Here is a 56,630-nt window from a genome sequence, read left to right as displayed (position 1 = left end):
TGCGGACCGGCGGGGGCGCCGTCCTGCCCTCGTAAGGCGCCCTCCCGCTGGTCTGTGCAGAACCAGGTTAGACGCAAACCAACCAGCGCCACTGACGCCGACACCCCTAGCGAGCCCTCCTCATGTTGAAACTCCCGATCACAACTCTCGCAGCCTTAGCGATGTGCGCGGCCGCCGGCCGGCTCGACGCCGCCGACCACCTCGACGCACCATCGCTGTCGGGCGCCGGCCAGGTCGACATTAATGACCTGTACGCCTTCCAGTCGCCCGCCAACCCGTCGAACTCCGTGCTGGTGATGACGGTGAACCCGCTGTCCGGCGTGCTGAGCCCGAGGACGTTCGACCCGTCGGTCGCGTACGAGTTCGCCATCGACTACGACGGCGACGCCGTCGAAGACCTGACCTACTCCGCGTCGTTCGCCCCGGCGGCCGGCGGCGTGCAGGCCTACACCGTCACCCGCTCGGCGGGCGGCGCGTACGCCGGCGTCACCGGCGGCAGCACCACGGTCGGCGGCGTGCAGGTTTCGGCCGGCCAGTACGACGACCCGTTCTTCTTCGACCTCAACGGGTTTAACGAAACGCTCGACGGAACCGGCGGCTTCACGGGCGAAGACTTCTTCGCCGGCGCCGACGTGTCCGCCATCGTGCTGGAGGTCCCCAGCGCCGACCTGATCAACCCAACCACGATGGACTCGAACATCGCCGTCTGGGCCCGCACGGTCGACAGCGGGGGGATGCAGCTCGACCGCATCGGCCGGCCTGCCATCAACACCGTGCTGATCTCTGGCGACGCCCGCAAGGAGGCGTTCAACGCCGGTGCGCCGATGGACGACCCCAGCGAGTTCGGCGCCGAGGTCCAGGCCCGCATCGAGGCCCTCAACGGCGGCGACACGGCCACCGCGATGAGCCTGACCGGCGTGCTGCTGCCGGACGTGCTGACGTTCGACACCGCCAGCGCCGACGGGTTCCTCAACGGCCGCGGCCTGGCCGACGACGTCATCGACGCCGAGCTGGGCCTGCTGACCAACAACGCCATCACCACCGACATGGTCGACGGCAACGATGCGGCCTTCCTGAACGTGTTCCCCTACCTGGCGCCGGCCAACGTGCCGGAGCCAGCGGCCGCGACGCTGCTGCTGATGGCCACGCTGGGAATGCTGCAGCGCCGCCGCAGGTAGGACCGCAGATAGGGTGTCAGGAACCTATATAGTAATGGTTCCTGGCGCCTTCTTCGGGACTGATGCTCTTAGTTCACCCTGACACCCTACGCGACACGGGCAGCAACAAACTCACGCCGGCAAACTGGAATGAGTTAACCCACGTTCGGTAGCCGACGGCGCCGTCACTATTGCGTGCTGGAAACAAGGTCAAAACAAGAAACCCGGCAAGCAAGAAGACACCGCAACTAACACGTACAGGACGCCTTACGTTGCGATGCCTGGCTGACCAGCTCGCTGCTGCCAGCAGCAGCGCTAGGTTAAGAAGCGTTCCCAGAAAGCTGTAGGCCCAAAGCTCGGCGGAGGGTGCAGCGCCGAAAACGCCAAGAACGCCTAGCAGGAGCATCGCCAAACCGATCATGCCATCGCTTGAGGCTGGCAGGAAGAGAGAAGCGGCGAACGTCCCGAGACCCGCTAAAAGCGCTAGCAGAGCGACGTATTCTGTGAGTGAGTACTGAAACCGCATGTTTGCGCTCAACGATGGGCGTACGCTTCGCTACCGCCCCCCTACTATCTCCATAGAAACGCCACGATGTCTTCGAACTCTTGATACTCATCGACTTCCCAGCCGCTTTCCACCCACTTCCACACACCGTCCGACTCACGGAGGTCAAGCCGGATCACGCTGCCTGAATCAGAGGCCACGCGTTTCCCACTCACAAAGACCAGAACGTGGGCACAGCAGTTGATCCCCCGGGCGCCATCGTCTTGATCATAGCCGTCCAGACTCAGCAGCGCCTGCCATTGGTATTGAAACGGCGGCATCGGCGACTGACACGCCAACTTGCAGAACCATCCGGGGAATGCGCCCGAAACATCGATTCGCGATTTAATCACCTCCACCTCGTCCACACGGATCGCGCGCTTCAGCGCCTCGATGAGCTGCCCGGCCAGTTCCTCCAACTGCTCTCGAGTGACTTCCTCGCCGGCAGCTAACGCGTTGAGAGTGCTATGCATGACAGTGTGAACGAGGGCCGCCCCGTTTCACCCTCCAACCTTTACCACCCGTTCCATCCGCTCCCTCAGGTCCTCCTCAGGGAACAAACAAAACGCGTACTCACGCGACTCCAGCAACGCGGCGGCGCGGATTTGGGCGGCGACTTGAGAGCGTTCGGCGGTGAGTGCGGCCCGCTGCTCTTCGACGTAGGGCTGCAGCGCAGCGTTGGCCGACGTGATCGCGCGGTGCCGCTCGGCGGCGTTGGCCGGCGTTTTGTCAGTCTGGACCCAGCGGCGTTTGCTTTCGATTGCCGCCTGCGCGGCCGCGTCGGGCGAAGTAGTGTGCCGCTCGGGGTGGAACTCCAGCGAGCGTAGATCCGCGGCAATCTCAACCGGCCGGCCGCGGTCGACACGGTCGTGCGGGATTGGCAGCCGAAGCGTGGCGGTCGCCGTGGCGTGCGGCGGCGGGGCGAAGCCGTAGTACAGCTCGGCCGCGCGCTCGGCGACCTGGTCGTACTTGGCGCCGCCAATGCCGTGGATGAACACATCGGCCAGCAGCAGACGGGCAAACAGCGTGGTGATCAGCGCGCGGGAGCGGATCTTGACGCCTTGTTCGAATCGAAGCCCGGCCAGGGCGGCGGAGCCGGCGTTGAAACTGGATATATCGGGCAGCCGCCACTCGCCGCCCGCGAGGTTGGAGAGCAGGAGTCCACCGCCAGACTGCCGGGCGAAGAGCGGCCGCCGCGTGGGGTCGCGGTCGGTCCAGACCCAGAACGGCGCCTCGAGCCAGCCGTCCTGGCGGTGCAGGTCGGGGATCGGCTGGGCGGGGGTGCGGATCTTGTGGGCGGCGCGGTACTCGGCCAGCGCTTGGTTGTGGGCGGCGTGGAAGTCGTCGAGCCGCAGCAGCAGGTCAAGCGCGAACCAGCGGAACGGCGAGCTGTCGCACACGGCGCTGATGGGTGCCTCGGCGGTGTCGAGGCCCCACTCGCGTTCCAGCGTGTGGCGGGCGGAGCAGAACGCCGCGCCGAGGTTGGCGCCCGCCGCAACGGCGGACAACACCTGCGGCCATAGCTCGGCGACCAGCGGGCCTTCGACCAGCCCGCCGAGCGCCTCTTCAACGCGTTGGGGGAACGATCGCAGCAGCGCCGGGTCGGCAACACCCCGCTCTTCGTAAGGCAGGGGCGCCGCGGCGGCGTCGAACGGGACCGCCTCGACCCGGGGCCCGTTGGCGTCGCCGGTCGGTGCGTTGACGCTAGGCGCGCGGCAGAGGTCGGAGTCGATGATCAGGTTGACCGCGCGGCCACCCACCTCGCGGCTCAGCCGGTCGAGCAGGAAGTTCTTGAACCAGACGCCGGGGTGGTACAGCTCCGGCTGGTGGCCGGTCATCACGAGCGGCAGGTCGGCGGCACTCTCGGTTAGCGCGCCCGCGGCATGCAGTAAGGTGAACCGGGCCGCCTGGCGGAGCTCGGCGAGCGACTGCCCGCCGAAGTCGTAGGGCAGGGCAGCGGACTGGCGGCGGTTGGACTCGACCAACTCAGGCAGGTCGGACCAGCCTGGGTCGACCAGCGACTGGCCGTCACCCCGCGGCGCGCGGAACTGGCGATACGCAGAGCGGTCGGCCCGGGACACGCTACTTGTCCTGCGAGAGGCACGGGTCCATGCTCAGCGGGACCGGGTCCTGCGACACGCCCGGCACTAGTGGCGAAGGGAGGGCGGCGACCGCGCGATCGACGACCTCGCGGTAATAGGCAAGGCGTTTGGCGGACTCGTCGAGGGCGCCGCCGAAGCTGCGTTCCTCGTCGAGGTAGATGAGCGGCACCGGGACCTCGGTAATCCGCAGCCGGCGGTGGACGGCCTGGACCCACAATTCCAGCGGCATGGCGTACCCGTCCTCCGTGAGGTCGAGCCGCTTGAGCGCTTCAACGCGGTAGGCCTTGAAGCCGCAGAAGGCGTCGGTGATGGACAGCCCGAGGCGGTCGTTCAGCTCCTGGGTGATCTGCCGGTTGATGCGGCGGCGGTCGGCGGGGGCGGCGCCGGCGGTGGCCTCGTCGAGCCCGAGGTAGCGGCTGCCGGAGGCGATGTCGGCGTTGCTGCAGGCGTCGAACAGCTCGGAGATCCGCTGCGGCTCGTGCTGGCCATCGCAGTCGATGGTCACCACCACCAGGTAGTCGTGCTTGATGGCGTAGTCGAACGCGGTCCGCAGCGCGGCGCCGTAACCCCTGTTCTGTGCGTGGGTTTCGACGTAGATGTCGGTCCGCTTGTCGAGGCACTCCCCGACGCCGTCGGTGGAGCCGTCGTCAACAACCAGGACATCCTTGGCGTGCCGTCGGACCTCATCCAGCACCGAGGTCAGGTGGGCGCGCTCGTTGTAGACGGGCAGGGCGGTAAGGCAGCGGGAACGCGGTTTCATAGGCAATCGGCTTCGCCCGGCGAGGGGCTCGAGACTCGGTGGGATGCGGGCGGCGGTGTGTGGATCCCTCAGGCCGGCCCCCGCAGGCTAGAGTCGCGTCTGGCGACTAGTCATCATAGACAACCACCCCCCGGGAGGCGAACCGCAGAGCGGCGGCCAGCGTGAACTTGGTCACGCTGGCGGGGGCGGATCGGGCCGGTTCCGCAAGCGTGCTAAGGGGCTGCGGCAATAATGACAAATTCCGCGTCAAAAGCGTCTCTTTTGCGGTTCAAACTGGGATGGGTGGATGTTAAACTCCGGCGTGAGAGCGTGTTGTAGCGGCTACGCACGTCGGGCAACCGACGCGGCGCAGGCCGATGCCGGCCCCGCGCCCGCGCTCTCGCATGCCAAAGCGTCTTGCCGGGCGTGTTGCCCGACGCGCGTGACGCCCATCTCCGGTTCGCTAGCACGGCGGCATCCGAGTGCCCCGACTGCTCAGGTCCTTCTGCCGTGGACTTCCAGCTCAGTCTTTCGAGTGAGAGCGTCGGCGCTACTCAGCCCGACACCCCCCTAGCAACCGCACCCGACGAGCCACTCGCGAACGTGCTGGGGCTGTTACGCGCCCAGAAGCAGGCCGCGGTGATGGTCTGCGACGGCGCCAAGCTGGTTGGCATCTTCACCGAGCGCGACGCGCTGCGGCTGCTTGCGGAGGGCGCGGACCTTGCGGCCCCGGTCTCCTCCGCGATGTCGACCGACCTGATGACCATCCGGCCGGAGACCACGGTCGGGCAGGCGATCCGCCTGATGTCCGAGGGGGGCTACCGCCACTTGCCGGTGGTCGACCCGGACGACTCGCCCACGGGCGTGGTGGCGGTGCGGGGGATTGTCCACTACCTGGTGGAGCACTTCCCGGACGCCGTGTACACGCAATCGCCGACCGGCGACCGCCCCACCGCCGAGCGCGAAGGCGCCTGATCCCGCGGACCCCACGCCATGCCGCCTTCCCCAGGGCTTGCCACCACCGACCCGCCCGCCAGCACACACCTAACCTCCCACTGAGCGCCGACGCCCGTCTGTGCTCGCCTCTTTCGCCAGGCCGCCCAACGCCCGGCGACACAAGGAACCAACGCTTAAGATGTCGACCGCAATAGAGAAGCAGGTAGAGAACCTAGACGAAGCCACCGTCCGATTCTGCGGCGACTCGGGCGACGGCATGCAGCTGGCCGGCACGCAGTTCACCAACACGTCGGCCCTGGCGGGCAACGACGTCGCGACCTTCCCGGACTTCCCGGCGGAGATCCGCGCCCCGCGCGGCACCAAGGCGGGCGTGAGCGGGTTCCAGATCCACTTCTCCAGCCAGGACATCTACACCCCCGGCGACACCGTCGACGCGCTGGTGGCGATGAACCCCGCGGCGCTCATCACCAACCTGCCCGACCTGCGGCAGGGCGGCATCCTGATCGTCAACACGGACAACTTCGACAAGAAGGGGCTGGAGCAGGCCGGCTACGAGAGCAACCCGCTGGAAGGCGGCGACCTCGAAGAGAAGTTCAAGGTCCACCAGATGGACATGACCAAGCTCACCCGCCAGGCGGTGGACGGGCTCGGTCTGAGCGTCAAGGAGGCCGACCGCTGCAAGAACTTCTTCGCGATGGGCCTGGTGTTCTGGCTGTACGACCGGTCGCTCGAGCCGACGCTGCGGTTCATCGACGCCAAGTTCGGCAAGAAGCCGGAAATCGCCCAGGCGAACGTCGCGGCCCTGAAGGCCGGCTACCACTACGGCGACACCGTCGAGGGCTGGAACACCCAGTACCTGGTCGCCAAGGCGAAGCTGCCGGCCGGCAAGTACCGCAACATGATGGGCAACCAGGCCCTGGCCTGGGGCCTGGTCGCGGCCGCCAAGCTGTCGCACAAGCGGCTGTTCCTGGGCGCCTACCCGATCACGCCTGCCAGCGACATCCTGCACGAGCTGGCTAAGCACAAGCACTTCGACGTGCTCACCTTCCAGGCCGAGGACGAGATCGCCGCGGTCACGTCCACCATCGGCGCCGCCTTCGCGGGCGAGATGGCCGTCACCGCCAGCAGCGGGCCCGGCATCGCGCTCAAGGGCGAGGGCCTGGGCCTGGCGGTCATCACCGAGCTGCCGATGATCTGCATCAACGTGCAGCGTGGCGGGCCCTCCACCGGCCTGCCCACCAAGACCGAGCAGTCCGACCTGCTGCAGGTGATGTTCGGCCGCAACGGCGAGTGCCCGATGCCGGTGATCGCCGCGAGCAGCCCCTCGGACTGCTTCGACGCCATCCAGGAGGCCTGGCGGATCGCGGTCGAGTACATGACCCCCGTCTTCTTCCTGACCGACGGCTACATCGCCAACGGCAGCGAGCCGTGGCGGATCCCCGAGGTGTCGGACCTGCCCCGCGTCCGGGTGAAGCACCCCGAGCCGATGCCGGACTCCAACGACGAGGGCGCCCCGAAGTTCATGCCCTACGCCCGCGACGAGAAGCTCGCCCGCCCGTGGGCCGTGCCGGGCACGCCGACCCTGGAGCACCGCATCGGCGGCCTGGAGAAGCAGGACCTGACCGGCAACGTCAGCTACGACCCGGCCAACCACGAGCACATGATCAAGACCCGCGCCGCCAAGGTCGCCGGGATCGCCAACGGCATCCCCGAGCAGGCCGTGGACGGGCCCGACAGCGGCGACCTGTTGGTCATCAGCTGGGGCGGCCCCTACGGCGCCTGCGCCACCGCGGTGCACCGCGCACAGGCGATGGGCCACAAGGTCAGCCACGCCCACCTGAGGTACCTCAACCCGTTCCCCAAGAACCTCGGCGAGCTGATGGGCCGGTTCAAGAAGGTGCTGGTGCCCGAGATCAACTGCGGCCAGCTGCGTCTGCTCCTGCGTTCCGAGTACCTGGTGGACGCCATCGGATTCAACAAGGTGCAGGGCAAGCCGTTCGCCGTCGGCGAGATCGTCGAGAAGATCGAAGAAGTGCTGGCCAGCTAGGCCCGTCACCAAGCAAACCACCCCACACAGACCACACCAACCAGCCGCCGCCCGACAAGGCACGCTGGACTTGATGCCCTAAGGTTCCCCATGTCCGTCGACCTCCCGCTCCCCGTCCTCACCCCCAACGACTTCGCCAGCGACCAGGATGTCCGCTGGTGCCCCGGCTGCGGGGACTACTCCATCCTGGCGCAGATGAAGAAGGTCATGCCGACCCTCGGCCTGCCCAAGGAGAAGATCGTGTTCATCAGCGGCATCGGCTGCAGCAGCCGGTTCCCGTACTACATGAACACGTACGGCATGCACAGCATCCACGGCCGCGCGCCGGCCGTGGCGACCGGCCTCAAGACCTGCCGGCCCGACCTGCAGGTGTGGGTCATCACCGGCGACGGCGACGGCCTGTCCATCGGCGGCAACCACCTGATGCACGCCATCCGCCGCAACATGGACCTGAACATCGTGCTGTTCAACAACCGGATCTACGGGCTCACCAAGGGGCAGTACTCGCCCACCTCGCCCGCCGGCAAGAAGACCAAGAGCACGCCAATGGGCTCCATCGACAACCCGCTGCACCCGCTGTCGATCGCCATCGGCGCCGAGGCGACCTTCGTCGCCCGCAGCATCGACACCAACATCAAGCACCTGGCCGAGACCCTCAAGCGCGCCGCCGACCACCGCGGCACCGCGTTTGTCGAGGTCTACCAGAACTGCAACGTGTTCAACGACGGCGCCTGGAACTACGCCAAGGACCGCAACACCAAGGCCGACACCACGCTCGAGCTCGAGCACGGCAAGCCGCTCATCTTCGGCAAGGACCGCGACAAGGGCATCCGCCTCAACGGCCTGGAGCCGGAGGTCGTGCAGCTCGGCAGCGGCATCGCCGAAGACGACCTGCTCTTCCACGACGAGCGCTCCCACGAGCCCAGCCTGGCCTACCTGCTCAGCCGCATGCGGTACGAGGACGGCTACCCCGAGCCGATCGGCGTGTTCCGCGCGGTCGAGAAGCCCAAGTACGACGACATGATCAACGACCAGATCGAGGAGGCCACCAAGGCCCACGGCATCGGCGACCTGGAGAAGCTGTTCAACGCCGGCGAGACCTGGGAAGTGGAGTAGGGGGCAAGAAGCCAGAGGTCGGGGGTCAGGGACTTTTGGCGCGCTCTCCACACGGATCCTGACCTCTGACAACTGGCCTCCGACCTCTCCCTCTGCCATGCTTATCCCCTGCCCAGCCTGCGGCGCCGAGAACATCGAGGGCGCAGACATCTGCGAGTCCTGCGGCGCGCCCCTGGCCGAGCTATCCGTCCGGGCGCCGCAGTCGTCGGCCGAGGCCTCGCTGATGGAGGACACCGTCGACCGGCTCGACGTGCGGATGCACGCCAGCGTGTCGCCCGAGGCGACCGTCGGCGAGGTGCTGAAGAAGATGGTCGACATGGCGGTCGGCTGCGTGACGATCGTCGACAACAAGGGCCGGCTGGCCGGCATCTTCAGCGAGCGCGACGCGGTGACGCGGCTCGGCGCCGACACCACCGACCGCCGCGACCAGCCGATCATGAAGTACATGACGCCCAACCCGGTCACGGTCGACCAGCACTGCCGCATCGCGCTGGCGCTGCAGCAGATGGACATCGGCGGCTACCGCCACCTGCCGGTGCTGGACCGCGAAGGCCGGCCGGTGATGCTCGTTTCGATCCGCGACATCCTGCGGTACCTGGCCGACCGCGTCGGCGTGGCGGGCTAAGACGACTCTCACGACTTGCTGCTCTTCTTGTCGCCTAGGGTGAATGCCGCGCCCGCGCGCTCCAAGCGACAACCGGTAGGCGCTACACCGTGCGGTTCCGCACGACACACAAACCGTCTCTCGCGATCGTCAATTCCTTGTTGCCGGCAAACACGCGGGCCGCTGATGAAAGTCGCGCAAGGTGGCCATTGGCACGGGTGTTGCATCTCCCAATTAGTGCGTGGCGTTCGCCCCCCGGGGACCGAGCGGCTGGCTCCTGAAGGAGCACGCCAAATACGAAACGGCCGCAAGAAACGTCACGCCCGTTTACCAACAACGCCCCCGTAGCGCGGGCCCATGAATTCAGCGGCGACGTATCTTCTCCGCACGATCGCCGCTTGGCTCGGGTTGTTAGCGTGACGCAACCCGGCCATGCGTGATGGCGGCCTCCTGAGGTGAGGCTCGAGGCCGCCGCTGGGCCCGCGTGGGGGCGCTTCTATGCGCACGGTTGTGTGACGACGGCCTCAAGGCGGAACTCGTAGACCGGATCAAGCGGCGCGGCAGCCTCTGCCTTCTGCACGACTCAACCGCCGCGCTGCTCCGGCAAGCCTGGGTACCGCCGATGCAGCGCGGCAGTTCAGAGCCCACGAGCGTCTTCTCGACTGCGCTGCCTGATCTGATCGACGCCTTGCGCGCTCAACGCACATCCTGTTGGACAAACTGCCGCAGGTAGTTGTGCGACTGCCGCAGCGCGGCCTTCCGGTTCTCGAGCGTCCCCTCGTAGGCGCGGTCCTCCACCTCGACGCACACCGGCCCCTGGTAGCCAACATCGCCCAGCGTGCTGAAGAAGGCGCCCCAGTCCACCTCGCCCAGGCCGGGCAGCTTCGGCGTGTGGTAGTCGTTCGGGTGGGCCAGCACGCCCACCTCGTCCAGCAGGTGCCGCTGCACACGCACATCCTTAGCGTGCAGGTGGAACAACTTCCCGGAGAACTCACGCAGCGGCTTCAGGTAGTCCATCTGCTGAAAGACCATGTGCGACGGGTCGTAGTTCAGGCCGAACGAGTCGCTCGCGATGTCGGCGAACATCCGCCGCCACACGCGTGGGGAGTGGGCCAGGTTCTTGCCGCCGGGCCACTCGTCGGCCGTGAACAGCATCGGGCAGTTCTCGATGCCCACCCGCACGCCCGCCGCCTCGGCGTGCGCAATGACCGGCCGCCAGACGTCGAGGAACCGTGGCCAGTTGTCGTCGACCGAGCGGGTCCAGTCGCGGCCCACAAACGTGTTGACGTTCTCCAGTCCCAACGAATTGGCGGCGTCGATCACCCGCTTGAGGTGAGCCACGCTCGCCCCGCTGACCGCCGGGTCCGGGTCCAACGGGTTGGGGTAATAGCCCAGCGCGCTGATCGTGAGCCCGCGGGCGGCGAACATGTCGAGCACCTGCTGGCCGCCGCGCTGGATCAGGTCGATGTCCAGGTGCGACACGCCCGCGTACCGGCGTTCCGCGCGGCCGGTCGGCCAGCACATCACCTCCACGCATGTGTAGCCGATCTCCGCCGCCACGTCCGCGACCTGCTGGAGCGTTAGCTCGGGCAGGATGGCGCTCATGAACCCCAGCCGCATCCGATGCTCCTCGGTGTAAATAGTTTTGTCCGCTTACAGCACATGCAATCTTAGGGACAAAAGTCGGCTGGTTCTGTCCCCGTCCGCTTGCGTTTGGATCTTGTATAGCAGTCTTAACCAGTCGACAGGGCGGACAAGACGCTTGGAGTTTTGTCCCTTACAGCAGCGTCCAGTGGGACAAAACCCTGCTCGCTCCGGACCGACGCGCCGCAAACTCCTCTCACTCCATCGCCGAATGCCATGCCTTGGGCACGCACCGGTGCCCAAGGCAGCCCACTGCATCTCCTCCATTGGACCGCGCTGGGTGGCCGGTTTCTACGAGAAAAATAGAGAGTCGCCGGAATAAACGAGTGGCATATGCTGCGATCAGGCAAAGTGGCGCGCCAGCTGCCAATTCCGTTGCCAATCCCGTTCCGGGCTCGGTGAGCGAGTCGTGGCGGCAGTTCTTTTCTGAGAATCATTGGCAGAAACGGCGGGCTCCTCGTATTACCTGCATGAGCACTGTCCGTACGCCCAGGTCGGGTCCAGCGGTCGCTCCGCCCCCTACTCCGAAAGGCCGTGCAGGCGTCGCCGACCCGGTCCCGGCGGTCGCCCGCAGCCATCTCCTCCCTAGCCGTCAACCACCGCAGAGTCGGCGTCGAGCGGCGTTCCACCTACCTCCGGTGAAACCCAATCCGCGAAGCTCTGGCTGAAGTAGTCCTGAAGAAGGAAACGAATCGATGACACGAACGACTCTGACGTCGGTCGCCCTGCTCGCCTGCCTCGCGGCATCGTGCGCCACGCAGCCCGCGGCCATGGGGCTAACCATCTACTCCGACGCCAACGACGGGTTCCTCGAGGTGCGCGACATCCTGCCGCCCGCCGGTGAATGGCCCCAGGTCCACCCCGAGACCTTCGGCACCTACAACGCGAATGTCGGCGAGTGGTTCGGCCAGGGGCTGACGGCGATTGTGCTGCCGTTCCAGATCCCGAACCTGGGCGCCGTCTCCAACCCGTTTACGGACGCCAACCTGGGCGTGATGGTCCACGAGGTGGGAACCGGCCCGACAACCACCGACATCGACCTGTACGCCGTGCGGACGGACCCGAACCCCGCGATCCTCACGGACGACTACTACAACGGATCGGCGCCCGATCCGACGCCCGGCGTTGCGCTGATCCAGGAGGGTTTCCTCAACGCCTCGAGCCCGGTCGGTTTCGTCGGCGCGCCCAACAACTTCACCGACGCCGCCGGTGACGCCGCGCTGCTCACCTACCTGAACAACGCGTACGACGGGGGTTCGGGCGCGGGCGACTACGTGTTCCTGCGGCTGAGCTACGGCGCCGACGACTTCGCGACCGTGTGGGACGCCTACAAGGTGACCATGCGTGAGGCGGGCCAACAGGGCGAGTGGCCCGTGCTCACGCTCGGCATTGTCGCGATCCCCGGCGACACGGACGGCAACGGCCTGGTCGAGTACCCCCAGGACTTCGACCCGATCCTCAACAACTGGCGCGAGACCAACGACACCTTCGGCATGACGCTCGCCCGCACCGACGGCGACCTCAACGTCGACGGGGTAATCAACGTGAGCGACTTCCGCGAGTGGAAAGACGCCTACCTCGCCGCGGGCGGGAGCCCCGAGCAGGTGCTGGCGGCGTTCGCTTCGCTGGGCGTACCGGAGCCCACCTCCGCGGCGCTGGCCGCTCTGGTCCTGACGGCCGTGGCCGGCGCCGGCCGCCGCCGCGCCTGACCACGGCTTCGGTATGCGTCCCACACTCCAAGCGCAGCGGGCCCCGGCTCCGGCGCCTCATCATCAAGGCGATATCACCATGATGCCCACTTTGCGAACCACGGCCCTGGTCGCGGCGTTTCTCGCGGCGCCGCTTGCGGGCGTCGCGACGGCGCAAGAGAACATATGGATCGGCTCGGACGGCGGGTTCGGCGGCGACGGCGTCTCGTTCTCTGACGACAACAACTGGAGCTTCCTCGTCGCGCCGGACGGCACCTTCAGCCGCGCGGTGATCGGCGCCGACCCGGGGTTTGCAGTCGGCACCAACCCGGTAGCCGACGTTGACGGCGACCTCTCGTCTACGCCGACCCCGCAGCTGGTGCTCGGCCGCGGCGGAGCCTACAGCGGCACATTGAATATCGCCGCGGGAGACCACCTGGTCGTCGGCACGGGCACGGAGAACACGGCCGGCGACGTTCCCGCCAATCTGGTAGTGGGACTCGATGGCGGGCTAGGAACCCTGAACGCCTCCGGCGGTGTGCTGACAATCGGGAACGAGCTTGCCACGCCCACCAACGCCAACGCGGCCAGCTCCGTTAACCTGTCCGGCTCGGCGAGCGTCACCGCGGGCGCGGCGTTCCTGGACCGGAACCTCACGATCACGGGCAACGGCGTGACGCTGGCGATCTCGGGCAACGCGATCCTCGGCCAGGCGGGCACACACACGTGGAGCTTTGGCGCCGGCGGCCCCTCGGCAATCTCGGTTGGCGGGCAGCTCGACCTCGGCGGCACGCTGAAGATCGACACCCAGGGCGCGGCGCCGGCGGTCGGAGACTCCTACCTGCTGGCCGATTCCGGATCGGTGATCAATGGCTTTTCCGCCGTCGACACGTCCGACGTCCCCAGCCTGGGACTCGGGGTCACGCTGCGAGCGGTATCGACCGCCGGGGGGACCAACGGCGTACAAACCAGCGTCGTGGTCGAGCAGCAGCCGGTGCTGGTAGTGAACCGCCGGTCGGGCGAGGCCTGGATACGCAACCCCGGGGCGGCCGCCGCGATCCCGATCGACTCGTACGATGTGCTGTCCGCTGCCGGCTCGCTTGATCAGTCCAACTGGACCAGCATGGCGAGCACGATCGGCAGCAGCGGGTGGCGGGAGGCCAACCCGGAGGCGACCGGACTGTCGGAGCTCAACCCACTCTCCTCGCAGGCGTTCGCGACGGGCACGACCATCGCGCTTGGCGCTGTCTTCCAGCCAGACGACCGCCCCTTCGGCGAGGATACGGACGATGTCGCGTTTACCTTCTCGCCGGCCGGCGAGGGATCGGTGGGAGGGCTTGTCGTTTACGAGGGCGTAGCGACCGACACCCTCACACTCAACGTCGACCGCACGACCGGGGCCGCCCAGATCATCAACGGCTTTCGGGAGGCGGTCTCGATCGACACCTACGCGATTACGTCCGAGTCGGGCTCACTCTCGCCCTCCTCGGGCGGCTGGACGCCCATCGGTGGTGGGTGGCGGGTAGCGGACGACGGGTCGGGCGCCGTCTCGGAACTCAACCCGCTGGGTATGCTCAACCTGGCGAGCGGCGCCGCCCAAGGCCTCGGCGCGCTCTACGACTTCGCCGCCTCCGGCGCGGAGGAAGACCTGGTGTTCGAGTTCTCGCTGCCGACCGAGGACTTCTCGCGGTTCGGGAAGGTCGTCTTCGACGATGAGCTGACCGTTCTCCCGCAAGGGCTGCCCGGCGACTTCAACAACGATGGGTCCGTCGACGCGGCGGACTACACCGTCTGGCGGGACAACCTGGGCCAGAGCGACTCCGCCCTTAACGGGAACGGCACCGGCGCCGGGACGGTTGTGCAGGCGGACTACGCGTTGTGGCGGTCGCAGTACGGAGCGTCCGCCGGCGCATCGGCCGGCTCAGTAGCAGCGCCCGAGCCGGGGGCCGGGTGTCTCGCGTTGCTGCCACTAGTGTTCTCGGCCTGCAGGCGGCGGGCTCGCTAGCGTTCGGATCGTTGCCCCGCAGTTCTCCACGGAAGTCAGGAAGAATCTATGAGAGGTCGTACCGCATTTACGCTGGTGGAGCTGCTGGTGGTGATCGCCATCATCGGGGTGCTGATCGCGCTGCTGCTGCCGGCGGTGCAGGCGGCCCGCGAGGCGGCCCGCCGCACGCAGTGCAAGAACAACCTGAAGCAGCTGTCGTTGGGATGCCTGAACCATGAGAGCACCCACGGCTTCCTGCCCACCTCCGGCTTCGGCTGGCGCTGGCAGCCCGACCCCGACAAGGGCTACGGCAAGGACCAACGCGGCGGCTGGCCCTACGGCCTGCTGGCCTACGTCGAGGAGCAGGGGCTCCGCGACGTCGCCTCGGGCATCAGCAGCGCCGCCGACAAGGAGGCCCAGATGCTGCGCCTGGTGCAGACCCCCATCGACATGTTCACCTGCCCCTCGCGACGCGAGGCCCAGCTCTACCCGATCCTGCGCAACAACTTCCTGGCGTTCAACCTCCGCAGCTGCCGCGTGGGCGACTGCTTTGTCGCCCGGTCCGACTACGCCGGCAACGCGGGCAACATCAACCCCACCGGGCAGGGCGGGCCGGAGAACCCCGCCGCGGTCAACTCCTTCACCGCCTGGATCACCAAGACCCAGAACGGCGCCATGTACCAGCGCAGCACCGTGCGGCTCGCCAAGATCACCGACGGCACCAGCAAGACCGCGCTGATCGGCGAGAAGTACATGGACCCGGCCCAGTACCTCGACGGCTCCGACCCGGCCGACGACCAGAACATCTTCGTCGGCCACGACCAGGACAACCTCCGCTACACCGGCTGGAAGCCGACCAGCAACAACGCCTCGGTGGCGTGGACGCCCGCCCAGGACGGCGCCGGCTTTGACACCGCCAACGGCAACGACATCCCCCCCTTCGGCGCGCCCCACGCCGGCGCCATGAACATGGCCTTCTGCGACGGCTCCATCCGCACCGTCGAGTTCGGCGTCGACGAGGAGGTCTTCTACAAGTTCGGCGGACGCGACGACGACGCCGACCTCTACCCGGGGCCCTAAACGCCGCGGCGCCTATTACAATTGCCATTCGCCCGTTGGACGGCACGCGGCTTCCACCACCCCGAATCGCGACCATGGACACCCCCAACAGAAGCGGCCCGGCGTCGCCCTCGAAGCAGGACCGGACGGCCGAGTTTGTCGCGCTCTACTCGGAGAACTACCAGCGGCTGCAGTACTTCCTGCTCGCCCTGCTCCCCACCTCCAACGACGCATCCGACGTGCTGCAGGAGACCAGCCTCGTGCTGTGGGACAAGTTCGAGACCTTCCAAACCGGCACCAATTTCTTCGCCTGGGCCTGCAAGATCGCCAGGCTGCAAAGCCTTAAGCACTACGAGCGAAACAAGCACCGCGCCCGACCCTTCGACGACGAAACGCTCGAACGGCTCGCTGAGGACGCCGCCGAGTACGCTGCGCAAACGGAGCCACGGATTGAGGTGCTGGAGTCGTGCCTGAAGGACCTGCCGGAATCCGATCGGACCCTGATCCGAAGACGCTACGAAACGGGCGCGTCGGTCAACAAGATTGCCGAAGAGATCGGCGTCACGGCGAACCGCCTCTCGAAGTCGCTGGGAAGGATCCGGCGGGCGCTGATGGCCTGCCTGGAGCGCAAGCTCGCCCTCGACCACTAGCAATTGATAATCCGCCGGACGCGTCGCCCGGCCCACGGAGCCCCACGACCGCCACGACACGATGCCCCCCGCACCCGATCACACAACGCCCGACTCCCTGACCGCAGCCGAGGCCCACGAGGTCCATGTGCTGTGCGACAGGCTGCACGACGGACTGCTGTCGGCGGACGAGTCGGCGCGGTTGAACGAGTGGCTAGGACAACGCCCCGCCGCGAGAAGCTATTACCTGCGGTTCGTGGCGTTACACCGCGACCTGCTTGCCAGCGACGGGAAACGTCGATTCGGCGAGGCCGAGTTGCTGCGGGACCTCGTGGCGAGCGACGGCGCCCCCAACGACACGTGCGAGGCCTCGGCCTCGATGCTCGCGTTGCTCAATCCAGAAACGCCCGCTAGCGTGCGTGCGAGCCGGCGCGTGGTCGGCGTTTGGCAGCTCGCCGCGGCGGTACTCCTGGCCATGACGCTCTCCTTATTCTGGGTGAACGGATCGCCGGATGAGAACACCGTCGCGACGGCGCCGGAGCCGACGCCCGCACCTGCCGAGTCGGTCGCGAGGGAGGTAACCCTATCGCACGTGTCGCCGGGCGTCGTTTGGCGGAGCGCACTGGAGACGCACCACACAGGGGCGACCCTCGACGCCGGCCGTTCCATCGGGATCGCCGCTGGCGAGGTCGAACTGACCTACAGCAGCGGAACGAAGATTATGCTCGTCGGTCCGGCCGAGTTCCTCGTCGAGCCAGCAGGGGGCAAGTTGGCTCGCGGCGGGCTGGTCGCCTCAGTCACGGAGGCGGGGCACGGGTTCACGATCGAGACCCCAAACGGCAAGGTTGTCGATCTGGGCACAGAGTTTGGCGTCGCCGTCGATGATTTTGGCGTCTCCGAGGTGAATGTGTTCAAGGGCAAGGTCGAGGCGTTCCCAGGCGGCGGGGTGAGCCAACGCGGAAAGATCGAACTAAACCGTGGCGACGGGCTGCAGTGGAGCGACCGTGACCTGGTCAAGCTGTCGGCCGACCTGCACCGCTTCACCAGCGCCGTGCTAGGTCGTGACCTGCCGCACAGCGGTGCTGGCGACGGCCGTTCGCTAGTCGACCGGTTCCGTGAGGGAGCACTCGACACCCGAAAATGGCGGGCGTTGGGCGATGCCACCACCTCTCCTGTCGGGCTTCGTCTGGGCAGTGGCAATTCCGATGGCCGCGCTTATCTGCTCTCCGCTAGTGAGTTCGACCCTGCGCTCGGGGCAGTGACGGTGAGTTGCGATTTGCGGTTCGAGTCGCCACAGTTGGTCGGTCCGGCGTCGTTCTCGATCCTGACCAGGAGCGTCGACGAGCGCGGTGTCGCTGCGGCGCCGTGGGGCGACGTGCTCGCTTCATGCACGCGTTGCAGCTTCGAGTCTGATCCCGATTCCGCCGGGGGTTTGTTGCGTACGGGTGTGAAGCTCGAGAGCAACCGAGAGGTCAACAGCATCTCGTGGAGCGGGTTCTCCCCCCCGGTCCCGGGCGTCTGGTACCGCGTCCGGGTGCGTGACGATGGGGTCAACGTCACGTTTACCGTGTCGCCGCGCGACGCCCCCGCCGATGGCGAGACCGTCACCTTCCGCTCGCTCTTCCGAGGCAAGGCAAACCACGTCGCTGTTGAGGGCCCGTCGACCGGCGCGGTGCTAGTAGACCGGGTCGAGATCTCCCAAGAACCCGCAACCGCCCCAATCGCCACCTACGGCGACCTTATCTCTTTGGTGCTGAGCGAACCCAGACTACGCCGCCAGGAGACTCTGCTGCTCGATCGCCTCGCCCCACCGGACGCCGAGCTCATAGTTCGCGATGGCTTCGACGACGGGGCGATCAACCAGAGCCGATGGGCGACCCTGGAGGCAGCAACCGCGGTCGAAGGGGGCGTGCGACTTGGGCGCCCGAACGAGGATGGACACATCGACACCTGGAAGCAACGGCCCTACCTCCTTACCCGCCGAGCACTCGACCCTCGTGACGGCGCCCTAACCATCCTGGGCAGGATCCGGTTCGCTGACAACTTCCTGTCCGGCTACGGCGCGTCGTTCGCCGTCATGACACGCGCGGACCGTCAGCGGGGGCAGGGGCCGGGGTGGGAGCACTCCGTGCTGCAACGCGGCGTCCGGATGAACTTCTGGCCGGCGGCGGTCAACCTGGAACACACGCTTGAGGTTCACGAGAAGCCAACCGTCAACTCGGTCTCGCTCCTTGCGACGCACGGCGTCGAGGTGGATCCGAACGCCCGCTCCTACGTGTTCCGCGTCGAGGACGACGGCCGCAGGGTGGCTCTTACCGTTGTTGACCCGCTGCGCCCCGGCGAGGCGATGACCGTCGCCAGTGACTCCGCATACGAATCACACGAGGGGGCGGTCGCGTTCGAGAGCTGCTGGGGGTCGCCTGTCTTGCTCGACGACGTCCGCATCTACCAGAGCCGTCCCGCAACGCCTCCGCTGCCCGCCGACTCTGATCGCGGCGAGCGCTAGATTCGACGGTAGCGATGACCGCTGCCGATCGCGCGGTGTCGCTAGTCCCCCAGGAACACCCGCAACACCTCGTCTGGGGCGGGGGCGTAGCCGCTGGGGGTCATGCTGAAGCTGGCCAGGCCCTGGCTCAGCGACCGCGACGCGTTGGAGTAGCCGAACATGTTGGCGAGCGGCGCCTCGGCCTGGACGAGCGTGTCGGTGGCCCGCTGCTCGGTCTGGTGGATGATCGCCCGCCGCTGCTGCAGGTCCCCGACCAGGGCGCCCAGGTGCTCCTCCGGCGTGGACAGCTCGAGCTTCATAATCGGCTCCAGCAGCACCTGCCCGGCCTCGCGGAGCGCCTTGTCGAACGCCAGGTTGGCCGCGGTGCGGAACGCGATATCGGTGGAGTCGGTCTCGTGCACGTCGCCGCCGACCAGCGTGATCTTCAGCCGCATCAGCGGGAACCCCAGCGTGCCGCTGCCGGCGGCGGCGGTCTCGAGCTCTTCGATCACCACGTTCAGCAAATCGTCCGGCAGGCCGTGGCCCGGGTCGACCGACACCACCACCGGGGGCAGCTTAGCGGCCAGCGGGCCGGTAGGCGTGAACGGCTCGACCCGCAGCTTCACGGCGCCGGTGTGCTGGGCGCCGTTGATCAGGCGGTTGCACTCGCCGGTCACCTCGGCCCGGCCACCAACGGTCTCACGGTAGCTGACGCGCGGCTTGTGCACCTTGATCTTCAGCCCGAAGTCCCGCTCCAACCGGTGCTGGATCACCTCCAGGTGCAGCTCGCCCATGCCGCTGATCAGCGTCTGGCCGGTCTCCTCGTTCTCCTCGTAGCGGAACGTCGGGTCCTGCTTCTTCAGCATGTCGAGCGTTTCACCAAGCTTCTTCTTGTCGCCCGAGCTCTCCGCCTCGACCGCGACGCTGATGACCGTCTCGGGGAACTCGATCGACTCCAGCACGATCGGCGCGCGGGTGTCGCAGAGCGTGTCGCCGGTAACCGACTCGCGGAGGCCCAGCAGCGCGACGATGTCGCCGGCCTGGGCGCCCTGCAGCTGCTCGTCCTTCTTGGTCGCGTGGATCCGCCACAGCTGCGAAACGTTCTCCTTGAAGTCCTTGCCGGCGTTGAGCACCCGCGAGTTCGGCTTGATCTCGCCGGAGTAGACCCGCACCCAGTACAGGTCGCCGGTCTTGAACGGCAGGATCTTGAACACCAGGCCGCAGAACGGCTCGTTGGGGTCCGGCTTGCGGACCAGCTTCTTGCCGGTCTGATCGGCGGCGGCCGCCTCGACCGCGCCCTTCCGCCGCCCGTGGTCCGACTTGCCGCTCTTGACCGGCTCGTGCCCCTCGACCGGCGGCATCTCGAGCGGGTGGGGCAGGTACGCGGCGACCGCGTCGAGCAGCTGCTGCACGCCGATGCCGTGCAGGGCCGAGCCGCACAGCAGCGGCTGCACCTGCTGATGGACGGTGGCGTCGCGCACCACGCTGCGGATCAGCTGCTCGGGGATCGGCTCCTCGGACAGAGCCAGCTCCATTAGCTCGTTGCTGTAGTCGTAGAGCGACTCCAGCATCTTCTCACGCCACAGCTGGGCCTCGGGCAGCAGGTCTTCGGGCAGTTCTGCGGTGATGAACTCTCGGCCCTCCTTCCCCTCGGGGAAGGTGATCAGCTTCATCGCGATCAGGTCGACCACCCCGCGGAACGGGTTGGCCACGTGGGCGGGCCCCAGGCCTGCCGGGATCTGCAACGCCAGCGGCTGCGCGCCCAGACGCTTCTCAATCTCCTCGAACACCGCCTCGAAGTCGGCGCCCTCGCGGTCCAGCTTGTTGATGAACGCGATCCGCGGGACCTTGTACTTGTTGGCCTGCCGCCAGACCGTTTCGCTCTGGGCCTCGACGCCCTCGCGGGCGCTGAACACCACGACGGCGCCGTCCAGCACGCGGAGGCTGCGCTCCACCTCGGCCGTGAAGTCGACGTGCCCGGGCGTGTCAATCAGGTTGATGCTGACGTCCTTCCACGGGAACTGCACGCACGCGGAGTAGATGGTGATGCCGCGTTCCTGCTCCTCGGCGTCGTCGTCGGTGGTGGTGGTGCCGCGGTCGACCTCGCCCGCGCGGTGCCGCGCTCCGCTGACGTACAGCATCCGCTCGGTGGTGGTCGTCTTGCCGGCGTCGATGTGGGCAATGACGCCAATATTGCGGATCTTGGTGAGGTCGGTGGACATGGACAGAGGCTACATTCGCGATCTCGGTGAAAACCGTTGATTGTAGCAAGAATCCATCCGGGTGCCTGTAGAGCTGAATGGCGACGGAATGGGAGTGAGAAGTGCAGGCCCGCTAGCGGCCTGGTGGCCAATGGCCACCACCATGGCTGGCTGTTGGAACCCCGCAATCCGGCTCAACCACGCTGTGGCGGCGATTACTACATCACCGACAAGCGAGTCTCCTTGAATGAGAACTTCGTCTCTTGAGTGTGGCTGAAGGTTGCAGGCGCGCCATGAGATTCTCCTGCGGGGCTTCTTCGCTGACGCTTGGGAAGCCCCGCATGGATCCCGGCGTCAGCGCCCACCGGCTTTGCCGCCACTGGGAAAGAGACCAAGACCTCGGATATCAATCTCGCCAAAGTCTCGGTTTGGGCGGGTGCCTGCTCGCTCAACGAGGCCCCTAACTGTTCCGACAGGCAATGCGTCGAGATCACGCAGCACCAGGCGGTCTATGCGGCAGCGGTAGTCGAGGCTAACTACCCCCAGTCCCCCGAGAGAAGAAAGCTCAAGTTCCGCCGCATGCAGAAACTGGAATGCCAATGACTTCAGGCGATACTTCTCCGCAATGCGGACCTTGGCTCCCGGGTCCCCGGTTGCGCCCCTCACCGTCAGCTTCTCTAGGTCCGGGGCTGCTTCCAGCCAACCCTCAACCAATGCCGGGCTGTAGTCGCTGCCGCTGACTTGGAGCGTATTCAAACGCTTGGGCGGAGACAACGCAGAAACGTATCGGCCGTCCACGCCTAAGGCGTACACCCCTAGGGAGGAGAGGTTTTCCAGGTCTGACACCGCCGCCAGCGCGTTGGCGTCAGAGCCGGGCCCCACGTAAAGTGTCAGTGAAGTCAGGTTTGGCAGGCCTGCCAGCGCTTCCATCTGCGCCGCAGTAAGCGTGCCCCGAAGTGTCACGTTACTCAACAGCGGGGCATGCGTGATTTGCAGGCCTCCGGGGTTCATCAAATACAAGGTTCGGAGTGCGGGCACGCCTGCCAACACGTAGGTAGTCGTGACTTGCCCACCGAGGGTGAGCGTCTCTAGGCTGTCCGAATCGCAAACGCGCACAGGCTCAGCAGGACCCGCATCAACTGCAGGCGGCTCCTGTTGGCTACTCCGATAGATATACGCTTGACGCAACGGACACGCGCGGAGCAGCGTTTCAATCGACCGGCCGCTTGCCTGGCCAATGCTAACGTCCAATTTCGTCAGCCTGCTAAGCCTGCTCAGACGCTCAAGGCCGCGGTCAGTTACCCCGGTGTGGGATAGGACCAGCTCTTCTAGGCTTCCCAAAGAGGAAATTGTGTCTAGCACCCCGTCACCGACATCAGACCCTTCTAGGCTCAGCCGCTTCAGATTATTGAGACTCGCCAGGTGCCGACTGGCCGTGGGAGGAAACCTCGAATAATCGAGGTACAGCTCTTCTAGATTGTGGAGGTGGCCGACCTGCCTGATATCGTCTTCGGTATATCGCGCAGTCACTGGCGCATAGCAGCAGCCACAGCCCAGGTCTTCCTCGACGACTAGACACAATCCGACTACTCTTTTGCTCCCGTCGCCAGCTCGCTTGAATGCGGTGTATTGGTACGGCCCATCACGATAACTCCGCAGAGAACACGATTGCCGATGAAGCTTGCCCAACTCTAGGTTTCGATCGATCGCAGCCTGCACTAGCGCAGCAGGCTCTTCGATATCGCTGCCTACCACCTGAGATGAGGCTGACAACAACGCCGCGGCGACAACACACCAAGACAAACTCGCAAGCCGCATACCGCTCCACCTTCCCCTGCTAGATGCAATAGACAGCGCCTACCCGCAACCGCCCAGTCTAAGGAGGTGTGCTCTGCCCGGCAACAAAAAAACGCCAGGCCCTGATGCCAAGGCCCGGCGTTCCTGTTGCGCATTGCTGGTAGCCTGATTGCTTACCAGGCGAAGTGGGCGAACGCCTTGTTGGCGTCGGCCATGCGGTGGACGTTCTCGCGGCGGGTCATGGCCACGCCCTCGCGGTTGTAGGCGTTGACCAGTTCGTCGGCCAGCTTGAGGTGCGTCGGGCGGCCCTTCTTCTCGCGGATCGCCATCAGCAGCCAGCGGATGGCCAGCGACTGCTGACGCGTCCGGTTGACCTGCATCGGCACCTGGTAGGCGGCGCCGCCGACCCGCTTCGAGCGGACCTCGATGGCCGGCTTCACGTTCTCCACCGCCTGGGTGAAGACCTCGATCGGCTCGACGTCGGGCACGCGCTCCTTGATCACGTCCAGCGCGTCGTAGAAGACCCGCAGCGCGGTGCTCTTCTTGCCGTCCACCATCAGGCAGTTGACGAACTTGCTGGCGAGGATCGAGCCGTGAACGGGGTCCGGCTTAAGCTGCTTGCGACTTGCGGTAATACGGGCCATTGATAGCTTTGAACGGTTGGCTGTTGGCGGTTAGCTGTCTCAACCGGAAGCAGCAGCTCACGGCCAACAGCGAATAGCGTTTGGTTACTTCTTCTTCACGCCGCCGCCGTCACGCTTGGCGCCGTAGCGGCTGCGGGACTGCTTGCGGTCGGAAACGCCCAGCGTGTCCAGCGCGCCGCGGACCACCTGGTAGCGGACGCCCGGCAGGTCGCGGACACGGCCGCCGCGGACCAGCACGATGCTGTGCTCCTGCAGCGTGTGGCCCTCGCCCGGGATGTACACCGTGACTTCCTTGCCGTTGGACAGGCGGACACGGGTGATCTTCCGCAGGGCAGAGTTCGGCTTCTTGGGCGTCATGGTCCGGACCTGCAAACAAACGCCCCGCTTCTGGGGGCACTTGTTCAGCACCGGTGACTTGCTGAACTTCCGCTTCTTCTTGCGGTTCTTGCGGACGAGTTGGTTGATCGTGGGCATGAATCAGGCTTATTACGTGGCTTGGCTCGCTAAGGGCGAACCTCACAAGGTATCGGATTTCGCCCTCCTGTCAACGGGGGTCAAGGGCCCCCGCTGGCCGGAATGGGCGGTTAGTTGTTGTTTTCCTCGTCAGAACCCTCCGAGCCGCCCAGCAGGGCGTCCAGGCTGGTGGGCGTGGCCTCGGGGGCGGGCGCCGGGGTCTCGGCGGCGCCGTTGGACTGGTCGCCGGCGGAGTCCAGCAGCGGGAACGAGCGGTCCAGCACGCTGGCGGTCTGCTGGGCCAGGGCCTCGAGCGCCTCGGGGCGGATCCGGACCTCCGACTCCTGGATGGACCGGAAACCGGTGCCGGCCGGGATCAGGTGGCCCAGGATCACGTTCTCCTTGAGGCCGATCAGGTGGTCCGCCTTGCCGGCCAGGGCCGCCTCGGTGAGCACCTTGGTGGTCTCCTGGAAGCTGGCCGCCGAGATGAAGCTGGAGCTCTGAACCGACGCCTTGGTGATGCCCAGCAGCTGGGTGGTGGAGGTCGCCTTGCTCGGCTTCTTGCCCTTGGCGATCTCGCCGCCCAGCGACTCGATCTGGGCGTTGGTCTGCTCTAGCACGTCCTTGGGGACGATGGCGTCAACGGTGTAGTCGCTGTCGCCCTTGTCGGAGATCTTCAGGCACTTGTCGAGCTGCTCGTTGGCCTGGCGGAAGTCGTACTTGTCCACCACGGCGCCCGGCAGCAGGTTGGTGTCGCCCGGCGACTCGATCTTCACCTTGCGGAGCATCTGGCTGACGATGATCTCGATGTGCTTGTCGTTGATCTCGACGCGCTGGCTGCGGTAGACGTTCTGGATCTCGCGGGTCAGGTACTCCTGCACCGCCTCCTCGCCCGACACACGCAGGATGTCGTGCGGCACCAGCGGCCCGTCGACGAGCGAGTCGCCCGCCTTGACGATGTCGCCCGCGTGCACCCGGAGGTGCTTGTTGTGGGTCACGAGGTGCTCGTGCTCGATACCGCTCTCGCTGCGGACGATGATCGCCCGCTTGCCGCGTTTCTTCTCCTGCAGGATGTCCACGACGCCGTCGATCTCGGCGATGACCGCCGGGTCCTTCGGCTTGCGGGCCTCGAAGATCTCCGTGACGCGGGGCAGACCACCGGTGATGTCCTGGGTGCCCGCCGCCTCGCGGGGCGTCTTGGCGATCAGGGCGCCGGGGGCGATGATGTCGCCTTCCTTGACCTCCAGGTGGGCCTTCTCAGGCATGTAGTAGAAGTCCAGGATCTTGCCGTCGGCCGGGTCCTCGACCACCACCTGCGGGTGCAGGTCGCCCTTGTGCTCCATGATCACGAAGCGGGTGTGGCCGGAGGCCTCCTTCTCGCTCCGCATGGTCTCGCCCTCGACGAGGTCCTCGAAGCGGATCTTGCCGCCGGTCTCGGCGAGGATGGGGATGGAGTGCGGGTCCCACTCGCAGAGCACGTCGCCGGCCTTAGCCACGTCGTCCTCGTGGAGCATGACCTTGGCGCCCATCGGCACCTCGTACTTCTCGATCTCCCGGCCCTTCTCGTCCACCAGCGAGATCTCGCCGCTGCGTCCCAGGGCGATGACCTCGCCCTCGGTGTTCTTCACGGCGTTGAGCTTGGCGTACTTGACGATGCCGCCCTTGCGAGCCTTGGTGTCGGAGGTCTCGACCCCGCCCTGGGCCACGCCGCCGATGTGGAAGGTACGCATGGTGAGCTGCGTGCCGGGCTCGCCGATCGACTGGGCGGCGATGATGCCGACCGCCATGCCCTCTTCCACCATGGCGCCGGTGGACATGTCCTGGCCGTAGCACTTGCGGCAGATGCCAAGCGGCGCGTCGCACGTCATCGGGCTGCGGACCTGAAGCTTCTCGACGCCGAGCTGCTCGATCTTGCGGGCGATCTCGGCGGTGATCATGCCGTTCTCTTCCACGATCACCTCGTCGGTGATCGGGTTGACGATGTTCGAACGGCTGACGCGGCCGCGGATGCTGTCGGCCAGGCCAACCTCCACCTTCTCGCCGCGGTAGATGATGCCCTTGGTGATGCTCTGGGTGGTGCCGCAGTCGTCCATCGTCACAACCACGTTCTGCGCGACGTCCGCAAGCTTACGCGTCAGGTAACCGGAGTCGGCCGTCTTGAGCGCGGTGTCGGCCAGACCCTTACGGGCGCCGTGGGTGCTGGAGAAGTACTCCAGCACGGTCAGGCCCTCACGGAAGTTGGCCTTGATCGGCGTCTCGATGATCTTGCCGGAAGGCTTGGCCATCAGGCCACGCATGCCGCCCAGCTGACGCATCTGCTCGACGCCGCCTCGGGCGCCGGAGTGCGCCATCAGGTAGATCGGGTTGACGTACTGGTTGCCGCGGTAGTCGGTCTCCAGGGCCTCCATCATCTCCTGGGTGATCTGCTCGCGGGCGTGGGTCCACTCGTCGAGGACCTTCGCGTAGCGCTCGCCCTCGGTGATGACGCCGCGCTGGTAGTGCTTGTTGGTCTGCAGCACCTTTTTCTCGGCCGCCGCCAGGATCTTGAACTTGGTGTCCGGCGTGACGAGGTCGTCGGTGGCGAACGACAGGCCGCTCAGCGTCGAGTGCCGGAAGCCGGTCTTGTTCATGTCGTCCAGCAGCTGGATCGTGCGAGCCCGGCCGAGGAACTCGTAGCAGTCGCTGATCACCTTGGACAACGCGCCCGAACGCATTGGCTCGTTGTAGTACGGCATGCCGTCGGGCAGCATCTCGTTGAAGAACACGCGGCCCACGGTGGTGTTGATGACGCGGCCCGCCTTGGAGGGGTCGTCCATCTCCTCACGCAGGCAGCGGCCCGGCCGCAGACGCAGCTTGATCTTGGCGTGCGTGTGCACCTTGCCCATGCCGTGCGCCATCTCGACCTCCTGGTAGGACGAGAAGGCCATGTCGTCGCCGGGCGCCTCGGGCACGTTCATGGTCAGGTAGTAGCTGCCCATCACCACGTCCTGCGACGGGCTGATGATCGGCGCGCCGTTGGCCGGGCTGAAGATGTTGTGCGTGGACATCATCAGCGTGTGGGCCTCGACCTGGGCCTCGATCGACAGCGGCAGGTGGACCGCCATCTGGTCGCCGTCGAAGTCGGCGTTGAAGCCCTTGCACACCAGCGGGTGCAGGTTGATGGCGTTGCCCTCGACCAGCGTCGGCTCGAACGCCTGAATGCCCATGCGGTGCAGCGTGGGCGCCCGGTTGAGCAGCACCGGGTGGTTGGTGATCACCTCTTCGAGGATGTCCCAGACCTCCTCGTCCTTCCGCTCCAGCATCTTCTTGGCGGACTTGATGGTGTCCGCGTGCCCCAGCTCCTTGAGCCGGCGGATGATGAACGGCTGGTACAGCTCCAGGGCGATCTTCTTGGGCAGGCCGCACTGGTGCAGGTTCAGCTTGGGGCCAACCACGATCACGCTGCGAGCCGAGTAGTCCACCCGCTTGCCGAGCAGGTTCTCGCGGAACCGGCCCTGCTTGCCCTTGATCATGTCGGTCAGCGACTTGAGCGGGCGGTTGGACGAACCGAGCACCGGCCGCTTGCAGCGGTTGTTGTCGAACAGCGCGTCGACGCTCTGCTGCAGCATCCGCTTCTCGTTGCGGATGATGACCTCCGGCGCGTTGAGGTCGACCAGCTTCTTGAGGCGGTTGTTCCGGTTGATGATCCGGCGGTACAGGTCGTTGAGGTCGCTGGTGGCGAAGTTGCCGCTGTCCAAGAGGACCAGCGGGCGCAGGTCGGGCGGGATCACCGGGATCACGTCCAGCACCATCCACTCCGGCTTGTTGTCGGAGTCGCGGATCGACTCGACGGTCTTGAGCCGGTTGATCAGGTCCTTGGCCTTCTGCTTGCTGCCGGTCTCCTTGAGCTCGACGCGCAGGTCCTCGGAGAGCTGCACCAGGTCCAGCCCGCCCAGCAGCTTGCGGATGGCCTCGGCGCCCATGTCGGCCTCGAAGGCGCCGTCGCCGAACTGCTCACGCGCCTGGCGGTACTCCTCCTCGCTCAGCATCTGCTGCGGCTTCAGGCCGGTGTCGCCGGGCTCGGTGACCACGTAGTCCTGGAAGTAGATCACCTTCTCCAGGCTGGTGGTCTTCATCGCCAGCAGGCTGCCCAGCCGGCTGGGCATGGCCTTGAAGAACCAGATGTGCACGACCGGCGCGGCGAGCTCGATGTGGCCCATCCGCTTGCGACGCACGCGGCTGTGCGTGACCTTCACGCCGCAGCGGTCGCAGATCATGCCCTTGTACTTCATGCCGCGGTACTTGCCGCACGAGCACTCCCAGTCCTTCTCCGGGCCGAAGATCCGCTCGCAGAACAGGCCGTCCTTCTCCGGGCGGTAGGTCCGGTAGTTGATGGTCTCAGGCTTCTTGACCTCGCCGAACGACCAGCTGCGGATGTCGTGGGGCCGGGCCAGGCTGATCTTGACCGAGGCGTAGTCGTTGATGCGGTCGTAGTTGGAAGTTTCGAGCAGGCTCATAGTCTTTCGTGCTCCAAGAGACGACGAAGTTGTGAACGGGGCAGCGGGGGATTGGGGGCGGCGGTCCTAGATCCGTCGCTTCTCCAGCTGCATGTTCAAACCAAGTCCTCTGATTTCGTTCGTCAACACGTCGAAACTCGCGGGGGTGCCGGCCTCGAGGGTGTTCTCACCCTTGACCATCGACTCGTAGATCTTGGTGCGGCCCTCGACGTCGTCGCTCTTGACGGTCAAGAGCTCCTGCAGGATGTAGGCGGCGCCGTACGCCTCGAGCGCCCACACTTCCATCTCGCCGAACCGCTGACCGCCGAACCTCGCCTTGCCGCCCAGCGGCTGCTGGGTGATGAGCGAGTACGGGCCGGTGCTGCGGGCGTGCACCTTGTCGTCCACCAGGTGGTGGAGCTTCAGCATGTAGATGTAGCCCACGGTGGTGTCCTGCTCGAACGGCTCGCCGGAGCGGCCGTCGATCAGCCGCGCCTTGCCGCTGCGGGGCAGGCCCGCCGCCTCTAGGCACTCGTTGATCTCCTCCTCCGAGGCGCCGTCGAACACCGGCGTGCGGGCGCGGAAGCCGAGCTTCGACCCGGCCCAGCCGAGGTGGGTCTCGAGGATCTGCCCCACGTTCATGCGGCTCGGCACGCCGAGCGGGTTGAGCATGATCTGCACCGGGGTGCCGTCCTCCAGGAACGGCATGTCCTCTTCGGGCATGATCTTCGAGATCACACCCTTGTTACCGTGGCGGCCGGCCATCTTGTCGCCGACCGAAATAACCCGCTTGGTCGCGATGTAGACCTTCACCATCTGCAGCACGCCGCTGCGGAGCTCGTCGCCCCGCTTCATGCTGTTGAGCTTCCGGTCGCGGGCGTCGATCGCCTCCTCGACGTTCGGCCAGAGGGTCTTGTAGGTCTTCTCGACGGCCTTCTGGCGGTCCGGGCTGCGGATGTCGAGCGTCTCGAGGCGGAACGCGACCGCCTTCTCCGCCACGAACGACGCGTCCTGGTCGTGCACCAGCGAGTTGCCGTCGTCGTCCAGCAGCTTCTTCTGCAGCACGCCCTCGATCTCGGACACCATCGCGCTGAACGCGGCGGCGATGGCCTCGTTGCCCTCCTTCTCGGCGGTCTTGAGCTGACGCTCGAAGTCCTTGCGCTCGTCCTCCGACAGGCTCATGCGGCGGGAGAACTTCTGGGTGTCGATGACGATGCCCTCGACGCCCGACGGGACCTCCAGCGAGTCGTTCTTCACGTCCTCGCCGGCGCGTCCGAAGATGGCGTGCAGCAGCTTCTCTTCCGGCGTCAGCTCGGTCTTCGACTTGGGCGAGACCTTGCCCACCAGGATGTCGCCGGGCGAGACGAACGTGCCGATCCGCACAATGCCCGACTCGTCGAGGTTGCGGAGCATCTTCTCGCTGACATTCGGGATGTCGCGGGTGAACTCCTCGCGGCCCAGCTTGGTCTCGCGGATCTCGACGTCGAACTCCTCGATGTGGATCGAGGTGTAGGTGTCCTTCTTCACCAGCTCCTCGCTGATGATGATGGCGTCCTCGAAGTTGTAGCCCTCGAACGACATGAACGCGACCAGCACGTTGCGGCCCAGGGCCAGCTCGCCCTGGAACGTGGCGGCGCCGTCGGCGATCACCTGGCCCTTCTCGACCTTGTCGCCCGGCTTGACGATCGGCTTCTGGTTCTGGCAGGTCCGCTCGTTGAGGCCGACGAACTTCCGCAGGTGGTGCACCTCCGGGCCGATCTCGATTCGGTTGGCGTCCACGTAGGTGACGGTGCCCTTGTGGCCCGCCCGCACCAGCATGCCGGAGTGCCGCGCGACGTCCACCTCCAGGCCGGTGCCGACCACGGGAGGCTCGGCCACCAGCAGCGGCACCGCCTGCCGCTGCATGTTGGAGCCCATCAGCGCGCGGTTGGCGTCGTCGTGCTCGAGGAACGGGATCAAACCGGCCGAGACGCCGATCATCTGGCTCGGCGCGACGTCGATGTACTCGATCTTGTCGACCGGCACGAGCACGAAGTCCGAGCGGTACCGGGCGACAATGGTCTCGCCGGTGATCTTGCCGTTCTCCACCGGCGAGTCGGCCGACGCCACGTAGGCGTCGCTCTCCTGGTCGGCCCGCAGCCACACGACCTCGTCCTGCAGCTTGCCGTTCTTGACCTGGCGGTAGGGCGTGATCAGGAAGCCGTAGTCGTCCACGCTGGCGTACATCGCCAGGCTGGAGATCAGGCCGATGTTCGTGCCTTCCGGGGTCTCGATCGGGCAGATGCGGCCGTAGTGGCTGATGTGCACGTCACGCACCTCGAAGCCGGCCCGCTTGCGGTTCAAGCCGCCCGGGCCGAGCGCCGACAGACGCCGTTCGTGCGTGAGCATCGACAGCGGGTTGGTCTGGTCCACCACCTGCGACAGCTCGCCGCGGCCGAAGAAGTACTCGATCGCCGCCGAGATGCTCTTCGGGTTGACCAGGCTGCGGGGGGTCATGTCCTCCGCGTCCTTCAGGCTCATCCGCTCCTGCACGGTGCGGCGGAGCTTCAGGAAGCCCTTGCGCAGCTCGTCGGCGGCCAGCTCGTCGATCGTCCGCAGACGCCGGTTGCCGAGGTGGTCGATGTCGTCGACGTAGGCGCTCTCGTCGCTGGCGGACAGCTTCAGGATGTAGTCGACCGAGTTGATCAGGTCCTCGGCGCGGAGGATCATCTCCTCCTCGGGCACGTCCAGGTTCAGCTTGCGGTTGATGCGGAAGCGTCCCACGCGGCCCAACCGGTAGCGGTTGGTGTCGAAGAACTTCTCGTGGAACAGCGTGCGCGCCTTCTCCAGCTGCGGCGGGTTGCCCGGACGCAGCCGCTGGTAGATGCGGAGCAACGCCTCCTCGTGGCTCGACGTCTGGTCGTCCGCGATGGCGTTCATCAGGTGCATCGTCTTGGGCGGGTCCATCACCACGACGCTCTTCACGCCGGACGTGCAGATCGTCTCGGCGGTGTTCTTCGTGATCCGCTGGCACGCCTCGAGGATGATCTCGCCGGCGCGGTCGCTGCCGACCGGGTAGACGATATCCTCCACCGCCACCTTGCCCTCGATCTTCGCGGCGCTGCGACCGTCAACGATCTTCTGCTTGGTGGTGTCGTAGAACGCCTTGATGATGTCCGAGTCCAGACCGAACTCCGGCCCCATCGCGCGCAGCAGCGTCACGACGCTGAACTTGCCGCTCTGGTCGATGCGGACAGTGATCGAGTCCTTCTTGGTGGTGTTGATCTCGATCCAGCTGCCACGCTCCGGGATCACCCGGCAGCTGTACACCTTGCGGTCGCCGGCCTCGATCTCCGACACGAAGTCGATGCCGGGGCTGCGGTGCAGCTGGCTCACCACCACGCGCTCGGCGCCGTTGATGATGAACTCGCCGCCGCCCATCATCACGGGCAGGTCGCCCAGGTAGACCTCTTCCTCGATCGGCTCGTCGCGGTTTAGGCGCAGCCACACGCGGAACGGGCGGCCGTACGTCAGCCGCAGCTGGCGGCACTCGTCCGGCTCGTAGCGCGGCTTGCCCAACTCGTAGCGGACGTAGTCGAGGCTGATCGACTTGTCATAGCTCTCGATCGGGAAGATCTCGCGCAGCACCGCCTCAAGGCCTTCGTCCTTGCGCTTCTGCTGCGACACACCGGGCGTGTACTGCAGGAACCGCGCATAGCTGGCGGTCTGGATCTCGGTCAGGTCCGGAATCTCGTAGGACTCGCGGATGCTGCCGAAGTGCCGGATTTCCGGGGTATCGAGACGACGCTGGGCGGTGACAGCCATAGGGGCGCGCTGCTCCGTTAAGACGTGGGTAGGGCCAAGCCGGTTGCGGCGCCGACAAACTCCGCGGCGACCGGCGCGAGGGCGACGGGCATCTGGACAAGAAACCGCCCCACCGCCACCCCCGCTCCCGACCGGGGAGCCGCCCGGCGCAGGCCGGGCGTGATCGGAGCGGTGGCGCAGGCAAACGAGAAGCGCGCAGCACGGCACGCAACTCGTCGCGCGAGGGCGGCTATCAAGCGGGGATCGCTAGGCATCCAGTAAGACCGTGCGGGAAGAAGCTGGGGCCGAGCGGGGCTGTCCGACTGCCGTCGGAAGCCGCCACCCGGTAGAGTGCACACCGCCGCGCCTCCAAGCACACATGCTGCACACCCCCAGGGCGGGCATAACCCACCCCGAGAGTTTCGCACAAAGCACATTCTGTGCCAAGAGGCCGCGGCCGCACAACAGCAACCGCGTGGCTACTTGATCGCCACGGTCGCGCCCGCTTCTTCCAGTTCGGCCTTGAACTTCTCGGCGTCTTCCTTCGAAACGCCTTCCTTGACCTTGCTCGGGACGCCCTCGACCAGGTCCTTGGCCTCCTTCAGGCCCAGACCGGTGATGCCACGGACGACCTTGATCACGCCGATCTTCTTGTCGCCGAAGCTCTCCATGACCACATCGAACTCGGTCTGCTCTTCGGCAGCCGCGGCGGGACCAGCGTCGCCGGGGCCGGCCATGACAACCGCGCCGCCACCAGCGGCCGGCTCGATGCCGTGCTCGTTCTTCAGGTAGTCGCTCAGCTCCTTGGCCTCCTTGAGGGTCAGGCCGACAATCTTGTCGCCCATTTCCTTGGTGGCGTCGGAGTACTCCAAAACGGCTGCTTCTTCACTCATGGTCTCTGCCTTGCCTTTCTGCAGGGGTGACCCCCTCCCCAGGGGGTCGGTGATCGCTGAAAAAACTTCCGGTCTGGCAATCGCTGCTAGGGCTGCGCCGAAACCGTGTGTGACTGTGTTGCCCGCCTCTTGATCGCTCGCCGCCCCAGGCGCCGAGCGGGCGGGGCCTGAGCGGAGGAAGCGGGGGGCCTAGGACTCGTCGCCCTCGCCCTTCTGCTTGATCTGGCTGCCGAGGCTGGCGCCCGGGCCGAGCAGCTGTGCGTTGAGCGTCATGCCCGGGCCCAGGATCTGACCCATCAGCATGCTGAGCTGCTCGGTACGGCTGGGCCACTTGCTGACGGCCTTGACCTCGTCGGCCGACAGCTTGGCGCCTTCCATCACGCCGCCGCGGGTCTCAAAGTCCTCGAAGGCCTTGTCCTCGTTGACCGCGGTGATCTCCTTGGCCAGCGAGACAATATCCTCGCCGCCCCAGACCACCGCCATCGTCCCCTCGGCGCCCTCGAACGCGGGGGCGAGCGAGGTGCCTTCGGAGGCCCGACGGGCCAGGCTGTTCTTGACGACCATCAAACTGATGCTCTTCTCACGCAGACGCCTGCGGAGCACCACGGTGTCGTTCGCCTCGAGCTTGCTGACATCCACCAGCAGGGCGTCGCTGACGCCCTCCCAACGGCTCTTCAGCTCGTCGGTCATTAGTTGCTTGACGTACTTACTCATGACAGTGACCGGGGGTCTGGGGTTAGGGGGCCGGGGGAGCAGCCCCCAGGCCATAACCAAAGATCGGGAAGCTAAACGGCGAGACGCACGCTCGGGCTCATCGTCGCGCTGATGTGGACGCCCTTCACGTACACGCCCTTCACGGCGGCGGGCTTCAGGCCGAGGATCTTGTCGACAAACGCCTGGATGTTCTCGCCAAGCTTGTCGGACTCGAAGCTGAGCTTGCCGACCGGGGCGTGGATGTTGCCGCCCTTGTCGTTGCGGAACTCAACCTTGCCCGCCTTGTACTCAGACACGGCGGTCGCGACGTCCGGCGTCACGGTGCCGGCGCGGGGCGAGGGCATCAGGCCGCGGGGGCCGAGCACCCGGCCGAGCGGGCCGACCACCTTCATCATGTCCGGCGCGGCGATACAGACGTCGAAGTCCGTCCAGCCACCCAAGATCTTCTTGGCGAGATCGTCGTCGCCAACCTCATCGGCGCCGGCATCCTTGGCGGCGGTCGCCTGCGGGCCCTTGGCGAAGACCACCACCCGCTGCTCCTTGCCGATGCCGTGGGGCAGAACAATCGAGCCGCGGACGATCTGGTCCGCCTGCGTGTGGTCGATGCCCAGCCGCATCGAGATCTCGACCGACTGGTCGAACTTGGTGCCGTCGAACCCCTTGAGGGTCTTGACCGCTTCAGCGAGCGGGAAGGCTTCCTTCTTCTTCTGGCCCGCGGAGAGTGCGCGGTACCGCTTCGACTGTTTAGCCATTTTGCTTCACCCCAAAACTGCGGGAAGTGTGGTCCAAGCCGCGGGCTTGGGCCCGCGTCCCACCTTCGTAAGTTGGCTGCTTGTAATTGGTTCCGGTCGGCCATCGACGGGAGGCAACGCCCCTGTTCGCCGGCCCCGGCCAAGGGCAGACCCGTAAGTATGCCCGAACTAGCCCTCGACGACTAGCCCCATGCTGCGGGCCGTGCCGGCGACCATCCGAGCCGCGTGCTCGACGTCGCGGGCGTTGAGGTCGTTCATCTTGGTCGTGGCGATCTCCTCCAGCTGGGCCTGCGTGACCTTGCCCACCTTGGTCTTGTTCGGAACGCCCGAACCCTTGGCGATGCCGGCGGCCTTCTTGAGCAGCACGGCCGCGGGGGGGCTCTTGCAGATGAACTCGAACGAGCGGTCGTTGTAGACGCTCACCACGACCGGGATCATCATCCCGCCGGCGTCCTTCGTGGCGTCGTTGAACGCCTGAACGAACTGGCCGAGGTTGACGCCGTGCTTACCGAGGGCGGTGCCGACAGGCGGGGCGGGGGTCGCCTGCCCGCCGGGGATCTGGAACTTCTCTTGTCCGACTAACTGCTTGGCCATGGCTCGAGACTAGTGTCTTGAAAGGGTGGTGGTGTGGCTTGCCGCCCGCCGCGGAACGCCGCCTGGGCGGGGCGGGGCAAGGGGATTACAGGTCCTCGACCTGCCAGTATTCGAGTTCGACAGGGGTCGGACGCCCAAAGATGCTGAGCATCACGGTCACCTTGCCGTGGATGTCGTCGATCTTGCTGACCTCGCCCTCGAAGCTCTCGAAATTGCCGTCCTTGACCTTGACCTTGTCCCCTTCCTTGAACGGGATCGCCAGCTTGGGGGCCTCGTCGGTCTCCTCGTCTTCGGTGTGCAGGATCTTGGCGATGTCCTGCGGCGCCATCGGGGTCGGCTTGCCGCCCGACCCGGTGAAGTCGCCGATGCCAGAGGTCTCGCGGATGGCGAACCAAGTGTCGTCGTTGACGTGCATCTGCACCGCGATGTAGCCCGGCCAGATCTTCCGCTCGACAATTTTTTTCTTGCCGGCCTTGAACTCGGTGACCTTCTCGGTCGGGACCATGATCTCGCCGAAGTAGCGGTCCAGCCCCTCGATCGCAACCTTCCGCTGCAGCGCCGCGGAGATCGACCGCTCGCGGTTGCTCTGCACCTTGAGGATGTACCAGTCGAGGGCGATATCTTCGCCCTCGTCCTCGATCAGCTCAAGCGGGCCAGCCGGCGACGCGACCGGCTCCTCGTCGTCCATGGCGGCCTCGGCAGCGGCCAGATCGGCGTCCGCTTCGGGGTCGTAGGCGGGCTCCTCGGCGGCGGCCTCTGGCGCGTCGAGATCTTCGCCGGCGGCCGGTTCGACCGGCGCTTCCTGCTCGGCGGGGCGCTCGGCCTCCGACGGGTTCTGGGACTCAGAATCGACGGCCGCCTCGTCCGCGGGGACGGCGGTTTCGTCGGTCGACTTGTCGGAACCCTCTACCACGATTCACCAACTGGAAAACGAGATTCACTTCGGCCAAACCGGCCCCGGCGGCCGGCGTCTAGCCGCCAATCGACAGCAACAAATCCAACAGGTTCCGCCAGACCAGGTCGTACAGGTACAGCAGCGCGGCGAGCACGAAGATGGTCAGGATCACCACCACCGACGCCCGCCACAGCTCGCCCCGCTTCGGCCAGGTGACCTTGTTCATCTCCGCCTCGACGGAGATCAAAAAGTCGGCGAACGACGGCAGCTGGATCAGCCGGAACGCGGCCCACACGCCGAGGGCGAAGAGCGTCACCGAAACGGGCACCGCCAGCTTCTCCGCGTTGTCCGAGCCGTTGGCCTGCATCCAGTTCATCAGCGAGTAGGCGCCGATAGCCACCGCCACAGCGATCGCGTAGAAGGTCGTCTGACGGGCGACTTTCCCCTGCGTCCGCTTGTAGAACCCGAACGAGAACAGCTGATGAAGGTATGCGGTCACGATCCTGTGAGCCTCTGTGCTGCGGCCGGACGCCCGGGCGATTGCTCGCCCTGGGCCCGCTCCGCTTCTACCGGGGCGACTCCGCCCCGCAACGTTGGTCAGTCCTGCAAGCCGGCCCGCCGCTTCAGGGCTCGCGGGCCGCTTCGCTAGCAGGGGCGGTGGGACTCGAACTCACAACCCCCGGTTTTGGAAACCGGTGCTCTGCCAATTGAGCTACGCCCCTTTGAAAAGCGGAAAGCGGGCGGCGGGTCTGGCCCGCCGTCCGGCTCACCGCGTTTTCACTCTTAAAACTACTCGACGATCTTGGTCACAACACCGGAACCGACCGTCTTGCCGCCCTCGCGGATTGCGAAGCGGACGCCGTCGTCCATGGCGATCGGCTTGGACAGCTCGACGCTGATCTTGGTGTTGTCGCCGGGCATGCACATCTCGGCGTCGCCCATCAGGTTGGCCGTGCCGGTGACGTCCGTCGTGCGGAAGTAGAACTGCGGGCGGTAGCCGCTGAAGAACGGCGTGTGGCGGCCGCCCTCTTCCTTGCTCAGGACGTAGACCTCGCCCTCGAACTTGGTGTGCGGCGTGATGCTGCCCGGCTTGGCCAGCACCTGGCCACGCTGGATCTCTTCACGCTTGACGCCACGCAGCAGGCAACCGACGTTCTCGCCGGCCTGCCCCTGGTCCATCGTCTTGTTGAACGCCTCGACACCGGTGCAGGTTGTCTTGGTGGGGGCGTCGGCGAGACCAACGATCTCCACTTCCTCGCCCACCTTGACGGTGCCGCGCTCGATACGGCCGGTGGCCACGGTGCCACGACCCTCGATCGAGAACACGTCCTCGATAGCCATCATGAACGGCTTGTCGATCTCGCGCTCGGGCTCGGGGATGTAGGTGTCGATGGCCTCCATCAGCTCGTCAATGCACTTGGCCGAGGCGGCGTCGCCCGGGTTCTCGATGGCGGCCTTCGAGTTGCCGTGGATCACGGGCACGTCGTCGCCGGGGAAGCCGTTGGCGGTCAGCAGCTCGCGGACCTCCAGCTCAACCAGCTCCAGCAGCTCCTCGTCGTCGACCAGGTCGCACTTGTTGAGGTAGACCACGATCTTGGGCACGCCAACCTGGCGGGCGAGCAGGATGTGCTCGCGGGTCTGCGGCATCGGGCCGTCCGGGGCGGAGACCACCAGGATCGCGCCGTCCATCTGGGCGGCGCCGGTGATCATGTTCTTGATGAAGTCCGCGTGGCCCGGACAGTCGATGTGAGCGTAGTGACGATTGGCGGTCTCGTACTCGACGTGAGCCGCCGCGATCGTGACGGTCTTGGTCTCGTCACGCACGGTGCCACCCTTGGCGATGTCCGCGTAGGACTTGAACTTAGCGAGCCCCTTCTCCGACTGCACGGCGAGGATCGCGCCAGTGGTGGTGGTCTTGCCGTGGTCAATGTGACCGATAGTGCCGACGTTCACGTGCGGCTTGGTACGCTCGAAGGTGTCCTTGGCCATTTTTCTCCCTGCTAAACTTCCGGGAACTGTGTTCTGCTATTGAGAACGGGTTTGTGTTGTTAGTAAATACCAACCGAACTTCAAGGAAGAGCTGCTGACGAGACTTGAACTCGTGACCTCGTCCTTACCAAGGACGCGCTCTACCAACTGAGCTACAGCAGCCAACAAGGCCCGGCGCCACGCCGCCGGCCGCCCTCAAAGCGGGTGAAGGGAATCGAACCCTCGTCATCAGCTTGGAAGGCTGTTGCTCTACCATTGAGCTACACCCGCAAACTGATTGTGGACTGACGATTGCGGACCATCGGATTGAGCCAGCACCCCAACGCCAATCCGCAACCCGAACCCTCAACTCCGCAATCTCCGACTCTCATCCTTGCCGTGCTAGCGGCACACCCAGCGCTCGCCTGCAATAAGCCGCCAGCACCAAGTGAAGCGACGCCTTGGCGCCAGCCAAGCGGAGCCGCCCAGGAATCAGTGGTGGGTGCAGGATTCGAACCTGCGAAGGCATAGCCAGCAGATTTACAGTCTGCCCCGTTTGACCGCTTCGGTAACCCACCGTCGCGCGAACCGCCAGCCGGCAGACGCTTCTGATCCTACCGCAAACCGATCCGCATCAGTCGCAATCGTCGGACTAGCGGACCTCGCTTGCAAGAGCTAGCGGAGGGACTTGAACCCACAACCTGCTGATTACAAATCAGCTGCTCTGCCAATTGAGCTACGCTAGCCCGACGTTCGCAAACTCGTGCGAATCGCCTAATATAGCCGCCAGCCCAATGGCCGCAAGGGCGGTACGAAGGTTATTTGTCGTCCGCAAAGCAAGGCTGCGCCAGCATCTCCACAAGATCGCGAGCGGCCGCGTCAGGTTCGCTCTTCTCGCGTCTGCCAACCCGACCCAGCACCCCCAAACCACGTCCGCGCAGCCGCCGGTTGGCCACCCCGAGGGAGCGTGAGACCACCACGTTCGCGGTCGGCCCCATGCCAGCCCCCCCCGACTTTGGCGTCGATCGCGCCGCGCCGTTTCACGCTAGGCAAAGGCGGGGGACTGCGCTGCCAACAGCGCTCGAAAGTTTTTTCGAACGCACCAGATCGGCGCCCAATAACGCGGCAATTCCACAAACCCCTTCCATGTAACAACTTAGGGCCTTCACACTCTCTTCACGGCAGCTTTGCTAGCACTTCACGGAATGACACAACCTGTTGTGTGCTAGCAACTTAGGAAATACAAGATTGCGCGTTGACGAGCACCTCGAACGGAGTAAGATTTGGCCCTCAGCGACCCAACGTGTTGTAGCCATGAGGGCATCACCTACAACATGTTGTGCTAAAGTCGTGATTTAGACTCCGGTTCTCCGGGGTTTGGGCCCGATGGGTCCAACATATGGGTGCAGTCGAGCGGACGGAACCACCGATCGAAACAGCTGCCCCATGAAGTGTAAACATGTACACTTCTTTGGTATGGATGCCCGTTCTTCCTTGACCATGCAGGAGGTAGCCATGGCTACTGCTCACGCCGGCGTGTCGACGCCCCCCGAAACCTCCGCGTCTTCCCAGCGGGCCGCCGAGAAGGCCTTCCACGGACGCCTGAAGATAGACACCGAGTTCTGCCCCACCGACGCGGACAGCCCGTTCGACACGGTCGAGTGGCAGACCCGCACCAGCCAGATCAAGGGCGAAGACGGCGAGGTTCTGTTCGAGCAGGACAACTGCCGCGTGCCGACCTTCTGGAGCCAGCTCGCCACCAACGTCATCTGCAGCAAGTACTTCTACGGCGAGGTGGGCACCCCCGAGCGTGAGCACAGCGTCGAGCAGCTGGTGCACCGCGTTACGCGCACCATCACCGACTGGGGCCTGGAGGATGGGTACTTCGCCAGCAAGGAAGACGGCGAGCGGTTCTACCGCGACCTGTCGTGGCTCTGCCTGCACCAGCACGGCGCCTTCAACTCGCCGGTGTGGTTCAACGTCGGCCTCTTCAACCAGTACGGCATCAAGGGCGACAAGTGCAACTGGCGGTGGGACCCGCAGGTCGACGACGTGGTCCAGCCCGAGAACCCGTACGAGTTCCCCCAGGGCTCGGCCTGCTTCATCCAGCACGTCGAAGACAACATGGAGAGCATCATGCACCTCGCCCAGAGCGAGGCCATGCTCTTCAAGTTCGGCAGCGGCACCGGCACCGACCTGTCGACGCTCCGCAGCAAGCGGGAGAAGCTTTCCGGCGGCGGCACCCCCTCCGGCCCGCTCAGCTTCATGCGGGTTTACGACCAGGTGGCCGCGGTGGTGAAGTCGGGCGGCAAGACCCGCCGGGCCGCCAAGATGCAGTCGATCAAGGTCTGGCACCCGGACGTGATGGAGTTCATCGAGTGCAAGTGGCGTGAGGAGCAGAAGGCCCAGACCCTGATCGCCAGCGGCAAGTACGAGTCGAACTTCAACGGCGAGGCCTACAGCTCGGTCATGTTCCAGAACGCGAACCTGAGCGTCCGCCTGACGGACGACTTCATGACCGCGTTCGAGAAGGACGAGCCGTGGACCACCCGCTTCGTGACCGACAACCGCGTCGACGGCCCCACCTACCCGGCCCGCGAGGTGATGGACCGGATGGCCGAGTGCGCGTGGCACTGCGGCGACCCCGGCGTGCAGTACGACACCACCATAAACCGGTGGCACACGTGCCCCAACAGCGGCCGGATCAACGCGTCCAACCCGTGCAGCGAGTACATGTTCCTCGACGACACGGCCTGCAACCTGGCGAGCATCAACCTGATGAAGTTCCGCCAGCAGGACGGCTCGTTCGATTGCCGCCGGTTCCAGGCGGCGTGCCGGCTGTTCTTCATCGCGCAGGAGATCCTGGTCGACCACGCCAGCTACCCCACGGCCGAGATCGCCCGCAACAGCCACCTGTTCCGCCCGCTGGGCCTGGGCTACTCCAACCTGGGCAGCCTGCTGATGTCCGGCGGCAAGCCGTACGACTCGGAGATCGGACGCGGCACCTGCGGGGCAATCACCTCGCTGATGCACGGCATGGCCAACCTGACCAGCGCCGAGCTGGCCGAGGCGGTCGGCCCGTTTGACCGCTACGAGGAGAACTCCGAGCCGATGCTGCGGGTGATGCAGATGCACCGCCAGGCGGTCGACCAGATCGACCCCTCGTGCCCCGACTACCTGGTGCAGTCGGCCCGCATGACCTGGGACCGCGTCAACGCCGCCGGCGCCGCCCACGGCTTCCGCAACGCCCAGGCCACGGTGCTGGCGCCGACCGGGACCATCAGCTTCATGATGGACTGCGACACCACCGGCATCGAGCCGGATATCGCCCTGGTCAAGTACAAGCAGCTGGCCGGCGGCGGCATGCTGAAGATCATCAACCGCACCGTGCCGCTCGCACTGCAGACCCTGGGCTACGACCAGCCCACCATCGACGCCATCGTGGCCTACATCGAGGAGATGGACACCATCGAGGGCGCGCCCGGCCTGAAGGACGAGCACCTGCCGGTCTTCGACTGTGCGTTCACCCCGGCCGGCGGCACCCGCAGCATCCCCTGGCGGGCGCACGTCACGATGATGGCCGCGGCCCAGCCGTTCCTGTCCGGCGCCATCAGCAAGACGGTCAACATGCCCCGGGACACCACGCCCGAGGAGATCGCCATGGCCTACCACGACGGGTGGAAGCTCGGCCTCAAGGCGTTGGCCATCTACCGCGACGGCTCCAAGGATAGCCAGCCGCTGAATACCAAGAAGGACAGCGGCAAGGCCCAGGAGGAAGAGAACGCCACGCCCAAGCCCCGCCGGGAGCGGCTGCCCGACACCCGCGACAGCAAGACGCACAAGTTCAGCGTGGCGGGCCACGAGGGCTACATCACGGTCGGCATGTTCGAGGACGGCCGGCCCGGTGAGCTGTTCATCACCATGGCCAAGGAGGGCAGCACCATCGGCGGCCTGATGGACGCGTTCGGCACGTCGGTGTCGATGAGCCTGCAATACGGCGTGCCGCTGGAGGACTACGTGCGGAAGTTCAGCCACATGCGGTTCGAGCCGCAGGGCCACACCAAGAACCCCGATATCCGCATCGCGAAGAGCCTGATCGACTACATCTTCCGCTGGCTCGGCATCCAGTTCCTGCCGGGCTACAAGGAGGCCCAGCTGGGGCTCGCGCCGGGTGACAGCGGCAAGGGGGAAGGGTCGAGCTCCGAGGGCGAGACCTCCGAGATCAAGCCCAGCGCCACGAAGGCCGCTGGGCGCAATGACCGGCAGGAAGCCACGGCCGGGGCCGGTGGCGGCGAGTCCGCCGCCGCCGGCGCCGCGTCCGCGCCAAGGAACGGCGCGACCAACGGGCACGCCAACGGCGTCGGCTACGAGGTGAACACCGCCTTGCTCGAACGGGCGGGCGCCACGATGGGCAAGTCCGCGAATCGCAACGAGCAGTTCGCCACGTTCCAGGTCGACGCCCCGAGCTGCGACAACTGCGGCAGCATCACGGTCCGCAACGGCAACTGCTACCTGTGCCACAACTGCGGCAACAGCATGGGCTGCAGCTGATCGCCGCCGCCCCAATCCGATGACGATTCAAACCCGCCGCGGGCACTTTGCCCGCGGCGGGTTTTTCGTACGACTGGCCGCGACTTCAGCAGTAAACCTCTATGCAAGCAGAACTTACGGTGCGACCAATTCCGCGCTACGGGCCTGCCAGCCGCGCAACACCTACGGCGACCCGAGGCAACCGCTGGGTGAAGCTTCGGCGAAAAAGCGATGGAAACCCTTCAACCGTCCGCCCTATTGGCTAGGATACGACGTTGCAGGCGCGTACCAGGTCGGCAGCAGGATGCTGTTGTTGATTCCGGCATTGAAGTCCCACCACCGCATCTCCCTCTCCGTGTCGGCTGCTGCCGACGAAGTACGACCTCCAAGGAGTAAGCTCTAATGAAGATGTCCCTGTTCCGGTCGCTCTGCGCGGCCGCCCTCCTGCTGGTTGCTGGCCAAGCAAACGCAGACCACCTCAGCCTCATCATCACCGGCGCGTTCGATGGGCCCCTCCCTGGTGGCATCCCAAAGGTTGTTGAACTCTACGCCGCAGAAGACATCCCCGACCTCAGCCGGTGGGCAGTGGGCGCCGCGAACAACGGCGGAGGAAGCGACGGATTTGAATCCGTGCTTGCCGGTTCCGCGTCTGCTGGAGATTTCATGTACATTGTCTCGGGCACCGCAGAATTCGCCTCTTACTTCGCAGGCGAGATCCCCGCAGGGTCGCTCGTGTTCGACACCGCTGACGGGACGAGCGGAGGCGCTGCGTCAATCAATGGCGACGACGCCCTTGAGGTGTTCTTCGACTCGGCCGACGACGGTACCTTCGCGACCGTAGGCGACACCTTCGGCGAACTGGATGTCGACGGCACAGGGCAGCCTTGGGACTACCTTGATGGCTGGGCCTACCGCAAGTCTGGCACTGCAGCGGTCGCTGGCACCTTCGTCCTGGACGACTGGACCTACAGCGGCGTTGACGCCAATGACGGGAAGACGACGAACGTCGCGCCAAACGCCTTCCCAATCGGAACCTACAACCCGGTCCCCGAGCCCGCCTCGGCCGCCCTCGCCCTGCTGGGCGTGGCCGCGATCGGCCTGCGTCGCCGCAACGGCTAACAGCCGACAGCGCGAGCAACGAAGAAAAACTAAGCGGCGGTCCCGTGGGGACCGCCGCTTTTTTGTTGCTGGCGCTGTACCGACCGCCCCGCCGCTAGTCTTTCCGCGTGTACCGCATCTCCATGCTCTTCCGCCAATCGTCCGAGCCGGGTTCGGCCTCGAACATGGTGAAAACCTTGTGGTCGTCATCCACATAGCGGGACACCGCTTTGTACTGCTTCTTGGCGCCCGTGTTCATGTCGACCCCATCGCCGAGCAGCGTCAGGGTGCGGGACTTGGCGTCGTAGTCTCCGCGGGCAACAAACAGGCTGGGGACCATCGAGTCGACCCAAGTGGTGACATACTTGCCCGTTTCGGGCTCGAAGCCCAGCTGACCGCGTCCGGTGAAGGGCACGCCGCCGAATTCGCCCTTGAAGTCGCTCAGCAGCCAAAAGCCGCCGAGCATCTTGTTGCTCTCGGCGCCGGTGGACTTCATTGGCTCCACGCCCGGCGCAATCCAGACAGTGGCCTCCGCGGTCCACTCCCCGACCTCCTTCTTCAGCAACTCGTGCTCCTTACCGGGCTGAGGCAGCCCCTGAGCGAAAGCCGCCCCCGCAACCCAAGACGTGAACACAACCACCGAAAGACCAAACGTTCGTAGAATCATCGTCGAGAACTCCGTGTTAATGGCCCAACCGAATAGGTGAACAGACGAACACATACGCGATTATGCCGACGGTCCGCCCCCATGGCAATCACCGCAAGCCACTTGGCCTGCGTATCGCTGTGGGGACCACCTGGGCAACCCTATTGGCCGCGGTTTCGATCGTCGCCGCAAGTGTCGCGGTGGATACCGGTGGGGCCCGGGCTCGGATTCTGGGGCGTCGAATTGCTGACGCAGGCTGCGTTAGTAGCTTCTCTGGCTGGCCTGGGCGCGGCGGGGCCGCGATGGGCCCGCCTGGCAAATGCCGCGGGGGCCTACGCCCTGGGCGTCCCGCTGCTGGCGACCTTCCCGCCCGCATGGCTGCTCGGGCTGCTCAACTCCCCCAGCACGCCCTTCTACGCCGACCCCTCAGGCGGCCCGACCGTTGCCCTGACGATCGACGACTCGGTCGACCCTACCTCCACCCCCGCCATCCTCGATGTACTGGCGAACCACGATGTTCAAGCCACGTTCTTCGTTTTATCGGACTCGATCGACGGCAACGAGGCGTTGCTAGCCGACATCGTGGCCGCGGGCCACGAGATCGCAAACCACCAGACCGCCGACGTACGCGGCTGGCGGATGAGCCCAGCAGAGTTCAGCGAAGACATCCGCGTGTCCGGCGAGCGGCTGCGTCGTTTCGGCGAGGTCCGCTGGCTCCGACCGGGCGGCGGATTCTACGACGGAGCGATGGTGGCGGCCGCCGAGACTCACGGGGGCCGGCTGGTGTTGGGGTCCGTGTTCCCGCTGGACTCACACATCGCGTCGAGCCGATTCTTGGCCAACTACCTGCTGGCCCGCACCCACCCTGGGGACATCATCGTGCTGCACGACGGCCCATCGCGGGGCCTCCGCACCGCCGAGGCACTCGAACAAGCGCTGCCAAAGCTCAAACAGAAGGGCCTGCGGTTCGTGACGCTCACCGGGTTGCTTGGCGCCCCGCGGTCTCACCTCTCCGACCGCTAGTCTCGACGGATAAGCCCTTCGCACCAGGCGTCTAGCTGCGAGTCACGCTCGTTCCGGTCGTGTGTCAGCACCACGCGGGGCCGCTCCGACCGGCCGTCGTCGCGGACCGCGCCAAACAACCGCACGGCGTGGCGCTCGGAATCAAGCGTTTCGACTTCGAACCGGTGGACCTGCACCCAGCCCGGACGCTCGATGGCCACCAGCCGGGGGCGGATAATCTTCGAGGCGTGCACCGCAAACCCGCCCCGCCGGAGCTCGGCCTGTATCGCCTGCTCGAGCGATCGGTCACCGATCCAGTTAGCCCAACGATCGAGGAGCGAAACGGACATGCTCAGACTCTAGGGGGCACGCCCCGCTCCGCCCAGTCGCTAGATCCGCTCGTAGGCGCCGATGGCGTAGAGGTGCGTGTTGGTGCGGATGATCCACTCGTCGTCGACGATGGCCGGCGTGGCGTGGAACCGGCCGTCCAAACGGTTCTCCAACAGAACCTCTCCATCGGCGTTCAGGCAGGTGGCCACGCCCTCTTTGCTGAAGAGGTAGTAGCGGTCGTTGACACGCAGGAGCGACGCGGCGTAGTTGCCGCCGAGACGCTTCTTCCACAGCACCTCCCCGCTTTCCACTTCCAGGCACTGGGCGATGCCGGTGTCGCTGACCATCAGAAGCCGGCCGGCGTGCAGCACGGGCGACGGCTGATGCGGCGCCTGCCGCTTGTGGCGCCACCGAGCCGCCGACTCTTCCAGCTCACCTTCTCCCGACAGTGGCAATGCTAGCACCGCATCGCCTGCGAACCCGGTGCAGTAGAAGACCGACTCGCCGTCGCTCACCGGGCAGGGAACCAGCGAGAAGCCAGAGCCGTGGTCGTATCGCCAGACCTCACTGCCGTCCTCCGGGCGGTAGGCCACGCCCCACTGGGCGCCGGGGGCCACCACCAACGCCTGACCCTGGTGCACCAGCGCCAAGGGCGTGCAGAACGACTTCCGCATGTCCGGGTTCGACGCGCGGATTGGCGGCCGGTCCTGGCGCCAAACTTCGTCGCCGGTCTGCGGGTTGAGGGCCACGACGAACTGCCGATCGGCGCCGTCGCACACTAAGATGAGCTGACCACCGCAGACGATCGGCGAACTCCCGGCACCGACGTAGTGGTCGATGACAAACGCCTTGCTCCACACAACCTCGCCGCTGGCGGAGTCGATGCACACCGTCCCGTTCCGGCCGAAGTGGCAGATCACCAACTCGCCGGCAACGCAGGGCGTCGGCGAGGCGTAGCTGTTCTGGGAGTGGATCCGTTCGGGATCGTCGATCTCGAACAGGGGGATCTCGCGGGTCACCTCGCCGCTCTGCCGCGAGATACAGATGGCCCACAGCTTAACCTTGTCGACGCTGACGGTCCCCTGCTCGCCCGGCGCCTCCGGGCCCTCCTTCTCCGCCGCCGTGACCCAGATCTGATCGCCCAGCACCACCGGAGAGGACCAGCCCTCGCCGCGTAGTGCGGTCTTCCACCGGACCCCGTCGTCCTCACCCCAGGAGTAGGGGGCCCGCGTCCCGGCCACGTTCCCCTGGCCATCGGGGCCGCGGAACTGCGGCCACTGGGCCTCCGAAGCGAGCCCCACAGCGGAACCCAGCCACGCAACCGACATCGCTAAGACCCGCCCGGACCGCGTCAGCATTGTTGTACCGCTCAAACTGTGCCCCCTCCCATGAAAACAACCGCCCGAAGCCGCCGACCGACAGCTTATCCCCAACGGTTATCCCCGACCGGGAACTCCAATGCCAGCAATTTCGCCCGCAACCTCTGCCAGCGCGGCACAACCGGTGGGCGGGCCGCAGGAGGAATGAAAAAGCCCTGGGGCGTTATTGACAGCCTGCTGGGACCACCATAAACTCACCGATTCCCCGCGACACGCTGGGGACACTGGTGCTGTTTGAGAATTGACGCTCTTGCACCCGTTGCGGCCTGTTTTCCTTCAAGGCAGGCCCCTCGGCAGCTGAACCCGATAGGTACGACCCGGTGGCATCGAGTCAAGAAGTAATCCGGATCCGAATGGAAGCCTATGATCACGCGGCTCTCGACCAGAGCGCCGCCGAGATCGTGGATACGGCCAAGCGGACGAACTCCGTTGTTCATGGGCCTATCCCGCTGCCGACGCGGATCGAGCGTTACACGGTCCTCCGCGGACCGCACGTGGACAAGAAGTCACGCCAACAGTTCGAGATCCGTACGCACAAGCGTCTGATCGACATCGTGCAGGCGACCGCCAAGACGATCGAGGCTCTCAACAAGCTGAGCCTCCCGGCTGGCGTCGATATCAAGATCAAGGCGACCACCTCCTAGACGCGATAATAATCGCTCACGTGTGGCCTCGCCCCTAGCGATTGGCCTACCGTGGCGACGCCAGCATCGTCGGGCCTGGCGCCAAGGCGGCTGACCGCCAACCGACAAAATCACCCCTGGGCACTGCGTCAAGCAGCCATTCAAGCGAAAGCATGACTGGACGCCAGGCAAGTAAGCCGGGGCTTGGGCCCCCAGCCTAGCTGGATTCCCAAGCCGCGTGTCTCTTGCCGGCAACGTGACCTACAACCACAAGACGACGGAAGGCGTGGCGGCATGGCCGGTACGGAAAAAGCAATTGGGATCCTGGGCCGCAAGGTCGGGATGACCCAGGTATTCGACGAGGCGGGGTCGGCTGTGCCGGTCACCGTGCTCCAGGCCGGCCCCTGCAGCGTGCTGCAGGTCCGCACGCCCGAGCGGGACGGCTACGAAGCCGTGCAGCTGGGCTACCTCGATAAGCCCCGTCGTCTCGCCCGCCGCAGCGAGCGAGGTCACGTCGCGAAGCTAGACAGCAAGCGTTCCAAGAAGCGGTCGGCCGCGGGCGTCGAAGCGGTCGCCAAGGCCGGCTGCGAGCCGAAGCGGTGGGTCCGCGAGTTCCGCGGCAGCCCCGACGGTCTGGAAGTCGGCGGCGAGGTCACCGTCGAGAAGTTCGCCGAGATCGACCGCGTGGACGTCACGTCCACCAGCAAGGGCCGCGGCTTCTCCGGCGCCATGAAGCGCCACAACTTCTCCGGCCAGCGCGCCACGCACGGCGTTAAGAAGTGCCACCGCCACCTCGGCGGCACCGGCTGCAGCGCCTACCCGAGCCGCTTGTTCAAGGGCGTGCGGATGCCGGGTCAGTACGGCAACGCCCGCTGCACCATCCGCAACCAGAAGGTGGTGAGCGTCGACGCCGAGAACAACCTGATTGTCATCCGTGGCGCCGTCCCCGGCCCGAATGGCGCGTACGTCGCGATCCGCAAGACCAACACACTCTAGAGGGCCTTCGGCCGAGCCGCGGGGCCTAGCCCTGCTGCCAGCCGTCCGCCGGTAGCCAGCAATGCCAAAACTCACTGTCCACGATCGCAAGGGCAACAAGGTCGGCACCTTGAACGTCGAGGCCGAAGACTTTGCGTCCAGCATCAACAAGCAGCTGCTGCACGACGCCGTGGTGATGTACCAGGCCAACCAGCGGCAGGGCTCGCACAAGACCAAGTCCCGCGGCGAGGTCGCCGGCACGACCAAGAAGATGTACCGCCAGAAGGGCACGGGCAACGCCCGCGCCGGCAGCCGCCGCAGCGGCGTGCGTCGTGGCGGCGGGCACATCTTCGCGATCAAGCCCCGCGACTACTCGTACCGGCTGCCCCGCAAGGCGCTGCAGCTCGCCACGCGCATGGCCTTCGCTTCGAAGGTGCAGGACGACGAGCTGGTGGTGATCGACGACCTGAAGTTCGACGCCCCCAAGACCAAGGACATGGCCCAGGTCATCAAGAACCTGGGCTGCGACGGCAGCTCGCTGCTGGTCACCACCGCCGAGCACGACGTCAACGTCTACAAGAGCGCCCGGAACATCGCCAAGGTGAGCGTCTCCCGCGCCAGCGACCTCAACGCCCTGAACCTACTCTCGTCCCGCCGGGTGCTGATCACCAAGGCGGCCATCGAGGCCCTCAAGGCCAAGGCCGGCGGGAATGGTTCGTCCGCGAGCACGTCCGACGGAGAGGAATAAACCATGCCACGGCACATCCCACAGAAGACGTCGCTCACGCTCGAGCCGCACCAGGTCATCCTGCGTCCGCTGGTCACCGAGAAGGGCGTGCACCGCTCCAGCCGCAACAACGCCTACTCGTTCGAGGTGAGCCGGCTAGCGACCAAGGAGGACATCCGTCGGGCGGTCGAGTCGCTGTTCGACGTGAAGGTCGAAAAGGTCGCGACCCAGAACCGCAAGGGCAAGCTGCGTCGCACCAAGTTCCGCTACGGCCGCACGAGCGACTGGAAGAAGGCTATTGTCACGCTCAACGAAGAGCACCGCATCGACTTCTTCTAGGCCGACCCCGCACGATCGACCACACACCACACCTGACAGCCGATAGCTGACAGCCTAAAGCCGAAGGCCTTCGCCATCATGGGCATCCGAAAATACAAGCCGACCTCCGCCGGGCGCCGCAACGCGTCGGTGAGTGACTTCTCCGAGCTCACCAAGGGCTACAAGCCCGAGAAGTCGCTGCTGCGTCCCCTCACCAAGACCGGCGGACGCAACAACCAGGGCAAGATCACCTGCCGCCACCGCGGCGGCGGCCACAAGCGTCGGTACCGGCTGATCGATTTCCGCCGCAACAAGGACAACGTGCTGGCCACGGTCGACTCCATCCAGTACGACCCCAACCGCTCGGCGCGGATCGCGCTGCTGGTCTACGCCGACGGCGAGCGCCGGTACATCATCGCCCCGCTCGGCCTGAAGGCCGGCGACCAGGTGATGAGCGGACCCGACGCCCCGCCGAACGTGGGCAACTGCCTGCCGCTGTCGAAGATCCCGCTGGCCACCGTCGTGCACAACGTCGAGCTGCAGGCCGGCCGCGGCGGCGTGATGTGCCGCTCGGCGGGCACCAGCGCCACGCTGATGGCCCGCGAGGCCGGCTGGGCCCAGATCTCGCTTCCGAGCGGTGAGATCCGGCGTATCCCGTCCACCTGCCGCGCCACGATCGGCACCACCAGCAACCCCGACCACAGCGCCGTGGTGCTGGGCAAGGCCGGCCGCAAGCGTTGGCTCGGCCGCCGCCCGCACGTCCGCGGCACCGCGATGAACCCGATCGACCACCCGCACGGCGGCGGCGAGGGCCGCACCAAGGGCGGGCGTCACCCGGTGAGCCCGACCGGCAAGAGCGCCAAGGGCGGCATGACCCGCCAGCGCCGCAAGCCGTCGAACAAGGCGATCGTCCGCCGCCGCAAGTCGAAGCGTTACGGCGTGCAGAAACTGGTAACCAAGTAACCGCTGTCCCGGCGCCCGCACGGCCGACCACCGGCCGCCGCGGCCACGAGCTGAAAGCCAAGCATGAGTCGTTCCACCAAAAAGGGGCCCTACGTCGATCCGAAGCTCTACATGAAGGTAGAGAAGCAGAACGACGCCGGCGCCAAGAACCCGATCACCACCTGGGCCCGCGCCTGCACCATCGTGCCCGAGTTTGTCGGCCACACGTTCATGGTCCACAACGGCAAGGTCCACGTGAAGGTGCAGGTCACCGAAGACATGGTCGGCCACAAGCTGGGCGAGTTTTCCCCCACCCGGACCTTCCGCGGCCACAGCGGCAAGGGCAAGAAGTAGCCCCCGGCCAACCGCCAACAGCCAACAGCAATACCATGGCTTACCGAGCAACCCACAAACACGCACGAATCAGCGCCACCAAGGTGCGTCCCCTGGCGGACCTGATCCGCGGGAAGCGGGCGGACGAGGCCCTGTCGATCCTCCGCTTCCAGCCGCACCGCGGCGCCCGGCTCCTAGAGAAGGTGCTGCAGAGCGCCCTGGGCAACGCCGAGGACCAGCGGGCGCCCAACCTGGCCGGCCTGACGGTCATCGACGCCCGCGTCGACGGCGGCCCCATGTTCAAGCGAATGCGTCCCCGGGCGCGCGGCATGGCCCACGTGATCAAGAAGCGATTCAGCCACATCACCGTCGCGGTTGAATAGGCGTTAACCAACCGGGTTCCTGAACCCCGCACCCAGACCCCCGACCCAACCTTATGGGACAGAAAGTCAACCCCGTCGGATTCCGCACCGGCATCATGCTCGACTGGAAGAGCCGCTGGTACGCTCCGAAGAAGGAGTTTGCGGACCTGCTTCTGGAAGACAAGAAGCTCCGCGACTACGTCACCAAGAAGTACAAGTTCGCCGGCATCCCCAAGGTGGAGATCGAGCGGACCCGCGACGAGGTGAAGGTCGTGCTGCACGCGGCCCGGCCGGGCGTGATCATCGGCCGCAAGGGCCAGCAGGTCGAGCAGCTGCAGGACGAGCTGCAGAACCTGATCGGCCGCCGGATCAACATCAAGATTGAGGAGATCGGACGCCCGGAGATCCAGGCCCACCTGGTCGCCGAGGACATCGCCGAGCAGCTGATCAAGCGGGCGCCGTTCCGCCGTGCGATCAAGCGGGCGCTCGAGCAGACCATGGAGGCCGGCGCCAAGGGGATCAAGATCCAGTTGGCGGGGCGGCTGGGCGGCGCCGAGATGGCCCGCCGCGAGAAGCAGATTGCAGGCAGCATCCCGCTGAGCACCCTGCGAGCGAAGATTGACTACGGTTTTGTTGAAGCAAAGACCGCACAGGGGCACATTGGCGTCCAGGTGTGGGTAAACCAAGGCGAGTACGAGGACCAAGCTGATGGCGCTGATGCCCAAGAGGGTCAAGCATCGAAAAAGCCAAAGAGGTCGTATAAGAGGTAACGCGACCCGCGGCAACCGCGTGGTCTTTGGCGAGTTCGGTTTACAGGCGGTAGAGGGCGGCTGGATCAGCGCCCAAACCATTGAGGCGGGCCGTATCGCCGCGCAGCAGTATGTGCGTGGCGAGGGCAAGCTCTACATCCGCATCTTCCCGGACAAGTCGATTACCTCCATCCCGCTCGAAACCCGCATGGGTAAGGGCAAGGGTGAACCCGACTACTGGGCGGCCGTTGTGCGGCCCGGCACGATGCTCTACGAGGTGACCGGCATCACGGAGCAGGCCGCGAAGATCTGCTTCGCGCGTCTGGCCCACAAGATGCCGATCCGAGTGCGGATGGTTCCCCGCGAACCGACGCTCTAAGACCAGCAACCCAAACCCCGGTCGCCGGGCCCCGGCCCCCGACCCCAGGTCGACGACGAAGCACGCGAGACGATGAAAATAGCCGAACTGAGAGACATGAGCGACGAGCAGCTCGAGTTGACCGCCAAAGAAGCGGCCGACAACCTGTTCCGGCTGCGCATCCAATCGCAGACCGAGCGGCTGGACGCCCCCAGCGAGCTGCGCCGCAACCGCCGCCTGATCGCCCGGGTCAAGACGCTGCAGGCGCAGCGGGCCGCGGCCGCCGGCGCAGAAGCGACCGAGAGCAAGTAGCGAACCAGACTAACCCGGCGGGGCCGCCGCGAACCGGCGCCGCGCCACACCGAGTAACCAGCTGTCATGCCTAAGAAACAAGTCATCGGCGTTGTGACCAGCGACAAGATGGACAAGAGCCGTCGGGTCGAGATCGGCCGTTCGGTCCGCCACCCGAAGTACGGCAAGTTCCTGCGTCGCCGCACGGTCTGCCACGTGCACGATGAGAACAACGAGTCCCACGAGGGGGACACGGTCGAGATCGTCGAGTGCCCGCCCCGCTCCAAGACCAAGCGTTGGGAGCTGGTGAAGGTGGTCGCGAAGAGCCAGATCGTCGACCTCGCGGCGCTGCGTGCGGCCCGCAAGGCCCAGCAGGATTCCGACGAGGCCGCCACCGGCGCCGAGTCGTCCCCCGAGTAACGCCGCGGCCGAGCCGCGCCCCCTTAACGAACCACCCGCGACACCCGTAAGCGTTTAGACACCGCCATGATCCAGATGCAGTCCAGGCTGAACGTCGCCGACAACACCGGCGCCAAAGAGGTGATGTGCATCAAGGTGCTCGGCGGCAGCCGGCGACGCTTCGCCAACGTCGGCGACGTCATCGTCTGCAGCGTGAAGAGCGTGATCCCGGGCAGCGACCTCAAGAAGAAGTCGGTGGTCCGCGCCGTGATCGTGCGGGTCAAGAGCCCGACCCGCCGCCCGGACGGCAGCTACGTCCGGTTCGACTCCAACGCGGTGGTGATCATCGACAAGGACAACAACCCACGCGGCACCCGCATCTTCGGCGCGGTGGCCCGCGAGCTGCGTGACCGCAAGTTCATGAAGATCGTCAGCCTCGCCAACGAAGTCATCTAAGCCGCCCGGCGCCAATCCGACCGCCGACAGCCGATAGCCAACACTCACTGCCATGCTTATTAAAACCGGGGACACCGTCCAGATCATCACCGGCGCGGACAAGGGCGTCCGCAGCCGCGTGACCTCCATCGACCGAGCCAAGGGCAAGGCGTTGGTCGAGGGCGCCAACATGGTCCTCAAGCACGTGCGCCGCAGCCAGAAGTACCCGCAGGGCGGCCGCCTGCACAAAGAGATGCCCATCCAGCTGTCCAACCTGGCGTACTTCTGCGAGTCGTGCTCGAAGCCGACCCGCCTGGGGGCCCGCTACCTGGACGACGGCGCCAAGGAGCGGTTCTGCAAGAAGTGCGGCGCCGGCCACGGAGAGATCGCCCCCGCCAAGGCGAGCCACGCCAAGAAGTAGCCCGCAGCGTCGTTTACCCGTACACCACTACCCAATCCGCCCGCGACCATGTCCGCCCGCCTAAAAGACCGTTACGAGAACGAGATCCTGCCCCAGCTGGTAGAGAAGCTCGGCCGCAAGAACGTGCTGTCGCTGCCGCGTCTGGAGAAGATCGTTGTAAGCATGGGCGTCGGCAGCGCCATCGCGGACAAGAAGCACATCGAGGAAGCCCAGGCGGCCCTCACCGACATCAGCGGTCAGAAGGCGGTGATCTGCCGGGCCCGCAAGTCGGTGGCCGGGTTCAAGCTCCGCGAGGGGATGCCGATCGGCGCCAAGGTGACCATCCGCGGCGTGCGGATGTACGAGTTCCTCGACCGCCTGATCTCGATCGCCCTGCCGCGTGTCCGCGACTTCCGCGGCTGCAAGCGGTCCGCGTTCGACGGCAACGGCAACTACAGCCTGGGGCTGACCGAGCAGCTGGTGTTCCCCGAGCTCAACCCGGACAAGTACCTGCGTCCGCAGGGCATGAACATCGCAATCTGCTGCCGTGGCGGTTCGGACGACGACTCACGGCTGCTGCTCGAGATGTTTGGCTTCCCGTTCCAGCGCAACGAAGAGGCCGCGGCCTAAGCCGGCGGCGCCCGTTGCAGACCCATCCACGACCCTAACCTGACGACTACCCGTGGCAAGCAAATCCAAAATCGCCAAAGCGGAAAAGACGCCGAAGTACAGCAGCCGCCGCGAGAACCGCTGCAAGATCTGCGGCCGGCCCCGCGCCGTGTACCGCAAGTTCGGCATCTGCCGCATCTGCTTCCGCAACCTGGCGGACAAGGGGCAGATCCCCGGCGTCCGCAAGGCGAGCTGGTAGCCGCGGCCCGCTCAGTACGGCCGGCCAGCCCCGGCCCGACGCCCCGGTGCACGCACCGCGGCGCAACCTAAACCACTCACTCCTGACCCCGACATCGTAAACCCCTCATGATGACTGACCCCATCGCCGACATGCTTACCCGCATCCGCAACGCGGTGCGTGTGGAGCGGCCTAGTGTGCTGATGCCGGTTTCCAAGGTGAAACGCGGAGTCGCCGAGGTCCTCAAGCGCGAAGGCTACATCTGGGACTGGCACGAGGAAGAGCAAGAGGACGTGCCGGGCAAGCAGCTGTACATCGACCTCAAGTACGGCCCCAACGGCGAGCGCGTGATCCGTCACATCAAGCGGGTCAGCTCCCCCGGCCGCCGGGTCTACTCGCAGGCCCGCCGCCTGCGTCCGGTGCTCAACGGGCTGGGGATCTCGATTATCAGCACCAGCCGAGGTGTGATCAGTGACCGCGAGGCCCGCCAGCGCAACCTGGGCGGTGAAGTCCTCTGCGAACTGTGGTAACAAGGCGGTTGGCGGTTGGCTGTTGGCTGTTGGCGTCAGCAGCTCAGGCCGACTACCAGAAAGCCAACAGCTAACAGCTAACAGCTAACAGCCAAGAACAAATGTCCCGAATTGGAAAGAAGCCGGTCGCCATCCCCGACGGCGTGAAGGTGAGCCTCAACGGCCGCGAGATCACGGTCGAGGGCAAGCTCGGCAAGTTGACCTACGAGCACCGCCCGGAGATCGTCGTGACGATCGACGACGACGCCAAGCAGGTGGTCTGCTCGCGCGAGGGCGACGAGCGCGAGAAGCGCGCCTACCACGGGATGACCCGCGCCCTCCTGCAGAACATGATCGACGGCGTGACCAACGGCTACGAGAAGAAGCTGGAGATCCACGGCGTCGGCTACCTGGGCGCCATCCAGGGCGACACGCTGCAGCTGCGGGTCGGCTTCGCCAACGAGATCCACAAGAAGATCCCCAAGGAGCTGGACGTCAGCTGCCCGGACCAGACGCACATCGTTGTGAAGGGTTCGGACAAGCAGAAGGTCGGCCAGTTCGCCGCGGAGGTCCGCGCCGTCCGCAAGCCCGAGCCCTACAAGGGAAAGGGCATCCGCTACGAGGGCGAGCAGGTTCGCCGCAAGGCGGGCAAGGCCGCCAAGTAACCCAAGGGAGCAGCCGGAGCCGCGCCGCTGGCGTCCGGCTCATCAGCAACCCCGCCGGCCGCTAACCACCAACTACCAACGACTACACGACCATGGACCATTGCAAAGCAAAAGGCCTGCAGCGTAAGCGACGCTCGTTCCGCGTGCGGAAGCGTCTGAGCGGTACGGCCGAGCGTCCCCGCCTGAGCGTATCGCGGAGCCACCGCAACATCGCGGCCCAGCTCATCGACGACGAGGCCGGCAAGACAATCGCCTCGGCGTCGACCCTCGAGAAGTCGCTGGCCGGCCAGATTAAGTACGGCGGCAACCGCGACGCCGCCGCGATCGTCGGCAAGGCGATCGCCGAGCGCGCCGCCGCCGCCGGCGTGACGACCGTCTGCTTCGACCGTGGCCCGTTCCGCTTCCACGGACGCGTCGCGGAGCTGGCCGGCGCCGCCCGCGAAGCCGGCCTGCAGTTCTAAGCCAACCCCGCACACCCCAGAAACCTCCCGTTCAACATGGCCAAGACCAAATCCAGAGAACCCCGTGAGAAGCAACGCGGCGAGCTCAACGAGAGCGTCGTGAAGATCAAGCGTTGCGCCGCGGTTGTGAAGGGCGGCCGCCGCTTCAGCTTCGCCGCGATGGTGGTGGTCGGCGACGGCAAGGGCAAGGTTGGCTGGGGCTACGGCAAGGCCAACGAGGTCCCGCCCAGCGTCGAGAAGGCCCGCAAAGAAGCCATGCGCAGCATGGTGACGGTGCCGATGGAAGAGTCGACCATCCCGCACGTTGTGAAGGGCCGGTTCGGCGGC

Annotated in this window: 53 protein-coding genes and 5 tRNA genes (1 of these 58 only partly in view); 33 read left to right on the top strand and 25 right to left on the bottom strand. The window is 65.9% G+C overall.

Translation table 11 applies throughout. The features are described from left to right. Window positions 1-122 precede the first annotated feature (122 nt). Complete coding sequence (locus tag KOR34_RS08675; protein ID WP_146564044.1) at window positions 123-1,178, top strand: DUF4331 family protein; 1,056 nt, start codon at window positions 123-125, stop codon at window positions 1,176-1,178. A gap of 549 nt (window positions 1,179-1,727) precedes the next feature. On the opposite strand, the gene KOR34_RS08670 is transcribed toward KOR34_RS08675, so the two are convergent. Genes KOR34_RS08670 through KOR34_RS08660 form a run of 3 tightly spaced genes read right to left on the bottom strand, consistent with a single transcriptional unit; the run spans window position 1,728 to window position 4,563 of the window. Then, complete coding sequence (locus KOR34_RS08670; RefSeq protein ID WP_146564042.1) at window positions 1,728-2,174, bottom strand: hypothetical protein; 447 nt, start codon at window positions 2,172-2,174, stop codon at window positions 1,728-1,730. Window positions 2,175-2,201: 27 nt separating this feature from the next. Beyond that, entirely contained in the window at window positions 2,202-3,782 is a 1,581-nt protein-coding gene (locus KOR34_RS08665; protein WP_146564040.1) for a hypothetical protein, read from the bottom strand. A 1-nt stretch (window position 3,783) separates the two neighbouring features. Then, window positions 3,784-4,563: a glycosyltransferase family 2 protein gene (locus KOR34_RS08660; RefSeq protein ID WP_146564038.1), complete on the bottom strand. Its 780-nt coding sequence runs from the start codon at window positions 4,561-4,563 to the stop codon at window positions 3,784-3,786. Window positions 4,564-5,052: 489 nt separating this feature from the next. Between KOR34_RS08660 and KOR34_RS08655 the strand changes: the two genes are divergently transcribed. The 4 genes from KOR34_RS08655 (at window position 5,053) to KOR34_RS08640 (ending at window position 9,287) form a co-directional block, all read left to right on the top strand. Further along, window positions 5,053-5,517 carry a CBS domain-containing protein gene (locus KOR34_RS08655; protein WP_197531260.1) on the top strand — a complete coding sequence of 155 codons (465 nt, stop codon included), beginning with the start codon at window positions 5,053-5,055 and terminating at the stop codon, window positions 5,515-5,517. Window positions 5,518-5,677: 160 nt separating this feature from the next. Beyond that, window positions 5,678-7,546, top strand: coding sequence for a 2-oxoacid:acceptor oxidoreductase subunit alpha (locus tag KOR34_RS08650; protein WP_146564033.1), 1,869 nt, complete (start codon window positions 5,678-5,680; stop codon window positions 7,544-7,546). A 90-nt stretch (window positions 7,547-7,636) separates the two neighbouring features. Further along, complete coding sequence (locus KOR34_RS08645) at window positions 7,637-8,662, top strand: 2-oxoacid:ferredoxin oxidoreductase subunit beta (protein WP_146564031.1); 1,026 nt, start codon at window positions 7,637-7,639, stop codon at window positions 8,660-8,662. Between the two features lie 97 nt (window positions 8,663-8,759). Beyond that, window positions 8,760-9,287 carry a CBS domain-containing protein gene (locus tag KOR34_RS08640; RefSeq protein ID WP_146564029.1) on the top strand — a complete coding sequence of 176 codons (528 nt, stop codon included), beginning with the start codon at window positions 8,760-8,762 and terminating at the stop codon, window positions 9,285-9,287. 675 nt (window positions 9,288-9,962) lie between these two features. Here KOR34_RS08640 and KOR34_RS08635 read toward each other — a convergent pair. Then, complete coding sequence (locus tag KOR34_RS08635; protein ID WP_146564027.1) at window positions 9,963-10,886, bottom strand: sugar phosphate isomerase/epimerase family protein; 924 nt, start codon at window positions 10,884-10,886, stop codon at window positions 9,963-9,965. A 719-nt stretch (window positions 10,887-11,605) separates the two neighbouring features. On the opposite strand from KOR34_RS08635, the gene KOR34_RS08630 reads away from it, so the two are divergent. The 5 genes from KOR34_RS08630 (at window position 11,606) to KOR34_RS08610 (ending at window position 18,776) form a co-directional block, all read left to right on the top strand. Then, complete coding sequence (locus tag KOR34_RS08630) at window positions 11,606-12,619, top strand: hypothetical protein (RefSeq protein ID WP_146564025.1); 1,014 nt, start codon at window positions 11,606-11,608, stop codon at window positions 12,617-12,619. Between the two features lie 82 nt (window positions 12,620-12,701). After that, on the top strand, window positions 12,702-14,603 hold the full coding sequence (locus KOR34_RS08625) for a hypothetical protein (RefSeq protein WP_146564023.1): 1,902 nt from the start codon (window positions 12,702-12,704) through the stop codon (window positions 14,601-14,603). Window positions 14,604-14,651: 48 nt separating this feature from the next. Then, window positions 14,652-15,662 carry a DUF1559 domain-containing protein gene (locus tag KOR34_RS08620; RefSeq protein ID WP_146564021.1) on the top strand — a complete coding sequence of 337 codons (1,011 nt, stop codon included), beginning with the start codon at window positions 14,652-14,654 and terminating at the stop codon, window positions 15,660-15,662. 74 nt (window positions 15,663-15,736) lie between these two features. Next, the gene (locus KOR34_RS08615; RefSeq protein WP_146564019.1) at window positions 15,737-16,291 is read left to right on the top strand and encodes a sigma-70 family RNA polymerase sigma factor; all 555 of its coding nucleotides are present in this window, start codon (window positions 15,737-15,739) and stop codon (window positions 16,289-16,291) included. A 61-nt stretch (window positions 16,292-16,352) separates the two neighbouring features. Next, window positions 16,353-18,776, top strand: coding sequence for a FecR family protein (locus tag KOR34_RS08610; RefSeq protein WP_146564017.1), 2,424 nt, complete (start codon window positions 16,353-16,355; stop codon window positions 18,774-18,776). Window positions 18,777-18,817: 41 nt separating this feature from the next. On the opposite strand, the gene fusA is transcribed toward KOR34_RS08610, so the two are convergent. The 18 genes from fusA to KOR34_RS08520 form a co-directional block, all read right to left on the bottom strand. Beyond that, complete coding sequence (fusA, locus tag KOR34_RS08605) at window positions 18,818-20,977, bottom strand: elongation factor G (RefSeq protein ID WP_146564015.1); 2,160 nt, start codon at window positions 20,975-20,977, stop codon at window positions 18,818-18,820. 333 nt (window positions 20,978-21,310) lie between these two features. Beyond that, the gene (locus KOR34_RS08600) at window positions 21,311-21,994 is read right to left on the bottom strand and encodes a hypothetical protein (protein ID WP_146564013.1); all 684 of its coding nucleotides are present in this window, start codon (window positions 21,992-21,994) and stop codon (window positions 21,311-21,313) included. Between the two features lie 932 nt (window positions 21,995-22,926). Continuing rightward, on the bottom strand, window positions 22,927-23,397 hold the full coding sequence (gene rpsG / locus KOR34_RS08595; RefSeq protein WP_146564011.1) for a 30S ribosomal protein S7: 471 nt from the start codon (window positions 23,395-23,397) through the stop codon (window positions 22,927-22,929). Between the two features lie 84 nt (window positions 23,398-23,481). Then, complete coding sequence (gene rpsL / locus KOR34_RS08590; RefSeq protein ID WP_146564009.1) at window positions 23,482-23,871, bottom strand: 30S ribosomal protein S12; 390 nt, start codon at window positions 23,869-23,871, stop codon at window positions 23,482-23,484. 110 nt (window positions 23,872-23,981) lie between these two features. After that, window positions 23,982-28,346 (bottom strand): DNA-directed RNA polymerase subunit beta', encoded by a 4,365-nt coding sequence (gene rpoC / locus KOR34_RS08585; RefSeq protein ID WP_146564007.1) that lies wholly within the window; start codon window positions 28,344-28,346, stop codon window positions 23,982-23,984. 66 nt (window positions 28,347-28,412) lie between these two features. Further along, window positions 28,413-32,129: a DNA-directed RNA polymerase subunit beta gene (gene rpoB, locus KOR34_RS08580; protein ID WP_146564005.1), complete on the bottom strand. Its 3,717-nt coding sequence runs from the start codon at window positions 32,127-32,129 to the stop codon at window positions 28,413-28,415. A gap of 458 nt (window positions 32,130-32,587) precedes the next feature. After that, the gene (gene rplL / locus KOR34_RS08575) at window positions 32,588-33,001 is read right to left on the bottom strand and encodes a 50S ribosomal protein L7/L12 (protein WP_146564003.1); all 414 of its coding nucleotides are present in this window, start codon (window positions 32,999-33,001) and stop codon (window positions 32,588-32,590) included. A 189-nt stretch (window positions 33,002-33,190) separates the two neighbouring features. Next, window positions 33,191-33,715 carry a 50S ribosomal protein L10 gene (rplJ, locus tag KOR34_RS08570; protein ID WP_146564001.1) on the bottom strand — a complete coding sequence of 175 codons (525 nt, stop codon included), beginning with the start codon at window positions 33,713-33,715 and terminating at the stop codon, window positions 33,191-33,193. 71 nt (window positions 33,716-33,786) lie between these two features. Further along, the gene (gene rplA, locus KOR34_RS08565; protein ID WP_146563999.1) at window positions 33,787-34,467 is read right to left on the bottom strand and encodes a 50S ribosomal protein L1; all 681 of its coding nucleotides are present in this window, start codon (window positions 34,465-34,467) and stop codon (window positions 33,787-33,789) included. Between the two features lie 168 nt (window positions 34,468-34,635). Next, entirely contained in the window at window positions 34,636-35,061 is a 426-nt protein-coding gene (rplK, locus tag KOR34_RS08560) for a 50S ribosomal protein L11 (RefSeq protein WP_146563997.1), read from the bottom strand. A gap of 85 nt (window positions 35,062-35,146) precedes the next feature. Then, window positions 35,147-35,974, bottom strand: a complete 828-nt coding sequence (nusG, locus tag KOR34_RS08555; protein ID WP_228714548.1) for a transcription termination/antitermination protein NusG — start codon at window positions 35,972-35,974, stop codon at window positions 35,147-35,149. Between the two features lie 58 nt (window positions 35,975-36,032). Further along, window positions 36,033-36,455, bottom strand: a complete 423-nt coding sequence (gene secE / locus KOR34_RS08550; protein WP_146563995.1) for a preprotein translocase subunit SecE — start codon at window positions 36,453-36,455, stop codon at window positions 36,033-36,035. A 150-nt stretch (window positions 36,456-36,605) separates the two neighbouring features. Then, a tRNA-Trp gene (locus KOR34_RS08545) sits at window positions 36,606-36,678 on the bottom strand. A gap of 67 nt (window positions 36,679-36,745) precedes the next feature. Beyond that, window positions 36,746-37,945 carry an elongation factor Tu gene (gene tuf, locus KOR34_RS08540; protein ID WP_146563993.1) on the bottom strand — a complete coding sequence of 400 codons (1,200 nt, stop codon included), beginning with the start codon at window positions 37,943-37,945 and terminating at the stop codon, window positions 36,746-36,748. Window positions 37,946-38,034: 89 nt separating this feature from the next. Continuing rightward, window positions 38,035-38,107, bottom strand: a tRNA-Thr gene (locus KOR34_RS08535). A 37-nt stretch (window positions 38,108-38,144) separates the two neighbouring features. Further along, window positions 38,145-38,215 (bottom strand) — tRNA-Gly (locus KOR34_RS08530). 205 nt (window positions 38,216-38,420) lie between these two features. After that, window positions 38,421-38,502: transfer RNA gene (locus KOR34_RS08525), tRNA-Tyr, on the bottom strand. A gap of 95 nt (window positions 38,503-38,597) precedes the next feature. Further along, a tRNA-Thr gene (locus KOR34_RS08520) sits at window positions 38,598-38,670 on the bottom strand. 769 nt (window positions 38,671-39,439) lie between these two features. Between KOR34_RS08520 and KOR34_RS08515 the strand changes: the two genes are divergently transcribed. From KOR34_RS08515 to KOR34_RS08505, 3 genes are read left to right on the top strand one after another with little or no spacing between them, the layout of a single operon-like run. Continuing rightward, entirely contained in the window at window positions 39,440-42,475 is a 3,036-nt protein-coding gene (locus tag KOR34_RS08515) for a vitamin B12-dependent ribonucleotide reductase (protein WP_228714547.1), read from the top strand. Window positions 42,476-42,494: 19 nt separating this feature from the next. Continuing rightward, the gene (locus KOR34_RS08510) at window positions 42,495-42,857 is read left to right on the top strand and encodes a hypothetical protein (protein ID WP_146563989.1); all 363 of its coding nucleotides are present in this window, start codon (window positions 42,495-42,497) and stop codon (window positions 42,855-42,857) included. Then, window positions 42,857-43,573 (top strand): PEP-CTERM sorting domain-containing protein, encoded by a 717-nt coding sequence (locus KOR34_RS08505; protein ID WP_146563987.1) that lies wholly within the window; start codon window positions 42,857-42,859, stop codon window positions 43,571-43,573. Before KOR34_RS08510 ends, KOR34_RS08505 begins: the two co-directional genes overlap by 1 nt. A gap of 94 nt (window positions 43,574-43,667) precedes the next feature. On the opposite strand, the gene KOR34_RS08500 is transcribed toward KOR34_RS08505, so the two are convergent. Continuing rightward, on the bottom strand, window positions 43,668-44,219 hold the full coding sequence (locus KOR34_RS08500; RefSeq protein ID WP_197531259.1) for a DUF1579 domain-containing protein: 552 nt from the start codon (window positions 44,217-44,219) through the stop codon (window positions 43,668-43,670). A gap of 171 nt (window positions 44,220-44,390) precedes the next feature. Between KOR34_RS08500 and KOR34_RS08495 the strand changes: the two genes are divergently transcribed. Continuing rightward, a complete protein-coding gene (locus tag KOR34_RS08495) occupies window positions 44,391-45,221 on the top strand; it encodes a polysaccharide deacetylase family protein (protein WP_197531258.1) in 831 nt (276 codons plus the stop codon). Here the strand turns inward: KOR34_RS08495 and KOR34_RS08490 are convergent. Beyond that, on the bottom strand, window positions 45,218-45,550 hold the full coding sequence (locus KOR34_RS08490; protein WP_146563981.1) for a hypothetical protein: 333 nt from the start codon (window positions 45,548-45,550) through the stop codon (window positions 45,218-45,220). The two genes, KOR34_RS08495 and KOR34_RS08490, sit on opposite strands and share 4 nt — an antisense overlap. A 39-nt stretch (window positions 45,551-45,589) precedes the next feature. Then, on the bottom strand, window positions 45,590-46,831 hold the full coding sequence (locus tag KOR34_RS08485; protein ID WP_228714546.1) for an outer membrane protein assembly factor BamB family protein: 1,242 nt from the start codon (window positions 46,829-46,831) through the stop codon (window positions 45,590-45,592). A 398-nt stretch (window positions 46,832-47,229) separates the two neighbouring features. Between KOR34_RS08485 and rpsJ the strand changes: the two genes are divergently transcribed. The 19 genes from rpsJ to rpsE form a co-directional block, all read left to right on the top strand. Next, entirely contained in the window at window positions 47,230-47,553 is a 324-nt protein-coding gene (rpsJ, locus tag KOR34_RS08480; protein ID WP_146563977.1) for a 30S ribosomal protein S10, read from the top strand. 321 nt (window positions 47,554-47,874) lie between these two features. Next, entirely contained in the window at window positions 47,875-48,528 is a 654-nt protein-coding gene (gene rplC, locus KOR34_RS08475) for a 50S ribosomal protein L3 (protein ID WP_228714653.1), read from the top strand. A gap of 61 nt (window positions 48,529-48,589) precedes the next feature. Next, on the top strand, window positions 48,590-49,255 hold the full coding sequence (rplD, locus tag KOR34_RS08470) for a 50S ribosomal protein L4 (protein WP_146563973.1): 666 nt from the start codon (window positions 48,590-48,592) through the stop codon (window positions 49,253-49,255). A gap of 3 nt (window positions 49,256-49,258) precedes the next feature. Then, a complete protein-coding gene (gene rplW, locus KOR34_RS08465) occupies window positions 49,259-49,573 on the top strand; it encodes a 50S ribosomal protein L23 (RefSeq protein WP_146563971.1) in 315 nt (104 codons plus the stop codon). A 78-nt stretch (window positions 49,574-49,651) separates the two neighbouring features. After that, window positions 49,652-50,515, top strand: coding sequence for a 50S ribosomal protein L2 (rplB, locus tag KOR34_RS08460; RefSeq protein ID WP_146563969.1), 864 nt, complete (start codon window positions 49,652-49,654; stop codon window positions 50,513-50,515). 63 nt (window positions 50,516-50,578) lie between these two features. Further along, entirely contained in the window at window positions 50,579-50,848 is a 270-nt protein-coding gene (gene rpsS / locus KOR34_RS08455; protein WP_146563967.1) for a 30S ribosomal protein S19, read from the top strand. Window positions 50,849-50,883: 35 nt separating this feature from the next. Next, complete coding sequence (gene rplV, locus KOR34_RS08450) at window positions 50,884-51,210, top strand: 50S ribosomal protein L22 (protein ID WP_146563965.1); 327 nt, start codon at window positions 50,884-50,886, stop codon at window positions 51,208-51,210. Window positions 51,211-51,263: 53 nt separating this feature from the next. Further along, window positions 51,264-51,959: a 30S ribosomal protein S3 gene (gene rpsC, locus KOR34_RS08445; RefSeq protein ID WP_146563963.1), complete on the top strand. Its 696-nt coding sequence runs from the start codon at window positions 51,264-51,266 to the stop codon at window positions 51,957-51,959. After that, window positions 51,898-52,317 carry a 50S ribosomal protein L16 gene (rplP, locus tag KOR34_RS08440; RefSeq protein ID WP_146563961.1) on the top strand — a complete coding sequence of 140 codons (420 nt, stop codon included), beginning with the start codon at window positions 51,898-51,900 and terminating at the stop codon, window positions 52,315-52,317. The genes rpsC and rplP overlap by 62 nt, the downstream gene beginning before the upstream one ends. A 72-nt stretch (window positions 52,318-52,389) precedes the next feature. Then, a complete protein-coding gene (gene rpmC, locus KOR34_RS08435; protein ID WP_146563959.1) occupies window positions 52,390-52,608 on the top strand; it encodes a 50S ribosomal protein L29 in 219 nt (72 codons plus the stop codon). 66 nt (window positions 52,609-52,674) lie between these two features. Next, window positions 52,675-53,007 carry a 30S ribosomal protein S17 gene (rpsQ, locus tag KOR34_RS08430; RefSeq protein WP_146563957.1) on the top strand — a complete coding sequence of 111 codons (333 nt, stop codon included), beginning with the start codon at window positions 52,675-52,677 and terminating at the stop codon, window positions 53,005-53,007. Window positions 53,008-53,073: 66 nt separating this feature from the next. Next, a complete protein-coding gene (gene rplN, locus KOR34_RS08425) occupies window positions 53,074-53,442 on the top strand; it encodes a 50S ribosomal protein L14 (RefSeq protein WP_146563955.1) in 369 nt (122 codons plus the stop codon). A gap of 52 nt (window positions 53,443-53,494) precedes the next feature. Beyond that, the gene (rplX, locus tag KOR34_RS08420; protein ID WP_146563953.1) at window positions 53,495-53,842 is read left to right on the top strand and encodes a 50S ribosomal protein L24; all 348 of its coding nucleotides are present in this window, start codon (window positions 53,495-53,497) and stop codon (window positions 53,840-53,842) included. 48 nt (window positions 53,843-53,890) lie between these two features. Next, a complete protein-coding gene (rplE, locus tag KOR34_RS08415; RefSeq protein WP_146563951.1) occupies window positions 53,891-54,451 on the top strand; it encodes a 50S ribosomal protein L5 in 561 nt (186 codons plus the stop codon). 52 nt (window positions 54,452-54,503) lie between these two features. Next, a complete protein-coding gene (locus KOR34_RS08410; RefSeq protein ID WP_146563949.1) occupies window positions 54,504-54,689 on the top strand; it encodes a type Z 30S ribosomal protein S14 in 186 nt (61 codons plus the stop codon). A gap of 107 nt (window positions 54,690-54,796) precedes the next feature. After that, on the top strand, window positions 54,797-55,198 hold the full coding sequence (rpsH, locus tag KOR34_RS08405) for a 30S ribosomal protein S8 (RefSeq protein WP_146563947.1): 402 nt from the start codon (window positions 54,797-54,799) through the stop codon (window positions 55,196-55,198). A gap of 101 nt (window positions 55,199-55,299) precedes the next feature. Further along, window positions 55,300-55,842, top strand: a complete 543-nt coding sequence (gene rplF / locus KOR34_RS08400; protein WP_146563945.1) for a 50S ribosomal protein L6 — start codon at window positions 55,300-55,302, stop codon at window positions 55,840-55,842. Between the two features lie 92 nt (window positions 55,843-55,934). Continuing rightward, window positions 55,935-56,303 carry a 50S ribosomal protein L18 gene (gene rplR, locus KOR34_RS08395; protein WP_146563943.1) on the top strand — a complete coding sequence of 123 codons (369 nt, stop codon included), beginning with the start codon at window positions 55,935-55,937 and terminating at the stop codon, window positions 56,301-56,303. A gap of 36 nt (window positions 56,304-56,339) precedes the next feature. Further along, window positions 56,340-56,630, top strand: the 5' portion of a protein-coding gene (rpsE, locus tag KOR34_RS08390) for a 30S ribosomal protein S5 (RefSeq protein WP_146563941.1). Its footprint extends 216 nt past the window's final position; only the first 291 of its 507 coding nucleotides appear in the window; its start codon is at window positions 56,340-56,342; its stop codon lies off the right edge, out of view.

The sequence above is a fragment of the Posidoniimonas corsicana genome (assembly GCF_007859765.1).
Lineage (GTDB): Bacteria > Planctomycetota > Planctomycetia > Pirellulales > Lacipirellulaceae > Posidoniimonas > Posidoniimonas corsicana.
This window is presented reverse-complemented; position numbering and strand designations above follow the sequence as displayed.

What these genes read in the sequence shown, in the direction of transcription:
- KOR34_RS08675 (WP_146564044.1), top strand. Translation starts at nt 123, where the DNA reads ATGTTGAAACTCCCGATCACAACTCTCGCAGCCTTAGCGATGTGCGCG.
- KOR34_RS08670 (WP_146564042.1), bottom strand. Translation starts at nt 2,174, where the DNA reads ATGCATAGCACTCTCAACGCGTTAGCTGCCGGCGAGGAAGTCACTCGA.
- KOR34_RS08660 (WP_146564038.1), bottom strand. Translation starts at nt 4,563, where the DNA reads ATGAAACCGCGTTCCCGCTGCCTTACCGCCCTGCCCGTCTACAACGAG.
- KOR34_RS08650 (WP_146564033.1), top strand. Translation starts at nt 5,678, where the DNA reads ATGTCGACCGCAATAGAGAAGCAGGTAGAGAACCTAGACGAAGCCACC.
- KOR34_RS08645 (WP_146564031.1), top strand. Translation starts at nt 7,637, where the DNA reads ATGTCCGTCGACCTCCCGCTCCCCGTCCTCACCCCCAACGACTTCGCC.
- KOR34_RS08640 (WP_146564029.1), top strand. Translation starts at nt 8,760, where the DNA reads ATGCTTATCCCCTGCCCAGCCTGCGGCGCCGAGAACATCGAGGGCGCA.
- KOR34_RS08635 (WP_146564027.1), bottom strand. Translation starts at nt 10,886, where the DNA reads ATGCGGCTGGGGTTCATGAGCGCCATCCTGCCCGAGCTAACGCTCCAG.
- KOR34_RS08630 (WP_146564025.1), top strand. Translation starts at nt 11,606, where the DNA reads ATGACACGAACGACTCTGACGTCGGTCGCCCTGCTCGCCTGCCTCGCG.
- KOR34_RS08625 (WP_146564023.1), top strand. Translation starts at nt 12,702, where the DNA reads ATGCCCACTTTGCGAACCACGGCCCTGGTCGCGGCGTTTCTCGCGGCG.
- KOR34_RS08620 (WP_146564021.1), top strand. Translation starts at nt 14,652, where the DNA reads ATGAGAGGTCGTACCGCATTTACGCTGGTGGAGCTGCTGGTGGTGATC.
- KOR34_RS08615 (WP_146564019.1), top strand. Translation starts at nt 15,737, where the DNA reads ATGGACACCCCCAACAGAAGCGGCCCGGCGTCGCCCTCGAAGCAGGAC.
- KOR34_RS08610 (WP_146564017.1), top strand. Translation starts at nt 16,353, where the DNA reads ATGCCCCCCGCACCCGATCACACAACGCCCGACTCCCTGACCGCAGCC.
- fusA (WP_146564015.1), bottom strand. Translation starts at nt 20,977, where the DNA reads ATGTCCACCGACCTCACCAAGATCCGCAATATTGGCGTCATTGCCCAC.
- rpsG (WP_146564011.1), bottom strand. Translation starts at nt 23,397, where the DNA reads ATGGCCCGTATTACCGCAAGTCGCAAGCAGCTTAAGCCGGACCCCGTT.
- rpsL (WP_146564009.1), bottom strand. Translation starts at nt 23,871, where the DNA reads ATGCCCACGATCAACCAACTCGTCCGCAAGAACCGCAAGAAGAAGCGG.
- rpoC (WP_146564007.1), bottom strand. Translation starts at nt 28,346, where the DNA reads ATGAGCCTGCTCGAAACTTCCAACTACGACCGCATCAACGACTACGCC.
- rpoB (WP_146564005.1), bottom strand. Translation starts at nt 32,129, where the DNA reads ATGGCTGTCACCGCCCAGCGTCGTCTCGATACCCCGGAAATCCGGCAC.
- rplL (WP_146564003.1), bottom strand. Translation starts at nt 33,001, where the DNA reads ATGAGTGAAGAAGCAGCCGTTTTGGAGTACTCCGACGCCACCAAGGAA.
- rplJ (WP_146564001.1), bottom strand. Translation starts at nt 33,715, where the DNA reads ATGAGTAAGTACGTCAAGCAACTAATGACCGACGAGCTGAAGAGCCGT.
- rplA (WP_146563999.1), bottom strand. Translation starts at nt 34,467, where the DNA reads ATGGCTAAACAGTCGAAGCGGTACCGCGCACTCTCCGCGGGCCAGAAG.
- rplK (WP_146563997.1), bottom strand. Translation starts at nt 35,061, where the DNA reads ATGGCCAAGCAGTTAGTCGGACAAGAGAAGTTCCAGATCCCCGGCGGG.
- tuf (WP_146563993.1), bottom strand. Translation starts at nt 37,945, where the DNA reads ATGGCCAAGGACACCTTCGAGCGTACCAAGCCGCACGTGAACGTCGGC.
- KOR34_RS08515 (WP_228714547.1), top strand. Translation starts at nt 39,440, where the DNA reads ATGGCTACTGCTCACGCCGGCGTGTCGACGCCCCCCGAAACCTCCGCG.
- KOR34_RS08510 (WP_146563989.1), top strand. Translation starts at nt 42,495, where the DNA reads ATGACGATTCAAACCCGCCGCGGGCACTTTGCCCGCGGCGGGTTTTTC.
- KOR34_RS08505 (WP_146563987.1), top strand. Translation starts at nt 42,857, where the DNA reads ATGAAGATGTCCCTGTTCCGGTCGCTCTGCGCGGCCGCCCTCCTGCTG.
- KOR34_RS08500 (WP_197531259.1), bottom strand. Translation starts at nt 44,219, where the DNA reads ATGATTCTACGAACGTTTGGTCTTTCGGTGGTTGTGTTCACGTCTTGG.
- KOR34_RS08490 (WP_146563981.1), bottom strand. Translation starts at nt 45,550, where the DNA reads ATGTCCGTTTCGCTCCTCGATCGTTGGGCTAACTGGATCGGTGACCGA.
- rplC (WP_228714653.1), top strand. Translation starts at nt 47,875, where the DNA reads ATGACCCAGGTATTCGACGAGGCGGGGTCGGCTGTGCCGGTCACCGTG.
- rplD (WP_146563973.1), top strand. Translation starts at nt 48,590, where the DNA reads ATGCCAAAACTCACTGTCCACGATCGCAAGGGCAACAAGGTCGGCACC.
- rplW (WP_146563971.1), top strand. Translation starts at nt 49,259, where the DNA reads ATGCCACGGCACATCCCACAGAAGACGTCGCTCACGCTCGAGCCGCAC.
- rplB (WP_146563969.1), top strand. Translation starts at nt 49,652, where the DNA reads ATGGGCATCCGAAAATACAAGCCGACCTCCGCCGGGCGCCGCAACGCG.
- rpsS (WP_146563967.1), top strand. Translation starts at nt 50,579, where the DNA reads ATGAGTCGTTCCACCAAAAAGGGGCCCTACGTCGATCCGAAGCTCTAC.
- rplV (WP_146563965.1), top strand. Translation starts at nt 50,884, where the DNA reads ATGGCTTACCGAGCAACCCACAAACACGCACGAATCAGCGCCACCAAG.
- rpsC (WP_146563963.1), top strand. Translation starts at nt 51,264, where the DNA reads ATGGGACAGAAAGTCAACCCCGTCGGATTCCGCACCGGCATCATGCTC.
- rplP (WP_146563961.1), top strand. Translation starts at nt 51,898, where the DNA reads ATGGCGCTGATGCCCAAGAGGGTCAAGCATCGAAAAAGCCAAAGAGGT.
- rpmC (WP_146563959.1), top strand. Translation starts at nt 52,390, where the DNA reads ATGAAAATAGCCGAACTGAGAGACATGAGCGACGAGCAGCTCGAGTTG.
- rpsQ (WP_146563957.1), top strand. Translation starts at nt 52,675, where the DNA reads ATGCCTAAGAAACAAGTCATCGGCGTTGTGACCAGCGACAAGATGGAC.
- rplN (WP_146563955.1), top strand. Translation starts at nt 53,074, where the DNA reads ATGATCCAGATGCAGTCCAGGCTGAACGTCGCCGACAACACCGGCGCC.
- rplX (WP_146563953.1), top strand. Translation starts at nt 53,495, where the DNA reads ATGCTTATTAAAACCGGGGACACCGTCCAGATCATCACCGGCGCGGAC.
- rplE (WP_146563951.1), top strand. Translation starts at nt 53,891, where the DNA reads ATGTCCGCCCGCCTAAAAGACCGTTACGAGAACGAGATCCTGCCCCAG.
- rpsH (WP_146563947.1), top strand. Translation starts at nt 54,797, where the DNA reads ATGATGACTGACCCCATCGCCGACATGCTTACCCGCATCCGCAACGCG.
- rplF (WP_146563945.1), top strand. Translation starts at nt 55,300, where the DNA reads ATGTCCCGAATTGGAAAGAAGCCGGTCGCCATCCCCGACGGCGTGAAG.
- rplR (WP_146563943.1), top strand. Translation starts at nt 55,935, where the DNA reads ATGGACCATTGCAAAGCAAAAGGCCTGCAGCGTAAGCGACGCTCGTTC.